Raw genomic sequence first — 53,813 nt, forward strand, 5'->3', positions numbered from 1 at the left:
CGAAGCGATATTTCACATCGCTCTTCACCATGCGCGCATAGGCCGTCTCGATCTCCTGCATGGCGATCGTTTCTATATCGGCGACAATGCCCTTCTCGGCGCAGAAATCGAGCATTTCCTGCGTCTCCTTTATGCCGCCGATCAGCGAGCCGGCGATCTGCCGCCGCTTGAAGATCAGCCCGCCCGCCGATGGCGAGGGATGCGGCGTCTCCGGCACGCCCACCAGAGTCAGCACGCCGTCGCGCTTCAGCAGATTCACATAGGCGTCGAGATCATGGCTGACGGCGACCGTATCGAGAATGAAGTCGAGGCTGCCCGCGCGGGCCGCCATGGCCTCCGCATCCTTGGAGACCACGACCTCGTCGGCCCCGAGCGCGAGAGCGGCCTCGCGTTTCGACGGCGAGGTGGTGAAGGCGACGACATGCGCGCCCAGCGCATGGGCGAGCTTCACGCCCATATGGCCGAGCCCGCCAATGCCGACGACGCCGACCTTCTTGCCCGGCCCGACGCCCCAATGTTTGAGCGGCGACCATGTGGTGATTCCGGCGCAGAGCAGCGGCGCGACGGCGGCGAGCTGCGCCTCCTCGTGATGAATGGCGAGCACGAAATGCTCGTCGACGACGATCGCCGTCGAATAGCCGCCGAAAGTGTTCTCGCCGGAGCCGTCGAGCGCGCCGTTGTAGGTGGCGACAAAGCCATGCTCGCAATATTGCTCGAGCCCATCGTCGCAGGAGACGCAGTGGCGGCAGCTGTCGACCATGCAGCCGACGGCGGCGATGTCTCCCACTTTGAACCGTGTCGCCTCCGCGCCGACGGCGGTCACGCGGCCGACGATCTCATGGCCCGGCACGCAAGGGTAACGCGTGCCCGGCCATTCGCTGCGCGCCGTGTGCAGATCGGAATGGCAGACGCCGCAAAAGAGAATGTCGATCGCGACATCCTTCGGTCCCGGCGCGCGGCGCTCGATGGAGAGGGGCGCAAAAGGCGCCGTGGCGGATTGGACCGCATAGGCCTTGGTGGGCATGGGGATGGCCTCGGGATTTTCGAAGGGGGGACTCGCCTCGGGCGGAGGCGGTTTCCAATAGCATGTTTCGAGGATCGGGTCGAAGACGGGGTCTGCTCGAGTTTGACACCTGTCGCGTTACAAGTTACAAATCGTCATGATCGCGAGCTTTCGGCACAAGGGATTGCGGCGGTTGTTCGAGAGTGACGACGGGAGCAGATTGCCACCCGATTTGATCGAGCGCATTCGTCGCATTCTGTCTTTTCTGGATGCCGCGGATCGGGCGGAGGACATGGATCAGCCGACCTTCCGTCTCCACACTCTCAAAGGAGAGCTGAAGGGTTTTTGGGCGGTGACGGTGCGGGCGAACTGGCGGATCGTCTTCCGTTTCCAGGACGGCGCAGCCGAAGATGTCGATTTTATCGACTATCACTGATGAAGGCGCGGGCGATGATGAAAAATCCTGCCCATCCCGGTGGGCTCATCCGAGACAATATCGAGGAGCTGGGCCTGAGCGTCGCCGAGGCGGCGAAGGGGCTCGGCGTGACGCGGCAGCAGCTCTATCGACTGATCAACGGTCATCACGGACTCACGCCGGAAATGGCGCTGCGGCTCGAGCAGGCTTTCGGCGGATCGGCCGACGCCTGGATGCGGATGCAGATCGCCTATGATCTCGCGCGAGCCCGGGCGCGGGCGAGCGTTTCCATTCCGCGACTCGCGCCGAAGGTGGCGTGAGTTTCGGGAATGCGATCATGGAAGCGCCGATTTTGCTCACTGAGCGGCTTCGCCTTCGCGCTTGGCGGGATTCCGATCGGGAACCCTTTGCGGCGCTCAACGCCGATCTTCGCGTTATGAAGCACTTCTCTCGGCCGCTCGACCGTGCGCAGAGCGACGCATTCGCCGATCGCGCGCAAGCGAGGCTCGTCGAAAACGGGTTCGGCTTATGGGCGGTCGAAGCGCCTGGCGTCGCGCCGTTTCTCGGATTCGTCGGATTGGCCGAGCCGGCCTTCGTCGCGCATTTCACCCCTTGCGTGGAGATCGGATGGCGGCTCGCGCGCCAGCACTGGGGACACGGCTATGCGACCGAGGCCGCGAGAGCCGTGCTCGATCACGCTTTCCGTGTTCTCGGTTTGTCGGAAGTCGTGTCATTCACGGCGCAGGGCAATCAGCGCTCGCGTCGTGTCATGGAGCGGCTCGGGATGAGTTACGAAGCGAGCGACGATTTCGACTATCCGAATTTTCCAGTAGGGCACGAGTCGAGGCGGCACGTCCTCTATCGTATCAAAAGTGCGAGGGAACCGGTTCTTCGGTCTCCGTGACAAGATTGCGGGCGACCAACATCGCCCTCTCACCCCCACAGCTCCCTCTCCGGCGGATACACCAGCGACCCCTCGTAGCGCAGCCCCGGCTCGCGGTCCTTCGCCAGCAGCAGCGGTCCGTCGAGATCGACGAACTCGGCCCCTTGCGCGACGATCAGCGCCGGGGCCATGGCCAGCGAGGTGCCGACCATGCAGCCGGCCATGATCGAGAGGCCGAGCCGCCGCGCCTCGGCGGCGAGCGCCAGCGCCTCGGTGAGGCCGCCGGTCTTGTCCAGCTTTATGTTCACGGCGTCATAGCGCCCGACCAGCGCGACGAGGCCGATGCGGTCGTGCACGCTCTCATCGGCGCAGATCGGCACGGGGCGGGGGAGGCGCGCGAGCGCTTCATCGGCGTCCGCCGGCAGCGGCTGCTCGATCAGCTTCACGCCGGCTTTCGCGCAAGCTTCGCTATTGGCGACGAAATTTTCTTCGCGCCATGCCTCGTTGGCGTCGACGATCAGCGCCGAATCGCCCGCGCCGGCGCGCACGGCCGCAATGCGTTCGGCGTCGCCATCTCCGGCGAGCTTCACCTTCAGCAGCGGGCGATGCGCGGCCTTGGCCGCGGCCTCGCGCATTTCTTCCGGCGTTCCGACCGAGATCGTATAGGCGGTGACGAGCGGCTCCATGCGCAGGAGGCCGGCGAGCCGATAGGCGGAAACGCCGGTGCGCTTCGCCTCCAAATCCCAGAGCGCGCAATCGGCGGCGTTGCGGGCCGCGCCCGGCGGCAGCAGAGCGGCCAGCGCTGCGCGATCGGCGCCGGCCTCCAGCAGATCGCGCACGCTCTCCAGCTGATCGACGACGCTCTCGACGCTCTCGCCATAGCGGGCGTAGGGCACGCATTCGCCGTGGCCAATGGCGTCGCGGTCGGCGAGCTGAGCCACCACCACGACGGCCTCGGTCTTGGCGCCGCGCGAGATGACGAATCGCCCGGCGATGGGGAAACGTTCGACGGAAATGGTCAGTTGGACGCCCATAGCGATTTTTCCAGTTGAAACAGAGAGACTGCGGGCGCCGCGGCCAGGCTCGCGCTCGACTCTGGCTGCGGCGGAAGTTAAGACGCTGCGGGGCGCGGAGAAAGGGAGCCGCCGGCCCATAGGGCCGAAAATAGGCATGGCCACGGACCTCGACCATACGGCCCGCCTCTCGTCGCGACGAGAGGGCGAGACCGCGCGCTTCGCGCTGGGCGGCGAATGGGTGCTCGCCGATTCCGCCGCGCTGGAGAAGGACGCCGCCGGCATGGCCGCCGCCGCCCGCGGCGCCGCTCGCGCTATCGTCGATCTCGCGCAAATCGTCCGGCTCGACACCGCCGGCGCCTGGATCATCGGCCGCGCCATGGACGAGCTCGCCCATGCCGGGGTCTCCGTCTCGCTGGAGGGCGCGCGGCCGGAGCATGTCATCTTGCTGCAAGAGACGAAGTTTCGTCCCTTCGAGGCGCCGTCGCGCTGCCGTCGCCTGCTCGTCGTCGATATTCTCGCCGATCTCGGCCGCTCCGTCGTCTCGGCGGCGCAGGACGCCTATAGCGGCGTGGGCTTTCTCGGCGAGTTCGTCGTCGCCTCGGGCGTCTCGCTCATGGCGGCGGGACGCTTTCGCTTCACCTCGCTCGTCTATCATATGGAGAGCTTCGGCTTTCGCAGCCTGCCGATCATCGCGCTCATCAATCTGCTCGTCGGCGCCATTGTCGCGCAGCAGGGCATATTCCAGCTGCGACGCTTCGGCGCCGGCGCCTATGCGGTCGATCTCATCGGCATTTTGGTGCTGCGCGAGCTCGGCGTGCTGCTCACCTCCATCATGATCGCCGGCCGCTCCGGCTCCGCCATCACCGCCGAGCTCGGCTCGATGAAGATGCGGGAGGAGGTCGACGCCCTGCGCGTCATGGGCCTCTCGCCGGTCGAGGTGCTGGTGACGCCGCGCGTCTTGGCGCTGGTTCTGTCGCTGCCGCTGCTCACCTTCATCGCCGATATGTCGGCGCTGTTCGGCGGCCTTCTGGTGTGCTGGGTCTATGAGGGCATCAGCCCGGCGGCCTATCTCTCGCTGCTGCAGGCGGCGATCGGCCGCAACACTTTCATCGTCGGCCTCATAAAGGCGCCATTCATGGCGCTGGTCATCGGCATGGTGGCCGCTATGGAGGGCATGGCGACCAGAGGCTCGGCCGAATCGCTCGGCCGCCATGTCACGGCTTCTGTGGTGAAGGCGATCTTCATGGTCATCGTGCTCGACGGCTTCTTCGCCATCTTCTTCGCCGCGATCAAATATTAGCCCGATGACCGACCTCGCCTCGCAGACGATCGAAAAGCCCGCCGCGACGCGCGAGACGGTCATTCGCGTGCGCGATCTCTTCGTCGCCTTCGGGCAGAGCTTGGTGATGCGCGGCCTCGATCTCGATGTCTATCGCGGCGAGGTGCTGGGCTTCGTCGGCGGCTCGGGGCAGGGCAAATCGGTGCTGATGCGCACCATTCTCGGCCTCGTCGATAAGCGCTCCGGCCTCATAGAGCTGTTCGGGCGCGATCGCGACGCGCTGACCTCGGCCGAGCGCCGGCGCGTCGAGCGGCGCTGGGGCGTGCTGTTTCAGAACGGCGCGCTGTTTTCCAGCCTCACCGTGCGGCAGAACATTCAAATGCCCATGCGCGAGACCGGGCATATTTCGGCGCGGCTGATGGACGAGCTGGCGATGCTGAAGCTCGAGCTGGTCGGCCTGCCCGCGAGCGCGGCGGACAAATTTCCGGCCGAATTATCGGGCGGCATGATCAAGCGCGCGGCGCTCGCCCGCGCGCTCGCCCTCGACCCGGAGCTGGTCTTTCTCGACGAGCCGACCTCCGGCCTCGACCCCATAGGCGCGGCGGAATTCGACGAGCTGATCGCCACTCTGCAACATACGCTCGGATTGACCGTCTTCATGGTGACGCATGATCTCGACAGCCTCTATTCCATCTGCGACCGCATCGCCGCGCTCGCCGAGGGAAAGGTTATCGCCGCCGGGCCGATGGAGGAGATGCTCGCTTGCGAGCATCCTTGGCTGAAGGCTTATTTCCACGGCGTGCGCGGATCGCGCCTCTCCGGCGCGCTCGACGCGCGCAAGACGAATATGCGAGGACGAGAGTAGGCCCCATGGAAACCCGCGCCAATTTCGCCCTCATCGGCGCTTTCGCCCTCGCCGTGGTGTTCGCGGCCTTCGGCTTCGTCTTCTGGTTCTCGGGAGCGAGCCAGACGGCGCAATACAAGACCTATGAGGTGCATTTCAACGGCTCGGTCAGCGGCCTGCTGCGCGGCGGCGACGTGCGCTTCAACGGGCTGAAGGTGGGCGAGGTGACGCAGCTCGCCATTTCCGAACAGGATCCGAGCCGCGTCGACGTGCTCGTCAGCATAGACCGCAAGACGCCGGTCAAAACCAACACGCGCGCGCGTCTCGAGCAGGCCGGCTTCACCGGCGTCTCCTATGTGTCGCTCACCGGCGGCACGCCGGGCGCGGAGGAGCTGCGCGCCCGGCAGGGCGAGACTTATCCCGTCATAGAGGGCGAGCGCTCCGAGTTTCAGAATATTCTCGAGAATGTGCAGAAGCTCTCGTCGACCGCCACTGAGGTTCTCGACAAGGTGGGCAAATTGCTCGACGCCAATTCGCAGACTATCTCGGACACGCTGCGAAACACCGAGAAATTCACCAAGGCGCTCGCCGATAATTCCGGCGGAATCGACTCCTTCATCCACGACATGTCGGAGATCAGCGCCTCGATGAAGCCGCTGCCGGCCCGCATCGACAAGCTTCTCGTCGCGATCGACCCCAAGAAGCTGAACAGCATCGCGACCGACATCGCCGGCGCTTCGGCGAATCTGAGGAGTTTCTCCGGCGGCGGCTTGAAGCAATATGAGCAGCTGGCCGTCGATGCGCGCAAGACGCTGGAGACGGTGGAGCGGGCCGTGCGCTCGCTGGAAAAGAATCCGCAGCAGGTGATCTTTGGCGCGAGCCCGGCTCTGCCTGAATATCGCGGTAAGTGATCGAGCGCTCGGGTGAGAAGGCGCAATTGGGTGAACGAGACGATGAGCCGGAAGAGGCGTTTTCCACCTCCCCCTCGAGGGGGGAGGTCGAGCGCCGCAGGCGCTCGGGAGGGGGTGACGCCCCGAGTCTTCGCAGTCGAACCCCACCCCGGACCGCTTTTGCGGTCCGACCCTCCCCCTGAAGGGGAGGGTGAGCGCGCCCCTTTCGCGGTCACGCATTGCGCGGCAAGTAGAGGCGTCGCTCTTTGATGGCCAGCGACGTTCGAGTAAGCTTGGAATCACTACAGCGTTCCAGCCGAAGTGGACGCCGGTTCGGCGTTGGAACGCGTCGAAAAAGATACCAGGGAAAGCGCCGCGGCGTCGCGCGCGATCAGCGGGAAGGATCGGTCCATGACGCCGTCGAGAGCGTCGCTCTCACTCATTCTGCTCGCCGCTCTGGCGCTCGCGGCTTGCGGCGGCGCGCCGCAGCGCGAGAGCTTCGATCTCGGCGGTCCCGGCGAGGCTGGGCGCGCGCTGGCGCGGCCCTTGCGCGGCACGCTCGCTGTCGCCGAGCCGCAGGCGGTGCAGCCCATCGACTCCGATCGCATCGTCGTGCGCACCGGGCCGAACGAGGTCGCCAATCTCGCCGAGGCGCAATGGGTGGACCGGCTGCCGCGGCTCGTGCAGGCGCGGCTCATCGCCGGCTTCGACATCGGCCGCCGCGCCGGCTCGGTCGTGCGCGCCGGAATGATCGCGGATCATGTGCTGTCGACCGAGATTCGCCGTTTCGAGATCGATGTGACGACCTCCGAGGCGGTGGTCGAGATCGCCGCTAGAATGCTCGATTCGCGCGGCGCGCCGGTGGGGCAGGGCCGCGTCTTCTCAAGCCGCGCGCCGGCGCCCCATTCCACTGGCGCGGCGGCGACGCAGGCGCTGGACGAGGCGCTGACCGCGACCGTCGGTCAGATCGTGCGTTGGACCGCGGCGCAAGTCTGAGCAGGCGCCCGCGACATGACGCCGTCGCAGGCTCGAGGAAAGACTAGCGCGTCCGCCCTACCGATGATAACTGATCGCGCAATAGGACGAGCGTCGGGCCGAAGCTTCGGGCGAGGGACTTCGGCGGCCCGCCGAATTTTGCGCCAGCGGCAGGCGCGCCGACACGTCAACGGAAGAGACAGAGCACCATGGTGAAGACCAGCCTCTACGACCAAGCGAACCGCTATGGCGCCGAGCCCGGCGGCGGCGCTCCGACCAAGGCGAAGATCACTTTCGTCGATTCGCATGGTCAGGCCCGCACGGTCGAGGGCGAGACGGGCTCCACGGTCATGGAGACGGCGCGCCGCAACGATATTCCCGAGATTCCGGCCGAATGCGGCGGGGCCTGCGCCTGCGCCACCTGCCATGTCTATGTCGATGAAGCCTGGGTCGAGAAAGCCGGCAAGCCGTCGCAGATGGAAGAGGACATGCTGGACTTCGCCTTCGACGTGAAGCCCAATTCGCGCCTCAGCTGCCAGATCACCGTGCGGCCGGAGCTCGACGGCCTCGTGGTGACGACGCCCTCGCAGCAGGGCTGAGAGTTCTGCAGGGACGAAAGCGGCCGATATTCGAAGGACCAAAACGCCGCCTCGCCGCGGCGTTTTTTTTGGTGTCCGTTTCGACCTCCCGAAGACATTTGCATGACGGCGCGGATGCTATAGACCATGGCCGTGAAGGGATCGGGTTTCGACCGGAGCTGGCCGCGCCGGGCCTGCCTGTTTCGATGGCGGCGGCCATGGTCGATCGAAGCGCGCTCGGCGCATTTTGGTCCGACGAAAGTCGCCCCGCCCTCGCGAAATTTCGTTTTTAGAACGCGGCGAAGGATGGACAATGAGTGAGACAATCGAGACCGACGCGCTGATCGTCGGGGCCGGCCCGGCCGGCCTGTTCGCGGTTTTCGAATTGGGCCTTCTCGATATTCGAGCCCATGTCATCGATATTCTGCCGCGCGCAGGCGGCCAATGCTCCGAGCTCTATCCGGAGAAGCCGATCTACGACATTCCGGGCCATCCGCTCGTCACCGGCCAGGGCCTCACCGATAATCTGCTGGAGCAGATCAAGCCCTTCAATCCGACCTTCCATTTCAACGAGATGGTCGAGACGCTGACGCCCACCGGCACGCCCGAGCAGCCCTCCTTCGAGGTGACGACCGACGCCGGAACGAAGTTCAAGGCCAAGGTGGTCTTCGTCGCTGCGGGCGGCGGCTCCTTCCAGCCGAAAAAGCCGCCGATCGCCGGGATCGACGCTTATGAGAACAAATCCGTCTTCTATGCGGTGCGCCGCATGGAGGATTTCCGCGACCGGGACGTCGTCATCGTCGGCGGCGGCGATTCGGCGCTGGATTGGACGCTCAATCTGCAGCCCATCGCCAAGAGCCTGACGCTCGTCCATCGCCGCGACCAGTTCCGCGCCGCGCCGCATTCGGTCAATGCGCTGCAGGAGCATATCGCCGCCAAGCGGGTCGACTTCCGTCTCGGCCAGGTCACGGCGATCGAGGGCGTGGACGGCGAGCTCTCCTCGGTGACGATCCGCGGCAATGACAATGTCGACACGGTGGTGTCGGCGCATCGCATGATGCCCTTCTTCGGCCTGACGATGAAGCTCGGCCCGGTGGCGGATTGGGGCCTCAACCTGCATGAGAATCTCGTTCCCGTGGACACGGAGAAGTTCGAGACCAATCACCCCGGCATTTTCGCCATCGGCGACATCAACACCTATCCGGGCAAGCTGAAGCTCATTCTGTGCGGCTTCCACGAGGCGGCGCTGGCCGCGCAGAAGGCGCATCGCTACATATTCCCGGACAAGAAGCTGCTGTTCCAATACACGACGTCCTCGACCAATCTGCAGAAGAAGCTCGGCGTCTGATCGCCGAGCCTCGTCCTTTGGTCGCGCGGAGGAGGGGCGAATGTCATCGCAAGCCTGGAGCGAGGTCGACGCCTATATCGCCGATCGGCTGATCGGCGCCGACGCCGATCTCGATTCTGCCCTCTCCGCTAACGCCGCCGCCGGCCTGCCGGCGATCGACGTCTCGCCGCCGCAGGGCAAGCTGCTGCATCTGCTGGCGCGCTCCATCGGGGCGAAGCGGATTCTCGAGGTTGGCGCGCTCGGCGGCTATAGCACCATATGGCTGGCGCGCGCTTTGCCCGAGGGCGGCCGGCTGGTGACTTTGGAGCTCGAGCAGAAGCACGCCGATGTCGCCGCCGCCAATCTCGCGAAGGCCGGTCTCGCGAGCCGTGTCGAGATTCGCGTCGGCGCGGCGCTGGACACTCTGCCCAAGCTCGCGGCGGAGGCGGCCGGTCCCTTCGACCTCGCCTTCATCGACGCCGATAAGCCCAACAACGCCAATTACTTCGCCTGGGCGCTGAGGCTCGCGCGGCCGGGGAGCCTCATCATTGTCGACAATGTGGTGCGGGAGGGCTCGGTGCTCGCGGGGACGGACGCCAACGCCGCCGGCGCGAGAGCGCTGTTCGAGGCGATCGCCGCCGAGCCCCGCGTCACCGCGACCGCCGTTCAGACGGTCGGCTCCAAGGGCTGGGACGGCTTCGCCATCGCGATCGTGAACGGCTGACGCGGCGCTCCGATACGAGGACGGATTCAGATGGCGCGCCTCTACAGCGACCAAATGGTCGGCTATTGGCGGAAGGGGATGCGCGAGCTGAATTTCGGCGATGCGCTTTCCGAGCTGCTGTATCGAGAGCTGACCAAGCGCAGCATGCGCGACCGACGCGCCGGACGCTATAAAAGCGACTTCGACGTCGTTCGCTTGATCGGCAGCGTCATTTCCGATCATCAGATCGAGATCGATCTCACCCATTCCCGCGCCTATCGCGCGCCGAAGATCGCCTTTTGGTGTTGCGGCAAGCGCGACCCGCATCCGCTGAACGAGGAGTTCCGGCGGCATTGCGTCTTTCTGGGCGCGCGAGGACCGCTCACGCGCGATGCGCTGGGCCTGCCGGCGGAGACGCCGCTCGGCGATCCCGCATTGCTGCTGCCCTTGCTCTATGCGCCGCGCATCGATCCGGGCCTCGCCGACAAGGCGATCTGCGTGCCGCATTTTCTCGAGCCGAAAACCGATCGGCAGCTGATCGAGGAAACCGGCGTCGATCTCGTCGTGCGGCCGAATATCGCCGCGAGCTGGGACGCCATTCGAGCGACGATCGACCAGATCGTGAGCGCGCGCTTCGTTCTCTGCGGCGCTCTGCACGCCGCTATCCTGCGCTGCGCCTATGACGTCCCTTTCGGCTATCTCGACAGCGGCTACGTCGATGTTCCATTCAAATGGGACGATTTCGCCGCCTCGATCGGCGTCGGCGCGCGCTTCGCGTCGAATCTGCCGCAGGGCGAGGCCTTTTATGCGGAAGATTTCGCCGGAAACATCCGCAAGCCCGATCTTCTGGCGATTCTCGATTGCGCGCCCATCATCGCGCCCCGCGCCCTGCGCGCCCGCGTCAAGGCGCTGAAAAAAGGCTAGGCCGGAGGGGTCGCGCCTTTCGGCTACGCCTCCGCCTGCGGAAGCGCCGCATCGGCGGGGGCGGGCGAGCGCCAGCGCGCAACCGGCTGGCCGCAGAGATCGACGCGGTGGTCTTGTCCGCTCGAAAAGCGCCCTGAAAATGCGAAAGCGCGGTCCGATAAGATCGGATCGCGCTTCGAGGCCGCGGGCGGCGCTTCGGCCGCCCCTGCCGATATCGATATTTCGATCTGCTCTCAGCAGGCGTCGGCGAGCGCCCGATCGCGCGCAGCCGCGCCCTTTTGGACCGGCTCGCCGGCGGCGTCGAAGAAGGAGGCGTCGATCTGGCGGCCCCTCTCGTCATAGCGCCAGGCGATTTTGGCGACGCCGAGGCCCTTGCGCAGGGTCGGCTTGCCGTCAGCGTTGAAATAGGCTTCCTCGACCTTATTACCGCGCTCGTCATAGCGGCGGGCGACACGCGCCGCGCCTATGCTCTTGCGCTTCACGGGGCGGCCGTCGGCGCCGAAGTAAGTCTCCAGCACCTCGATCCGCCGGCGCGTCGGCGTATTGGACTGGTCCTGAGCGGGCGCGGCCGCAGTTCGCGCGGCGCGCCGTCCTTCGCGGGGGGCAACTTCATAATCCATTGTCTCGACTCGGCCTCTCGAGCGATTTTCGAGTCGATCCCCGCGCATCGTGGCGCATGCGGAATCGATCACGAATTCGCTTTTGTCTTCTGATGGATGCGCCTTCACTCCGCTGGGGGCGGGAGCGGAAAGGCGCGCCAGCGGCGCAGCCTCCGGGCTGCGTTCAGACGGCGAGGACGGGCGGAGCGCGCGCTCCGACAGGAAGTTGGGCGAGACGTTTATGACCGCCGGATTCGCGCAGAGGCAGGAGAATTCCCGCCTCGGGCGAGTGCGGCGGCTCGAGCTCGGCGAAGCTGCCGATGACGCCGCCGTCGAGCCCCGTGCAATGCTGGATGCAGCAGGCGTCCATGCCATGCGCGGGAGCGCGCGGACCCTGCGAGCGCTCGTCCACCGCCTTGGCGGTGACGCAGATCGCGCTGCCGAGGGCGTTCTGTCCGGCGCGGGCGCCGACGACGAGGCCCGCGGCCAGTCCCTGCAGCACGAGCAGATAGGCGACGAGCAGCGTCGCCGCCGTCTGTCCATACTGCCGAGATTTGTCGCTCTGCTGGGTCACGATCGCTCCAAGATAGGCGGGCCTGGCGACATGGTCAATGGAGCCTTGCGGGGCTATCCTCGGAATTTGCTGAAAATGCGAGGATTTCTGGCGGAAAAAAGACCGCGCGGCGCCACGTTGGCGCTTTTGCCGGAGGGCAAATCTCGAATTGCGGAGCGGAGGCGACTGTTCTATTCCTAGCTTTAGGAATGAGGTCCGCCAATGGCTGAGATCCTGACGCATGCGCAAATCTGGGCGGCGCTGGACGCGCTCGGTGAGCGCTATGGCCTCACCGCCTCCGGCCTCGCCCGCAAGGCCGGGCTGGACCCGACCACTTTCAACCGCTCCAAGCGGCAGACCGCCGATGGGCGGCTGCGCTGGCCCTCGACCGAATCGATCGCCAAGGTTCTGCAGGCGACCGGGGCGAGCCTGGACGAGTTCATGTCTCTGGTCATGGCCAAGGGGCAGCGGCCGACGCGCAGCGCCCGCCCGCTCATCGGCCTCGCCCAGGCCGGGGTCGGCGGCTATTTCGACGACGCCGGCTTCGCCACCGGCACGGGCTGGGACGAGATCGACGTCTTCGCCGACGCCGACGAGCATTCCTACGCGCTCGAGATTTCCGGCGACTCCATGGCCCCTCTCTATCGCGACGGCGACATCGTCATCGTCTCGCCAGCGGCCCCGGTGCGCCGCGGCGACCGCGTGGTCGTGAAGACCACCTCAGGTGAGGTCCTCGCCAAGGAGCTGAAGCGTCAGACCACCCGCACGGTGGAGTTGAAATCCTTCAACCCCGCCTATCCGGACCGCGTGCTGCCCAAGGAGGAGGTGAGCTGGATCGCCCGCATCCTCTGGGCGAGCCAGTGAGCCGGCGGCGTCATGTTCCCTCGACCTCGAGACGCTAGAGCATTATCCGATCCGATCGGATAATGCTCTAGCGTCTCTCTTTTGGAGCGAATTCTGATCGATCGAACGGTACCGTTCGATCGGAACGCGCTCTAAATTGCGTCCCGACGCATAATTTCCGGCGCCATTGGTCGGCGCGTTTTCACCAAGGAGCGCGAATGTCTCTCGCCAAACGCAACGCCGTCGTCACCGGCTCCACCAGCGGCATCGGCCTCGCCGTCGTCCGCGCCCTCGCCAAGGAAGGGGCCAATGTCGTCCTCAACGGTTTCGGCGACTCCGCCGAGATCGAGAAGGAGCGCGCCGCCATAGAGAAAGAGTTCGGCGTCACCGCCATTTACGACGGCGCCGATATGACCAAGCCGGAAGAGATCGCCGCCATGATCCAAAACGCCGAGGCGAAGCTCGGCTCGGTCGACATTCTGGTCAATAACGCCGGCGTTCAATTCGTCTCGCCGATCGAGGATTTCCCGATCGAGAAGTGGAATCAGATCATCGCCATCGACCTCTCCTCGGCCTTCCACGCCATTCGCGCGGCGACGCCGGGCATGAAGAAGCGTCGCTGGGGCCGCATCATCAACACCGCCTCGGCGCATTCGCTGGTCGCCTCGCCCTTCAAGGCGGCCTATGTCGCCGCCAAGCACGGCATAGCCGGGCTCAACAAGGTGGTGGCGCTGGAGCTCGCCACTTACGGCGTCACCGCCAATTGCATCTCGCCCGGCTATGTGTGGACGCCTCTGGTCGAGAAGCAGATTCCCGACACGATGAAGGCCCGCAACCTCACCCGCGAGCAGGTCATCAATGATGTGCTGCTGCAGGCGCAGCCGACCAAGGAATTCGTGACCGTCGATCAGATCGCCGCGCTGGTCCTGTTCCTGTGCTCGGACGCCGCGGCGCAGATCACCGGCTCCAACATTTCCATCGACGGCGGCTGGACCGCGGGATGACGGACGAAAAGAAGAAGGTCACTCTGGCCTTGCAGGGCGGGGGCGCGCATGGCGCCTTCACCTGGGGCGTGCTCGACGCTTTTCTCGAGGATGGGCGGCTGGACGTCATCGGCATCAGCGGCGCCAGCGCCGGCGCGATGAACGCCGTCGTCTATGCCGACGGATTGCGCGAGGGCGGGCCGGCGCGCGCCCGCGCGCAGCTCCAGGAGTTCTGGCGGACGGTCAGCCTCGGCGGCGATCTCAGCAAGGCGCAGCGCGAGCTCTGCGACATGGTGTTCGGCTTCTGGGATCCGTTGAAGCTGCGCAAGACGATCGCCCAGAACGCCGCCAATTATTTCTCGCCCTATGAGTTCAATCCGCTCGACATAAATCCGCTGCGCGATCTCATCGACGGGCTCGTCGATTTTACGGCGCTGCGCGCCACCGACAATCTGAAGCTGTTCATCTCGGCCACCAATGTGCGCACCGGCAAGGTGCGCATCTTCCGTCGGCCGGAGCTCACCATAGACATGCTGATGGCCTCCGCCTGCCTGCCCACTCTATTCCAGGCGGTGGAGGTGGAGGGCGAGGCCTATTGGGACGGCGGCTATATGGGCAATCCGGCGCTCTTTCCGCTCTACACGGAGACCGATTGCTGCGACATTATTCTGGTGCAGATCAATCCGGTCGAGCGCGACGAGATTCCGCGCACCTCGCAGGAGATCATGGACCGGCTGAATGAGATCACCTTCAACGCCTCGCTCCTGCACGAGTTTCGCGCTATCGACTTCGTGGCCCGTCTCATCGACGCCGGACGGCTGAAGGGCACGCATTATAAGAAGGTGCTGCTGCATCTGGTGGAGGGCGGGGCGGCGATGAAGCGCTTCGGCGCGGACACCAAGCTCGACGCCGATTATGATTTCCTGCGCTCGCTGTTCGATATCGGCCACGAGGCGGGCAAGGCTTTTCTCGATGAGCATTATGACGCGATCGGCGTCACGGGAACGGCGCAATTGAAGGAGCAGCTCGTCTGAGCGGGCCGGGGCTCGCCGGGTTTTTCGCAGAAAACCGCTCCGTGCCGCCCGCGGGCGCCGCAGCAATCGGCGGGTCGTGGCAAAGATCGGCCACATTTCTCTCTATTCCTGGTGGAGCGCGGCGAAGGCCGCAATGGAAATTTCACGCCGAGAGGGGTGTTTCGCGAATATTCGTGAAGGCCGCGATCGACGAAAATCGCGAATGATGGCGTCGAGCGCCGCGGGCTTCGGACCGACGCGCCGACGCAATCGGAGGACTGAAGATGAACGCGCCCGCCGACGAGAAGCTCATCGCCGAGTTCGAGGAGTTCAAGGAGCTGTTGCGCCACACCCCGCAGCCGGCGGAGGAGGCGGCTCATCTTCGGCTCGATCATCCGGCCGAGCCGCCGCCGGCCGCCGCCGCCGCGCCCGAGGCCGTGCGGGCGCCGAACGAGGTCGATCGGCAGCTGCGCGCGCGGCGCAGGCCGAAGGCGGACAATTTCCAGAGCGAGCGCGGCGCGGCGCCCCGGCGTGGGCGCGGATGGCTGATCGCCGCCGCCATCGTCATTCTCGTGGTCGGCGCGGGCGCTATCGCGACCGTCTTCTTGCCCGGCGACTCGGAGGACGAGCCTCTCGTCTCGGCGACGCAGCGCGATTCCATCGATCCCGCCGAGCCCGCCGCCATGGACAATGCCGATGGCGGCAGCGCGGCAGAATCGGCGCCCGCCGCCGCGGAGGCCGCGCCCGAGACCGAGCCGCCCGCCTCCGCCGCCGCCGAAGAGCCGGCCGTCGCCGCGCCCGCCCCGGCCCGGGCGCCATCGGCTCTGCCGGAGGGCGCGCTGAGCCCGCCGGCCGCCAATGCCGTCCCGCTCACCACGCCGACCGCCGCGCCGATCCGCGTCATTCCGACGCCCAAGGCGCCGCCGGCCGCGCCGGTCGCCGTCGAGCCCGTGATCGCCGAGCCGCCGGCGCCGGAGCCCGTGGTCGCTGCGTCGCCGCCCGCCGCCAAGCCTCATGCCGCCAAGGCGGCGCCGCAGCCCAAGCCGCCGGCGGCGCAGCCCGCCAAATCCGCAGCTGCGCCGCCAGCCAAGCCCGCCGCTGCTCCGGCCAAGCCCACCGCCCAGGCGAAGCCCGCCAAGCTCAAGCCCGAGACCAAGCCCGGCGCGACTCCCGCCGCGGTCGCTCCCATCGCCGCGCCGGCCGCGCCCGCTCCCGTGGCGGAAGCGCCGGCCGCCGCTCCGCCGCCGCCGCCCGCCCCTCCGAGAGAGCAGCCCGGCTTCATGGAGCGCGCGGTCGATACGGTCACGGGCGCGGTCGGCGATCTCGGCCGCATGGCGACCGGCGTCATTCCCTGATTTTAGGAAGATAAATGGCCGCGTGGCTCAGGCCACGCGGCGATCGGCGCGTCGGCGGCGTAGCAGTTTCGAGGCGTCGCCGATGGTCATCGCCTTGCCGAAATAAAAGCCCTGGCCGATCTCGCAGCCATTCTCGGCGAGGCGACGCAGCACCTCCACGGTCTCGACGCCCTCGGCGACCGTCGTCACGCCGAGATGCTTCAGCAGGCTCAATATCGCATCGACGATTCTGCCGGCCTCTTCATCGTGCTGCATTGCCAGCACGAAGGAGCGATCGATCTTCACCTTGTCGAAATGAAAGGCGCGCAGATGATAGAGGCTCGAATAACCCGCGCCGAAATCGTCGAGCGAGATGCGCACGCCTTCCGCCTGCAGCGCGGCGAGCGTCGCGCGCGCAGTGTCGACATCGTCGATGAGCGCGCTCTCGGTGATCTCGACATCGAGACGCGAGGGCGGAAACCTCTCCTCCTCCAGCGTCGACAGCAGGCGTGAGGCGAGCAGCGGATCTTTCAGCTGCATCGGCGAGACATTGACGGATAGCCGCACCTGCGCCCCCCATTGCAGCGCCTCGCGGCAGGCGCGCCGCACCACCGACCAGGTGAGCTCGGCGATGACGCCGATCTGCTCGGCGAGCGGAATGAAGACGTCGGGCGGGATAGAGCCGAGCTTGTCGTGCGTCCAGCGCGACAGCACCTCGAAGCCATAGACGCGATTGTCGCGCAGATCGACGAGCGGCTGATAGTAGGGGTGGATGTCGCCGGCGGCGACGGCTTTCTTCAAGGCGGATTCGAGCTCGGCGCGCCGGCGCAGATCCTCGTCCATGCTCTGCTCGAAGAAGCGGAACCGGCCGCGCCCATCGCGCTTGGCGTGATACATGGCGATATCCGCGGCGCGTAGCAGCGTGCTGACGTCGAGACCATTCTCCGGACACAGCGAGACGCCGATGCTGGCGCTGAGCTCCACGCGCCGCTCGCCGATCTCGATCGGCTCCGCGATAGCGGAGAGCGCGCGGCCGGCGACGCGCATCGCCTGATCCATATGAGTCGCTGGAGTCATCTCCATCAAAATCGCGAATTCGTCGCCGCCCAGACGCGCGACGACATCGCTCTTGCGCGAGGCGTGGCGCAGGCGCCGCGCGATCTCGCAGAGCACGGCGTCGCCGAAGCGATGGCCCTCGAGATCATTGATCGGCTTGAAGCGATCGAGATCGACGAAGAGCAGAGCGCAGGCCGTGGCGCCATCCTCGACGCGCTCGATCGCGGCGTGCAGATCGGCGACCAGCATGCGCCGATTGGGCAGGCCGGTGAGCGAATCCTGACGCGCGAGAATTTGCGCATGCTCTTGCGCCGCGCGCGTCGCCTCATGCGCGCGCTCCAGCGCCTGCGCATTGGCGCGGAACACGTCGAGCGATTTCGCCATGACGCCGATCTCGTCGTCGCGGCCGATCTCCGGAACCTCGACATAATGTTTCCCGGACGCTAGCTCGGTGAATGCGGCTGTGATCGCCGCGAGCGGGCGCGTGATCCGCTCCTTGACGCGAAACAGCAGCCAGGCGGCCAAAGCGAGGGCGAGCGCGGAGGCGAGCAATGTGGTCTTCAGCGCGCCTTCGGTCACGCGCGCGGCCGTCTCCGCCTCGGCGCGCGCCGACCATTTCAGCTCGTCGATCGCGGCGTCGACGGCTTCATCGGCCGCCCTGTAGAGCTGGTGCAGAGCGGTGACGTCTTTGATCGCGGCGGCGTCCGGCGCGCGCGCCATCCATGCGTCATGGCCGGCGAGATAGGCGGCGAGCGCTTCGTCGAATTTCGTGAGGCTGGGACGCGGCCCCGCGCCGAAGAGAGAGAGATAGTCGCGCCGAAGCTCGTCGATGATGCGGCGATGCTCGGCGGCGCGTCGCTCCGCGGCGATGCGATCTTCTTCCGTTTCCGCCAGCCCGCGATAGGTCTCCGCGATTCTGAACTCGGACACGCGATCCGATAATTCGCCGAGAATGCGCGTTCCTTCGATCCATTTCGACGCGAGCGCGTCCGTCTTGGCGTCCACAGCGCGCAGGCTCAGCGTGGACAGAAGCGCCAATCCCAGAACGATCGCCAGAAAAGCGCCGATGAACAGCGCCAATTGGGCTTGTAGCGAGAAGCGAAAGCTCGTCATGGAGCGCGGCCGAGGCGGTGAATTTGTCTCATCGACAATGATAATTGTAATATGAGCGGCGTATGTCCAGTTGCGCCGGGCGCTATCGCGAGCGCTCGATTGTCGCGGGGGCGGCGTCGCAGCCTTGTTCCAGAAGCGGAGCCGAGGGATAGGCGCGCCGCGCTTTCGCCTGCGTCAGATAGAAGCGCTCGCCTTCGCGATAGGCCGCGTTTCCGTTCACCACCTCGAATTCGCAGAACGCGCGCGCCTCCTGCGGCGTGGCCAGCAGCCGCACGCTGCGCGGCAGCAGCGCGAAGCCCGCGCCATCGTCCTTCTCCAAAATCGTCAGCAGAGCTTCCATAATATTCGCCCCGTTCATTCGTCACGCTGACGCATATGGCGCGGAGCTGCGGGGCGGTCCAATTGTCAATTTCGATTCCATGATGCATTTCTCGCATCATGGAGCTGCAGTGGATCGACGATTTTCTGGCGCTCTGCCAGACGCGCAATTTCACGCGCGCGGCGCAAGCGCGCGGCACGACGCAATCCGCCTATAGCCGCCGCATGCAGCGGCTGGAGGAATGGCTCGGCGCACCGCTGTTCGATCGCGAGCGCCGCCCGGTGACGCTGACGCCGGCGGGAGAGGAATTCCTCGCGCGCGCGCATCGGCTGCGCGACGATATCTATGATGCGCGCCGCGCCGTGCTCTCCGTGTCCAGCCATTTGGAGAAGGCGCTGCGCATCTATGCGACCAACACTCTGGCGGCGACCTTTCTGTCGCCGTGGTTGATAAAAAATGAATTGCGCAATTACTCCGTCGTCGTCGCCTCCGTCTCCGGCTGCATAGAGGCGGTCAAGCGCGGCCATGGCGATCTCGCCATGGTTCCCGATTTCGGCGACGCCGATCATCTCGCCGGGCTCGCGCTCGAGGTTATCGGCGAGGATCGGCTGATCCTCGCGCAGCGCCGCGGCGGCGAGAAGGTCGTGGCGCTGGAGGGCGACTCTCTTATTGGACGCCTCATGGTCTATGCGCCGGGCACGCATTATGGCGCGCGCATCGCCGCCATGCTCGCCGCGCATGGAATTCGAATGCGCGATCCGCCGATCTGCGAGAGCGCATCGGCGGAAGCGCTGCTGGCGCAGGTCGAGGCCGGGCTCGGCGCCGCCTGGATTCCCGCCATTCTCTTGCGCGGCGAGAGCATCGCGCGCTGCCCGCTCCCCGGCTATTTCGATATCGCTTATAAAATTCTGCTGGCGCGCGCGACCGAGCGCGAAGATGCGTGAGCGCGGCTATTTCTGATCGAGATAATCGAACACGACCTCGCCCAGCGCGAGCGTGAGATCGGCGGTGAAATGCGTCGCCGAAATAATCTCGCGCACGGGTAGGCGGGCGACGTCGCAGGCGACATGCGGATGCAGAGCGAGCGCCGCCGGCGAGGCCCAGGCCCCTTTCACCTCGACATCCGTCATATGGTAGCGCACCAGCTCCAGCACGCGCGGTGAGCCGTCGACATGGGGAATGATCTTCAAAAGAAAATTCGGCTGCTGGATCGCCTCGGCGATCGGCGCCGTCTCCAATATGCGATGCTTATAGCCGACCGAAGCCTCGACGCAGAGCGCCGGTCCATATTTCAGCGTGCAGAGAATGACGTCGCCGTCATGCTCGATCTTGGGCGAGGCGAGCTTTTTGGGGAAGCCCCACAGCTCGCGGCCGCCGGCGATGGGCGCGTCATCGTCGAGATACATGGCGTGGACATAAGCGCCCTTCTGCCCGTTGAAGCGCACCGGGATCACTTGTCCGCTCTCGGTATAGTCGCCGAAGCCGGTCGAATCCGGCATGCGGATGAACTCATATTTGACGATGGGCTCGTCCACTTCGAGCGGCTCCGGAACCACGGCGCGGAGGGCGTCGATATCGGTGCGATAGGTGATGACGATGAATTCGCGATTGTAGAAACGATAGGGTCCGCGCGGATAGGCGGGATTGGTGAGCGGCATCGCAAATGCCGTCTTGCGCACCTCGTCGATCTTCATCTTCGCGGCTCCTATCGAACATGGTCAGACAATGAGGCGAGTAGATAGCGCGCTTTCGTGACGATCCGACGCTCGCGCGCCGGCGATCAACGCGCCGAGGCGTCCAATTGCACGAGCACCCATTGATTGCCGTAGAGGTCGTGGAAACGAAAATGGAACGATCCTTCGTCGCTCTGGACAGTTTCCGCGACCTTCACGCCCTTGTCGGTAAGGCGTGCGAAGTCGCCATGAATGTCGTCGGTGTAGACCACCCCGACGGGCTGACCGCCGGTCTGGTTTCCGACTCGCGCGCGCGCCTCGGCGCTATCGGCGAGAAGCAGCCAGACGCCGCCCTGACCGAAACCGAGATGCAGGAAGCGCCGGGCGCCTTCGCCTGCGTCGAAGAGCGTCTCCAGTCCGAGCTTGTCCCGATAGAAATTCGCGGCCTCGTCATAGTCGTTCACCAGAATGACGATGCGTCCCAGCGCCTGCATAGCGATCCTTTTCCTGCGTCGAGGCCGCAAAGAGCGGGCGCTGAAGCGGCGCGCTCGCTCCGCGAGAGTCTTTCCGGTTCAGATTGAACCGGAAAGACTCTCGCCCTTGTTCTGTCGTGTTTTCTTCACGCGAACCGGTTCCCACTTCGCTCGAAAACACTCTAGGGGCCTTTGTCCGCGAGCTGCGGAAGATTTGCGAAAAAGTCGAGCGCTTCTGGATTGGAGAGCGCGCCGATATTCTTCACCGGCCGCCCATGCACGATCTCCTTCACCGCGAGCTCGACGAGCTTGCCAGAGCGCGTATGCGGCAGATCGGGCGCCTCGACGATGACCGAAGGCACATGGCGCGGCGAGGCCTTCTCGAACAATTCGCGCTTGATGCGCGCGGCGAGCCCGTCGTCGAGGCTCGTCCCTTCGCGCGTCTTCACGAACAGCACGATGCGCGTCGTGCCTTCCCACTCTTGATCGATGGCGAGAGATTCGAGAATCTCCGGCAGGCGCTCGACGATATTGTAGATATCCGCCGTGCCGATGCGCACGCCTTGCGGATTGAGCGTCGCGTCCGAGCGGCCATGGATGAGGAATCCGTTGTGCTCGGTCTCCGTGGCGAAATCGCCATGGCGCCAAATGCCCGGATGTTCCGAGAAATAAGCCTTGCGATATTTCTCGCCGTCGGCGTCGTTCCAGAAATAGATCGGCATCGAGGGGAAGGGCTGCGTGCAGACGAGCTCGCCCTCATGTCCGGTGACGCGCTTGCCCTCGTCGTCCCACACTTGCACCGACATGCCGAGGCCGGCGCATTGAATCTCGCCGCGATAGACCGGGCTCCACGGATTGCCGAGAACGAAGCAGGAGACGATATCGGTGCCGCCGCTGATCGAGGCGAGCTGCACATCCGCTTTGACGTCGCGATAGACATAATCGAAGCTGTCCGGCAGCAGCGGCGAGCCCGTGGAGGCGATGCTGCGCACGGCGGAGAGGTCGTGGCTCTCGCGCGGCTTCAGCCCGGTCTTCTCTATCTGCTTCAGATAGCCGGCCGAGGTGCCGAAGAAGGTCGCCTTCTCTTTGGCGGCGAAGTCGAGCAGAATCGCGCCATCCTTGCCGGAGTTGAAGAATCCGTCATAGAGCAGCAGCGTCGCCTCGCTGGCGAGGCCGCTCGCCAGCCAGTTCCACATCATCCAGCCGGTGGAGGTCGCATAGAAGAAGCGGTCGCCGGGCTTGATGTCGCTCAGCAGGCGATGCTCCTTCAAATGCTGAAGCAGCGTGCCGCCGGCGCCATGCACGATGCATTTGGGCGCGCCCGTCGTGCCGGAGGAGAACATGATGTAGAGCGGATGGTCGAAGGGCAGGCGCTCATAGCGCAGCGCTGCGCCCTGATGCGCCGCGACAGCCTGCGGCCAGAGCTGCGCATCGGCGAGGCCGTCGAGCGCGGGCGACGCGCTCGTGTAGGGGACGACGAGGATTTTCTGCACGGTCGGCAGCTTGCTCGCGATCTCGCGAATATTATCGGCGCGGTCGAGCGTCTTGCCCTTGTAGAAATAGCCGTCCACCGCGATGAGAATGCGCGGCGCGATCTGGCCGAAGCGATCGAGCACGCTCTGCACGCCGAACTCCGGCGCGCAGGAGGACCACACCGCGCCGAGCGAGGCGGCCGCCAGCATGCCGATGATCGCCTCCGGCCCATTGTGGATATAGGCGGCGATGCGGTCGCCGGGCTCGACGCCCTGCGCGCGGAAGAAGGCCGCGAGCGCGCCGGCTTGGCGCTCGATCTCGCCGAAGGTGAGCCGCCGCTCGACCTTGTCCTCGCCCCAGAAAACTATGGCCTCGGTCTCCGCCGGGCGCGGGCGCAGCAGATTTTCCGCGAAATTCAGCCGGGCGTCCGGGAACCAGCGCGCGCCGGGCATTTTATCGGCGTCGATGAGGACGCGCTCGCCCTTCTCGCCGGTGACGCCGCAGAAGTCCCAGATCGCCGACCAGAACTCGGGCGAATGGGTCAGGCTCCAGCGATAGAGCCCGTCATAATCGAAGCTCTCGGCGAAGGGCTTGGTCGCCTCGATGGATTGCGCGAAGCGGGTGAGAATGGCGTTCTTCTGGCGATCGAGGTCGGGCTTCCAGATCGGCATCGATAAGTCCTTGGGGCGCGGTATGGGGCTGTGCTCGTCATAGAAGCTCCCAATTGCGCGCGATAGGGGATCGGCCTGCGTATTTTGGGACTGCGGCCGGCGCTGCGACAAGCTTTGGTTTCGGGCTCGGCGCCGCTATGTTGGGCGCCGCGGCGGTTCGTTCGGCATTTATTCATCTTGGCCGCGGCATTGTTTCGGGCCGTCCCGAGGACCCCCTCCCAGGACGCCCCCCTCATAGAGGAGATCGATTATGACGAAGAAGTTGATCGCCGCGCTGGCTCTGGGTTTCGCCGTGGCCATGGCTCCGCTCGCCGCCTCGGCCCATCCGCGCGCCCACAAGCATCACCACCACCACCACCACCACCACCACCACCATCATCATCATCGCTGACGATCACGGCGGGGAGGCGCTCGGCTTCGGGCGCCTCGGACGCGCCCGCGCCGCCGGAACGCCGAACCGGCGTCCGCTTCGGCTGGAAGCTCTAGCGCCCGAGATCGCGTATGCGCGAGGTCAGCTCGTCCTGGTCATAGGGCTTGGCGAGGAAGGGCGCGCCGCAGAGCGGCTCCGGCAATTGCCGCTGCAGATAGCCCGACAGCACGAAGAAGGGCAGATTGCGCGCCTTCAGCGCGTCGGCGATGCTGGCGCTGCTGGCGCCGCGCAGATTGGCGTCGAGGATAACGCCGTCTATGTCCGCGTCCTCGAGCAGCTTCAAGGCTTCGTCCACCGAGCTCGCCGTGCCTCCGATCTCATATCCGACCTCCTCGACGACGAAGCAGAGATCGGCGGCGATGGCCGGCTCGTCCTCGACGACGAGAATGCGGATCTGCTCGTTACCCTTCATCTAATCCTCTCCTTGCGCGGGCTCGATGACATTGTCGAGCGGAGCGCTCACCTTCCAGACGACGCCGCTCGGCGCATAGTCGAGCGTCACCTGTCCGCCGAGCGCATGTTTGGCCATTTGCAGAATCACCATATGGCCGAAGCCGTGGCGCTTGGGCGCGACGACGGTCGGGCCGCCGCTCTCGCGCCACTCCATCTCGAAATGCGGCGCATCGCCCTCGCCGACGACGCCGAAGGCGATATGCACGACGCCCGTGTCATTGGAGAGCGCGCCATATTTGCCGGCATTGGTGGCGAGCTCGTGCAGCGCCATGCCGATGGCCTGGCTCGCCGCCGGCTTCACCACCGTCGTCGGCCCCTCCATGCAGATGCGCGAGCCGAACAGATCGCGGAAATGGGCGAGCTGCGAGCGCGTCAGCGCATGCAGCTCGACGCCGCGCCATTCGTTCTGCACCAATAGATCATGGCTCGCGCCGAGCGCCGCTATGCGCTGATCGAAGCGCTGCGCGAAGGCGATGGGCGAGTCGCGCCGCGCCGTCTGCCGCGCCACGGCGCGCACGACGGTGAGGAGATTCTTGGCGCGATGCGTGACCTCGCGCAGCAGCAGCTCGACGCGCTCCTGCGCGTGCTTGCGCTCGGTGATGTCCTGAATCGTGCTGCGCAATCCGACGATGGCGTCGCGCTCGTCGCGCACCGCCTCGCCGCGAATGGTGACATGAATGGCGACGCCGTCGGCGCGATGCGCGGGCAGGTCGAGCTCGAAGCCTTCGCCGGTGCGCAAGGTCTCGCTGGTCGCGGCGTCGAGCCGCTCCCAATCGGCGGGGGCGTAGAGCAGGCCCTTCTGCTCTGCAAAGCTCGGCGGCGGCGCATCGGGGTCGAGGCCGAAGATGCGCGCGATATAAGGCGAGGCGCCGCCGCGATCGTCATGGCGTCCGCTCCAGCGCCAGCTGCCGATGCGGCCGAGCCTCTGCGCCTCGCGCAGCTCGGCCTCGGTTCGCTGCAGCGCCAGCTCGCGCACGCGGATTTCCTCGGCGCGCTCCCGCTCGGCCGCATAGGCGCGGGCGTCGGTCATCGAGGAGGCGATTTTCGCGGCGACGCGATCGAGGAAATAGGCATAGGCGGCGTCGAGCCGCTTGAACGGATTTATGGCGGCGATCAGCGCCGCGGCGGCGCGGTCCTGGCCGAGCAGCACGATGGGAAAGAGCACGGCTTCATCCGCCGCCGCCGGCCAGGGGCCGCATGGCGGCTCGCCGAAGCGCGCGTCGATCGAACGAATGGCGACGCGCCCCGGCGTCAGCCGCGCGACCTCGGCGAGGCCCCAAATGTCGCCGCGGATCGGATCGGGATCGCCGAGCGGGATGCGAAGCGGCGCGATGTGGCCGCCCGGACGCACGCCGGTCGCCGCCATCAGCTCCGCCTCGCCGCGCTCATGGTCGAAGCGATAGATGGCGGAGAAGGGCAGGTCATAGCCATTGACGGCGAGCACGCTGGCGGCGAGGCGGCAGGCCTCACCCTCGTTCTCGGCCCGGCTCAGCGCGGCGAGATCGCGCAATGTGCGCAGCCGCCGCTCGCCGATGACGTGGTCGGTCGTCTCCACCACCGGGCAGAAGACGCCGCCTATGCCGCCGTCGTCATCGGGGATAGGGCTGTAGGAGAAGGTGAAATAGCCTTCGTCGCGGCGGCCGTTGCGGATCATGTGCAGCTGCAGATCTTCCGAGCGCGTCGGCGCGCCGTCGGTGAACGCGCCCTGCAGCATGGGGCCGGTGACGTCCCAGATTTCCGGCCACACCTCGCGGGCCGGCCGGCCGAGCGCGCGCGGATGCTTGTCGGCGAGCAGGCCGTGATAGGCGTCGTTATAGAGAAGGCAGAGCTCGCCGCCCCAGAAGATGGCGATGGGAAAGGCGCTGTTGAGGCAAATCTCCAGCGCCACGCGCAGGCGCTTCGGCCAAGTCTGCGGCAGGCCGAGCGGCGACCGCGCCCAATTGGCGGCGGCGATGGCCGCCGCGGTCTCGCTGTCTCCGAAGAAAAATTGTCCGCCGGATCGCCTCTCCGAGACGTCGATCCAGGCTGCGCCGGCTGTCACTGCGACGACCCCGGGTCGTTCGAGGCCAGCCCCCCACGTCTCATATCGAGCCGCCATTCGGCCGCTTCAACCCCGGCGCGGCGAAACGCGCCGCTGGCTCTCCGGCGCGCCCTGGTGTAGCAATCGGCCGCGACCGCGAGGTACCATGAGCGAAGCCGAAGAAAAAAAGGGACTCTTCGCGCGGCTGTTCGGCCGTGGAGGAACGCCCGCCGAAGAGGCCGGCGCAGATCGTCCGAAAAAGCGTTCCTGGTGGGAGCGGCTGACCGGGGGGCTATCGCGCTCCTCGCAGGCCATCGTCCAGGGCATTTCCGATCTCTTCAGCAAGCGCAAGCTCGACGCGCTCACGCTCGAGGAGCTCGAGGATGTGCTGATCCGCGCCGATTTGGGCGTCGCCGCCGCGCAGCGCATCTCCGGCAAGGTGGGCGCCGCGCGCTATGAGAAGACCATCGGCCCGGATGAGGTGCGCGCCATTCTGGCGGAGGAGGTCGAGCGCGTGCTCGAGCCGGTCGCGCGCCCCTTCGAGCTGGATCAGACCAAGAAGCCGTTCATCGTGCTCGTCGTCGGCGTCAATGGCTCGGGCAAGACGACGACCATCGCCAAGCTCGCCGCCAAATGGACCGGCGAGGGCAAGAAGGTGATGCTCGCCGCCGGCGACACTTTCCGCGCCGCCGCCGTGGAGCAGCTCCGCATCTGGGGCGAAAGGCTCAACTCGCCCGTATGTTACGCGCCGGAGGGCGCCGACGCCGCCGGCCTCGCCTTCGACGCCATCAAATCGGCGCGCGAGCGCGATTCCGACATTCTGCTGATGGACACGGCCGGGCGGCTGCAGAACCGCGCCGAGCTGATGGCCGAACTCGCCAAGATCGTCCGCGTGATGAAAAAGGCCGAGCCGGAGGCGCCGCACGCCGTTCTGCTGGTGCTGGACGCGACCGTCGGGCAGAACGCGATCGCCCAGGTCGACGCCTTCGAGCGAACGGCCGGCGTCACCGGCCTGGTGATGACCAAGCTCGACGGCACGGCGCGCGGCGGCATTCTCGTGGCCATCGCCGAGAAATACGGCCTGCCCATTCACTTCATCGGCGTCGGCGAAGGCTCGGACGATCTCGAGCCCTTCACCGCGCGCGATTTCGCCCGCGCCATTGCCGGGCTCGACTCCGACGCCGAGGCGGACGAACAAAGCTCATGACCCAAGAGACGGCAGCGCCCGCCAAGAGGCGCCTTCACCCGGGATTGAAATTCGCGCTGGAGATGGGGCCGCTGGTCCTGTTCTTCATCGTCAATCAGAAGTTCGGCATCTTCCAGGCCACGGCGGCGCTGATGGTCGCCGTGGTGGCGACGCTCGCCGTCTCCTATTCCATCACGCGCCATTTGCCGACCATGCCGATGGTCACGGCGGTCTTTGTGCTCGTCTTCGGCTCACTCACCTTCTTCCTGCAGGACGAGAATTTCATCAAGCTGAAGGTGACGATCCTCTACGCTCTGTTCGGCTCGGCGCTGCTCGGCGCGCTGTGGTTCGACAAGCTCCTATTGCCGGCGGTGTTCGAATCCGCCTTTCGGCTGGATGACGCCGGCTGGCGCAAGCTCACCTGGCGCTGGGCGTTCTTCTTCTTCTTTCTCGCCCTGCTCAATGAATTCGTGCGGCGCAGCGTGGCGACCGACGTCTGGGTGAATTTCAAGGTCTTCGGCATATTGCCGCTGACGCTGCTGTTCGCCTTCGCGCAAATCCCGCTGATGATGCGCCACGAGCAGAAGGAGGACGCCGGCGAGGAGCCGGACAGTCACTTCTAGAGCGCTCTCGGCCTCCTGATTCTCTACTCTTTCTCGTCCGGCGCGCTTTGTGCGGTCTCGCACAGGCGCCCCCGGACGGCGGCGCTAATTGTCATGGCGTTCGCCGCCGATGCGGCCGTTCCGACGAGAAGGAAGCCCGCCATGACCGAGTTCGCCCAGCTCTTCGCCGCTCTCGTGGCCGCGATCGTCATCGGCGCCGCTTTCTCGCTGCTCGATGCGGACGCGGCCGTCGCCTCGGCGCCGGCGGGCGCGGGGGCCGTCCATTCGGTGCTCTGCGGTGGCGGCTGGTGCGGCTGAAGGCCGCCGTGCGCACACCCTAAAATCGCTTCTTTCTGTGCTAGCCGGGATGCGATCTCGATGAGGAGCGCATTCTTATGGCCGAATATAAATTGCTTTCGTCGCTCAGCCGCCGCGTGCTGCTCGGCTCGCTCGCCGCAATGGCGGGGGGCGCGGCCTTCCGCCCCGCTCGGGCGCAGGAGAACAGCCTCTTTCCGATCATGGCCGACGATGGTCAGCCGATCGCCAATTATCGTCTGCCCTCGGAAGTCTCGCCCGCCGATCTTCCGGGCCTGCTCTGGCATGGGCCGGCCACCGCCGATGTGGTCGTGTTCGAGTTCTTCGACTATAATTGCCCCTATTGCCGCAAGGCCGCGGGCGATCTCGACGCGCTCGTCGCCAAGGACAAGAATCTGCGGCTCGGGCTCGCCGACAACGCCACGCTCGGCCTCGGCTCCTTTCTGTCCGCGCGGGTGAAGCAGGCGGTGCTGCGCCTCTATGGCCCGGAGCGCGCCTATCAGTTCCATAAGCAATTATTCGCGCATCGCGGCGCCATTGACGGGATCTCCGCTCTCGCGGTCGCCAAAGCCATGGGTCTCGATACGTCCAAGATCGAGGAATCGGCGAATTCGGAGATGATCGGCGGCGTGGTGAAGCGCCATGTCCAGCTCGGCGCCGATCTCGGCTTCGCGGCCTCGCCGTCCTTCGCCATGAGCTCGGTCGGCGTGCTCGGCTATCCCGGCCCCAAATCGATGGCGCGCATGATCGCCGCCAGCCGCAAATGCGACGCGCCGGTCTGCGGCTGATTCAAGGCCGAGCGGATCGGCGTTCGAGCGAGGACGAGGATGATGAAATATGCGTTGACGATCGTGCTGACGGTCTTGGCGGCGGGCCTCGGCGGGCGCTCCATGGCGGAGCCCGCGGATTATTACAAGGATCAGAAGGTTGTCTATCACAATGACGGCGGCGGCCCGGACAATGTCGCTTATTTCAAGCGCATGCTCAATTCGATCAAGAACCACATAGAGGCGGTCGGCAAGGATCATGTCGAAATTCGCGTCGTCGATCATGCGAGCGGCGTCGAAATGTTTCAGATCGCCAGGGCCGACAAGGAGATCGCCGCGCGGCTCGACGCGTTGAAGGCGCAAGGCGTGCGCTTTCTCGTCTGCGCCAATACGCTTCGTGAGCGCAACATCGATCCATCTACGCTCTATGGCGTGACCGAGCGCGACATCGTTCCGAGCGGCGTCGCAGAACTCGCGCGACTGCAGGGCATGGGCTTCGTCTATATTCATTTGTGAGCGGCCGCGGGAGGTCGCGGGCGCTGTCGGACTCGACTTTCGCGGCGATCTCCCGCAACCTCGAAGAGTATCCGGCGTCGGGCCGGATCGATTTCGAGATGCGCCGCATGACCATTCGAACCATTTCCATTTCGCTCGCCACCGAAGATGTTTCCCGCTCCGTCAAATTCTATGTCGAGGAGCTCGGCTTCGTCTGCCTGCTCAAATTGGAGGAATTCGCGCGTGTGCGCTCGGGCGCGGCGGACATAATGCTCGTCCCGCCCAATGCGCATCGCGAGTGGCAGGGCCAGCAGTTCACCGGGGCCATCTATCTCGGCGTCGACAATGTCGATGAATTATGGGAACGGCTGAAGGATCGCGCGCGCATCGTCTATCCGATCGCGACCATGGATTATGGCGTGCGCGAGTTCGGCCTGCTGGACGACAGCGGCTATCAGCTCTCGCTGGCGCAGCCTGTCGCCGGCTGAGCGAGCGAGGCGCGGGTCAGACCGCCTCTTCCGCGTCGATCTCATAGGCTGCGAGCCGGCGGTCGTGAACGCCGAGCGCCTCCCACGAGTCGCGCCATTGGCGCAAATGGGCGGATTCGAAATGCGCGCTCAGCGCCGCGCGGCTCTCCCATATTTCCGTCACGCGGATGAGACCCGGCTCCAGCACGTCTTCCGCATAGGAATAGGCGAGGCAGTCCGCTTCCGCGCGGCTCGCGTGGATCATCGCCGTCATCGCCGGAAGCGCCCGCTCGAGCGCGTCCGGCGGGATACGAATGGTTCCGACGATCAGAATTCGGTTCTGCGGCATAGGAAGCCTCCATTCGTCCGCGCGAAGCGCTGTCGCATCATTGAAACAAACGTCGTGCAGTGCTTATACTTCACGACGCCGGCGTCGCCGGCCATTGTGTGAAACGGCTTTTTCGCCTTCGTCCGGGCGCTCACCTATGAAGCTCGCATCCTATAATCTCGAAAATCTCTTCCTTCGCGCTCACGCGCTGAATGGCGAAACCTGGTCCGACGGCAAGAAGGCGCTGGAGGCGCAGGCCGAGCTCTCCGCCATTCTCGGCAAGTCGGTCTATGCCGCCGCCGACAAGAAGAAGATCATCAAGCTGCTCGGCGAGCTGAAGCTCGAGAAATCCGACGACGGCGGCCCTTTCGCGATCCTGCGCCAAAATCGCGGCCATCTCGTCAAGCGCGCCAAGACCGGAATCGAGGTCGTCGCTGGCGGTCGCAACGACTGGATCGGCTGGGTCGAGCTGAAACGCGAGGAGGTGAACGAGGAGGCGACGCGCAATACGGCGCGCGTCATCATCGATATCGACGCCGATGTGCTCGGCGTCATCGAGGCGGAGAGCAGGCCGGCGCTGGTGCGTTTCAACGACAATATCATCAAGGGGGAGGGCGGAAAGCCCTACGCCCACGCCATGCTCATCGACGGCAATGACGATCGCGGCATCGACGTCGGCCTCTATGCGCGCGCGGGCTATGAGATCGTCGCCATTCACAGCCATGTCGACGACGCTGACAACACCGGCCGCATCTTCAGCCGCGATTGCGCGCATTATGAAATCCGCACGCCCAAGGGCAATTTGTTGCATCTCTTGATCAATCACTTCAAGAGCAAGGGCTTCGGCTCGCAGACGACCTCCAACGCCAAGCGCGAGCGGCAGGCGGCGCGGGTGAAGGAGATTTACGACGCGCTGCGCAAGAGCGACGAGCATGTCGCGGTCATCGGCGATTTCAACGACACGCCGGACAGCGCGCCGCTGGCCCCGCTGCTGCATCAGACCGATTTGAAGGATATCAGCGAGCACGCCGCTTTCGACGATGGCGGCCGGCCCGGCACTTTCGCCGCGGGCGCCGCGTCCAACAAGATCGACTATATTCTTCTGTCGCCGGCGCTTTTTGCCGCGGCGAAAAGCGGCGGCATTTTCCGCAAGGGCGTGTGGGGCGGCAAAAACGGGACGATCTTCCCGCATTATCCCGAGATCACCAAAGCCTCGGAGGCGGCCTCCGACCATGCGGCGATCTTCGCCGAGATCGATGTCTAGTGTGGTCTGCTCTCGAGAAGCGAGCCTTCAGGCTCGCTCTTTTTAAACCCTACCGTCTATCTATTCCACTCGCGCTGATGCAGCTCCAATTCGAGATGGCGCAGGAATTTCGTATCCGGCAGCGCACGCAGCGCGTCTTCGATGCGATCAATGTCGGCGCCTTCGACATCGGCCGCGAACAGCACCATCAGGCCGCCGTCGCCGCTTTCGATGATCGCATCCTCGAGCCGTGAGACATCGCCGCCGTGAGCGCGGGTGTTTTCTATTCGTCAACCATAAAAATTGCTTCAGATTTACGATTAAAATTCAGGGTTTATTCTTCGCCCGGTCCAGCTAGAGCGTTTCCAGCCGAAGTGGACGCCGGTTCGGCGTGGGAAACGCGTCGAAACAGTCTAGAGCAAGATGATCGCGTCGGCCCTCGGGCGGCGCGGCGGGCGGTGCGTTTCATGTCCAGAAGAGTTTCCTGTCTCCTCGCCATCCTTCTTTCGTCTTCGGTCGGCGCAGCCGCCGCGGCTCCGCGCGTCATCACCGGGATCGGCGAGCGCGAGGCCGGTCGGCTCTTTCCGGCCGCCCCGGCCGAGGAGCCGGCGCCCGAGCCGGCCTATGTCGCTCCGCCGCCGGTCCTCGCCTATGTCGCGCCGCGACCAGCGCCGCAGCCGCGCGTCGTCACGGCGCGCGCCGAGCCGCCCGTGGCCCCCGGGGCCTATGGCGGCGGCTTTATCGAATTGCTCGTCACCGGCCAGACGCCGGAGCCGCAGCCGCAAGCGCGGCGGCGCGTCGCCGCCCTCGGCGCGGGCGAGCCCAATGTCCAACGCCAGATCGATCCGGCCTTCTTCCGCACCGAGGTCGATTACTCCGGCGCCGAGCATCCCGGCACGATCGTGATCGATTCAGAGAATAAGTTTCTCTATCTCGTGCAGGGAAGCGGGCGCGCGCTGCGTTATGGCATAGGCGTCGGCCGACCGGGCTTCACCTGGGCCGGCGTCAAGTCCATCTCACGCAAGGCCGAATGGCCGGATTGGACGCCGCCCGGCGAGATGCTCGCCCGCCGGCCCGATCTGCCGCGCCATATGGACGGCGGCCCGGCCAATCCGCTCGGCGCGCGCGCCATGTATCTCGGCTCCTCGCTCTACCGCATCCACGGCACCAACGAGCCCTACACGATCGGCCAGAATGTCTCCTCCGGCTGCATCCGCATGATGAACGACGATGTGGCCGACCTCTATGATCGCGTCCATGTCGGAACCAAGGTTGTGGTTCGTTGACTCTGGCGAGCGATCGCCGGTGGCGAAACAGCCGCCGCGCGCCTATCTCACGAGACGCGCGGACGGTTGCAAAACAACCGGCTTCGGGCGATAGCTGCCATTCGTTTTCTTCGAAAGGGGCCGATTCTTGCCCAGCCTCATCCGCTTTTTGGTCATTGTCGGCGTGCTCGTCGCCCTCGCCTATGCGGGGATGCTGGCGATCGTGGCCTATGTCTCGCCGCAGCCGCGCGAGATGACGCAGACGATCTCGCCACAGCGCCTCAACAAGTGAGACCTTCTGAATGGGCGACGGCAAGCGCCATCCGCTGATCGCCGCCTTTCTCGACATGCTGGCCGCCGAGCGCGGCGCCGCGCGCAACACGCTCGACGCCTATCGCCGCGACCTCGAAGATTATTTCGCATTTCTCGGCAAGTCCGGCGTCGATCCGCTTCGCGCCGACACGGACGGCCTGCGCGCCTATCTCGCGGCGCTGGAGGCGCGCGGCATGACCGGCGCGACCGCCGCGCGGCGGCTCTCGGCGCTGAAGCAGTTTCACAAATTCCTCTATGTCGACCGTTATCGCGCCGATGATCCGGCGGCGCCGCTCGAGGGTCCGCGTCGCCATCGCAGCGCGCCGGATATTCTCTCTGTGGACGAGGTAACGCGCCTTCTCGACACGGCGCGGGAGGGGATAGACGATGACGCCCGCCCAATGGGCGAGCGCATGCGCGCCGCGCGTCTCTACGCCGCATTGGAGACTCTCTACGCCAGCGGCTTGCGCGTGTCGGAGCTCGTCTCTTTGCCTGCGAGCGCGGCGCGCGCGCGCGAGCCTTTTGTCACCGTGCGCGGCAAGGGCGCGAAAGAGCGTCTCGTGCCGCTCTCCGAACAGGCGCGCGCGGCGCTGAACGTCTATCGCGCGCTGCTCGGCAAACATTCGCCGGGCCTCGCGGCCTCGCCCTTTCTGTTTCCGTCCGATGCGGCGGAAGGGCATCTCACGCGCCAAGCCTTCGCGCGCGATCTCAAAAGCGCGGCCGCGGCGGCAGGACTTCCCTCGCGCGACATCAGCCCGCATGGGCTGCGCCACGCCTTCGCCAGCCACCTTCTGCAAAATGGAGCAGATTTGCGCGTCGTGCAGGAATTGCTGGGCCACGCCGATATTTCGACGACGCAAATCTACACGCATGTGCTGGACGAGCGCATCCGCGCCATGGTGCGCGACCTGCATCCGCTCGGGGATTGACGTCATGCCTCAGGCGCGAGCCGCTGCACGGCGAGGCGATCCGCGAGGAAATGAAAGAAGTGGAGACTGCGATGAGCGAGCCCTCGTCGGATGGACCGATTGTCGATGTATGGGTTTTCAACGGAAACTCGAACAGGTTTCCGTCGGCGGTTTTTTTATCGAAAGATCGAGCTCTGAAATGGGCGAGAGAAAAACGCCTGGTTGGCACGTTGACGCGATATCCGGTTGATATACCGCTATACGACTATGCGATCGAGAATGGGTGGTTCGAGCCGAAATCGGAAAAGCATTTCTCGTCCGAGTTTATCGGCAACTTCTCGAGCGCCGCTCAAGACCATGTTCATGTGGACGCGGAGCAGGAATAGACGGATTTTCGAGATTTTATCGTCCAATCCTCTCCACAAAATCCCCTATCGCCCGAATCGTCCCCTCATCCAGCAGCAGCGGCGCATGGCCTTGGCCCGGCACGGTGAGGCGCTCGAGCAGGGGATGGCCTTCGCCCATCGCCGCTAAGGTCTCCACCGAGAGAAGATCGGAATTGCCGCCGCGGATCACCAGCGTCGGAATGGCGGCCATGGCCTTCCATTCGTCGTGGAACAGGATCGGCCCGCTGTCGGGGCCGACCTCGTCGAGCGTATGCGAGAGCGCGGGATCATAGCGTAGCTGCAGACGTCCGTCGGTCTCGACGAAGGTGCTGCGCGCCCATTCCTCCCACTCAGCTTGGCTGAGGCTGGTGAATTGCGGCCCGGCGATGAGCTTCAGCGCGGCGAGAGCGACCGCCATTGTGGCGGAGCCCGGCTCACGGCCGACATAGCCCTTTATGCGTCGCAGCCCGCCGGCGTCCACCACCGGGCCGATGTCGTTGACGACCGCGGCCTTTAAAATCTCGGGTCTTCGCGCAGAAAAGCGCATCACATGAATGCCGCCGCGCGACGTGCCGACGAAAACCGCTTTTTCGACGCCGGCCGCCGCGAGCGTGGCCAGAATATCGTCCTCCTCGACATCGAGGCTGTAACGCGTCCAGTCCTGGTCCCAATCGGAGAGGCCGCGGCCGCGATAGTCGAGCGCCAGCACGCGGCGGCCGCGCTTGGCCAGCGCTCGAGCCAGAGCGTCGAAATCCAGCGCTGTGCGCGTGAGCCCGGCCAGGCAGACGACCGGAATGGCCGCGCCGTCGCCCGCCGGAGCGTAATCGACATAGTGGAGCCGCAGCCCATCCCCCGCAGTGAGAAATCGGCTTTCGCGCCGCACGCTCTGCTCCGCCATCCGCGCCCTCGGTTTTGGCCTCTCGCCTGTGCGGCGGGCCTTTCGCGGATATAGGCGCTGCGGCGCCGGAATGTCTTCCCCCGCCTGGGCGGCGCCTAGAAATTCTCCGGCCTTGGCGGCGGCTGCGCATTCTGCCGCTATTTCGCGCAGGAGCCGAGCCCGCTTCCGCGCCAGTCAGCCTTGATGCGCGCGTCGTTTCTCAATAATTTGCGAGTACCGCTCGTCGAAACGGCAAATAGCGCGTTTCGAGCGAGCAGATCGTCGCGCCGCCCGTGTTTCGAGCGGGCGCGCTTCCCGAATAAGACTGGCGGCGCTATTGCGCCCCGACGCCCCAGGGGCTCGAATGTCCGTCCTCATCGACAAGAACACCAAGGTCATCTGTCAAGGCTTTACCGGCAAGACCGGCACTTTCCACTCGGAGCAGGCGGTGCGTTACGGCACGCTCATGGTCGGCGGCGTCTCGCCCGGCAAGGGCGGCTCGACGCATCTCGACCTTCCCGTCTTCGACACTGTGGCGCAAGCGCGGGAAAAGACCGGCGCCGACGCTTCGGTCATCTATGTGCCGCCGCCGGGCGCGGCCGACGCCATTTGCGAGGCGATCGACGCCGAGATTCCGCTCATCGTCGCCATCACCGAGGGCGTTCCGGTCCATGACATGATTCGCGTCAAGCGCGCGCTATCGGGCTCCAAATCCCGCCTCATCGGCCCCAATTGCCCGGGCGTCGTCACCGCGGGCGAGAGCAAGATCGGCATCATGCCCGGCAATATTTTCAGCCGCGGCTCCGTCGGCGTCGTCTCGCGCTCCGGCACGCTGACCTATGAGGCCGTGTTCCAGACGACGCGCGAGGGATTGGGCCAGACCAGCGCCGTCGGCATCGGCGGCGATCCGGTCAAGGGAACCGACTTCATCGAGGTCTTGGAGTTGTTTCTGGCCGATGAGGCCACCAAATCCATCATCATGATCGGCGAGATCGGCGGCTCCGCGGAAGAGGACGCGGCCCAATTCTTGATCGACGAGGCCAAGCGGGGCCGCAAGAAGCCGATGGTCGGCTTCATCGCGGGCCGCACCGCCCCTCCCGGTCGGCGCATGGGCCACGCCGGCGCGATCGTCTCTGGCGGCAAAGGCGACGCTGAAAGCAAGATCGCGGCGATGGAATCTGCCGGGATCGTGGTCTCGCCGTCGCCTGCGCGACTCGGCAAGACATTGGTCGAAACGCTGAACCGCTGAGGTTCGGCGACCGTGCGCGTCGGCGAATCGCCGGCGCGTTCCCCCGAAAAAAGAGCGCGGGGCGAAATCTTTAAAGAATTGTTAAAATGATTTCGCTCAACTTCGAGAAGTTTCGGCGCTCGGGAGACTGAACAGAATGGCGCGTCTCGAGACGAATGGCGGACCGGCGGGCGGCGAACAGCAGCCCTCGCCGCGCGGGAACGCTTCTGCCCAGAACAGGCTGCTGCAGAGCGTCGACCCGAGATACCTCGAGCATCTGCTCGCGGCCTATGAGGCCGATCCGTCCTCGGTCGGCCCGGCGTGGCGCGACTATTTCGCGAGCCTCGGCGCCGACGCCGCGCTCGCGGAGGCAGGCGCGGCCGCAGGTCCGTCTTGGGCGCGGCCGGGCTGGCCGGCGACGCCCGCTGACGATCTGGTCGCGGCTCTGGGCGGCGAGGCGCCGCGTGAGACTGGCAAGTCCACGGATGGCAAGCCCGCTGCCGGCAAGGGCGCGGCGGCCGATCATGCCCCTTCGGCGGAAGAGATTCAACGCGCCGCGCGCGACAGCGTGCGCGCGCTAATGATGATCCGCGCCTATCGCATGCGCGGCCATTTGCACGCCAATCTCGATCCGCTCGGCCTCGAGCAGCGCCACGACCATGGCGAGCTGCATCCCGAGACCTATGGCTTCACCGATGAGGACTATGATCGCAAGATCTTCATCGATGGCGTGATGGGCATGAAATACGCCAGCGTCTTCGAGATGGTGGCGATTCTGCGCCGCACCTATTGCGGCCCCATCGGCTATGAATTCATGCATATCTCCAATCCGGAGGAGAAGGCCTGGATTCAAGCGCGCATCGAGGGTCCGAAGAAGGAGATCGTCTTCACCGAGGAGGGCAAGAAGGCGATTTTGCGCAAGCTGGTCGAGGCGGAAGGCTTCGAGAAGTTTCTGGACGTCAAATATACGGGTACGAAGCGTTTCGGCCTCGACGGCTCGGAAGCCATCATCCCGGCGCTGGAGCAGATCATCAAGCGCGGCGGCGCGCTCGGCGCCAAGGAGATCGTGCTCGGCATGGCGCATCGCGGCCGGCTGAACATTCTCTGCCAGGTGATGGCCAAGCCGCATCGCGCTCTGTTCCACGAGTTCAAGGGCGGCTCCTTCCTGCCGGACGAGGTCGAGGGCTCGGGCGACGTCAAATATCATCTCGGCGCATCGTCCGATCGCGAGTTCGACAATAACAAGGTGCATCTCTCGCTGACGGCCAATCCGTCGCATCTCGAGATCGTCGATCCCGTGGTGCTGGGCAAAGCGCGCGCCAAGCAGGATCAATATCGCTGCACGGAGACGGATCGGCGCGAGGTGATGCCGCTGCTCATTCACGGCGACGCGGCCTTCGCCGGCCAGGGCGTCGTCGCGGAATGCTTCGGCCTCTCCGGGCTCAAGGGCCATCGCACCGGCGGCTCGGTGCATTTCATCATCAATAATCAGATCGGATTCACCACCTATCCGCGCTACTCGCGCTCCTCGCCCTATCCGTCCGATCTCGCCAAAATGGTCGAGGCGCCGATCTTCCATGTGAATGGCGACGATCCGGAGGCGGTCGTCTATGCTGCGCGCATAGCGACGGAGTTTCGGCAGCAGTTCCACAAGCCCGTCGTCATCGACATGTGGTGCTATCGCCGCTTCGGCCACAATGAGGGCGACGAGCCGGCCTTCACCCAGCCGCTGATGTACAAGAAAATCCGCGCGCATAAGACGACGCTCGAGCTCTATAGCGAGAAGCTGATCGCCGAAGGGGTGATGACGCGCGAGGAGGTCGACGCGGTCAAGAACGAATGGCGCCAGCGCCTCGAGCAGGAGATGGAGGCGTCGCAATCCTACAAGCCCAATAAGGCCGATTGGCTCGACGGGCGTTGGGCGGGCGTGAAGCCCGGCTATCAATCTTCCGAGGACGAGCGGCGCGGCAAGACCGGCGTGCCGGTGGAGAGCCTGCGCCGCATCGGCATGGAGCTGACCAAGGTTCCAGAGAATTTCCACATTCACCGCACCATTCAGCGCTTCCTCGACGCGCGCCGCACGGCGATCTCGAGCGGCGCCGGCATAGATTGGGCGACGGCCGAGGCGCTGGCCTTCGGCTCGCTGCTGGCGGAAGGCTATAATGTCCGCCTCTCCGGCCAGGACAGCGAGCGCGGCACCTTCTCGCAGCGCCATTCCGTGCTGATCGATCAGGAGGACGAATCCCGCTATCTGCCGCTCGACCATGTCGGCGTGGGGCAGGGCCGTTACGAGGTCATCAATTCGATGCTCTCGGAAGAGGCGGTGCTCGGCTTCGAATATGGCTATTCGCTCGCCGAGCCGCGCTCGCTGGTTCTGTGGGAGGCGCAATTCGGCGATTTCGCCAATGGCGCGCAGGTGGTCTTCGATCAGTTCCTCTCCGCGGGCGAGCGCAAATGGCTGCGCATGTCCGGCCTCGTCTGCCTGCTGCCGCATGGCTATGAGGGGCAGGGGCCGGAGCATTCTTCCGCGCGGCTCGAGCGCTATCTGCAGCTCTGCGCGGAGGATAATCTGCAAGTCGCCAATTGCTCGACGCCGGCCAATTACTTCCACATTCTGCGTCGGCAGCTGCATCGCGACATTCGCAAGCCTCTCGTGCTGATGACGCCGAAATCGCTGCTGCGCCACAAGCGCTGCGTCTCGCGGCTCGACGAGATGGGCGAGGGGACGATGTTCCATCGCTTCATCTCGGACGACGCCGAGCTGCAGCCGTCGGACAAGTTCCGGCTCGCGCCCGACGACAAGATCGCGCGCGTGATCTTGTGCTCCGGCAAGGTCTATTACGATCTGTTGGAGGAGCGCGAGTCGCGCGGCGTCAACGACGTCTATCTCCTGCGCGTCGAGCAGCTCTATCCCTTTCCGCTGAAGGGGCTGGTGACGATGATGTCGCGCTTCAAGCAGGCCGATATCTTCTGGTGCCAGGAGGAGCCCAAGAATATGGGCGCCTGGTCCTTCGTCGAGCCCTATCTGGAATGGGTGCTGACGCAAGTCGGCGGCAAGTCCAAACGCGCTCGCTACATCGGCCGGCCGGCTTCGGCCTCGACGGCGGCGGGCACTATGTCCAAGCATCAGGCGCAGCTGCGGGCCTTCCTCGACGAGGCTTTTGCGACGCGCATTTCTCTCGCGGCGGAGTGATCATGACGGAAATTCGCGTTCCGACCCTGGGCGAGTCGGTGAGCGAGGCGACGATCGGCCGCTGGTTCAAAAAGCCCGGCGACGCCGTCGCGGCGGATGAGGCGCTGGTCGAGCTCGAGACCGACAAGGTGACGCTAGAGGTGAACGCCCCCGCCGCTGGCGTGCTGACCGATGTCGTCGCCAAGGATGGCGAGACGGTCACGCCCGGCGCGCTGCTGGGGCAGATCGCCGAAGGCGCCACGGCCGCCGCGCCGCGTCCGGCTCCCGCCGCGCCCATCGTCGCGCCGCCGCCGGCCGCTCCGGCGCCCGCGCCTGTCGCCGCCGCGCCGGCCCGTCCGCCGGCGCCGTCCGCCGCCAAGATCGCGAAAGAGCAGGGCGTCGATCTCTCCGGAATCGTCGGCTCCGGCAAGCAGGGTCAGCTGCTGAAGGGCGATGTTCTCGCCCTCGCGGCGCGCCCCGCGCCCGCCGCGCCAGAGCCGGTGAGCGCCCCGCCGGCGCCGCGCCCGGCCGCCCCGCCGGCCGACGCCGAGCGCGAGGAGCGGGTGCGCATGTCGCGCCTGCGCCAGACCATCGCCAAGCGCCTGAAGGAAGCGCAATCCAACGCCGCCATGCTGACCACCTTCAACGAGGTCGACATGTCCGCGGTGATGGCGCTGCGCAATCGCTACAAGGATTTGTTCGAGAAGAAGCATCAGGTGAAGCTCGGCTTCATGGGCTTCTTCGTGAAGGCCTGCTGCAAGGCGCTGGAGGAAGTGCCGGCCGTCAACGCCGAGATCGACGGCGCCGACGTCATCTACAAGCATTATTGCCACATCGGCGTCGCCGTCGGCACGGACAAAGGCCTCGTCGTGCCGGTGGTGCGCGACGCCGACCGCATGAGCGTCGCCGAGATCGAGAAGGCGATCGGAGATTTCGGCAAGAAGGCGCGCGACGGCCGGCTCGATCTCGATGATCTGACCGGCGGCACTTTCACCATCTCCAATGGCGGTGTCTATGGCTCGCTGATGTCGACGCCCATTCTCAACGCGCCGCAATCCGGCATTTTGGGCATGCATAAGATCGAGGAGCGGCCGGTCGTCATCGCCGGCAAGATCGAGATTCGCCCGATGATGTATCTCGCTCTCTCCTATGACCACCGCATCGTCGATGGCAAAGAGGCCGTCACCTTCCTGGTGAGGGTCAAGGAGCAGCTCGAGGACCCCGCGCGCCTCGTCCTTGATTTGTGACGGTTTCGCGAAAAAATCTGGGACGGCGCCCTCAAAATCCGCCGTCCTGATGCACAGATATCTCCCGTGCTACGATTGTAGGCGTCCGCCGGGCGGGTCGATACGACCGCCGAGGAGTGTGAGATGGAAGTCAAGACCGCGACCGAGAGAAGAATTCCCCTGCTGACCCCCGAGCAATTCGCGCATCTGGGCGATGGAGCGATCGCCTATGTGCGGACGATGAGCTCGGAGGATGTCAAGCGGCTCTATCCTCAGGCCCCGGCCATAGAGCCCGGCCTGACGCTTTTCGCGCTGCTCGGCGCGGACGGCACGCCGATCGTCCTCGCCGACACGGAAGAGGGCGCCCTCGCCAACGCCTGGCAGCAGCAGCTGCAGACCGTCAGCCTCCATTGAGGCTGACGGGTGGACGAAAATCCGCTAAGCTCTGCTCGTGACGCGCTGCGGCGCGGCTCCTATGGTCGAGGCCAATGGAGGTTTTCATGAGCGATTCGCTGTTGGATCGAAACAAGATCATGATCGAGCCACAGACAGACGAAAGCGCGAAAGCGGGCGCGGCCGGCGACGGGCTGGAGCGGCTTTTTCGGCCGATCGTCGATTTCATCCGCTCGATGGCCGATGGAGTCGAGTCGATAAGACCGCTCGAGGACGATATTCGGACGATGTCGGCCCAGGCGCAAAGACTGTCGAAATCGATGCAGGATTATGGCTCGGAGCTGCGCGGTTACGGAGCCTGGGCGAAAAAGTTCTAACGTTTTTTTCAGTCGGTTTATTTTACGGAGCGGGCCGCTTTGTTCGGAGGCACGAAGGATACTCTGGCGCAGCTCGCGGCGCGGCTGGCGGAACTCTATAAGGAAATCGTGACGACGACGGTGCAGTTCGACGAGTTGCGTCGATACACCAAGGAATCGCTCGACGAATTCAAGCGCCTGCTCGAGCGGCAGAGCGACAAGATCGACCGCATAGAACGTGAGCGGATCACGGCCGAGGCCGAGCTGACGGCGAGAATCAGATTTCTGGAGGGGCGGTTGGATGTGTTGAGCGAAAAAGCGCTCCATATCGCCGTGGCGGACATAGCCGCGGGCTATGTGAAGCGCGGAGGCGACGGAGAAGCCGTCAAGCGGCTCACCGACGGGAGCTGACGGCGCCGAGATTGCTTCGCTCTTCCGGACTTTGTAGCGATTCCGAGGAGGGAACGGTATGGAAGAGCCGACACGCGAAATCTTCGCCGTTTGCCATGTGAATGATGTCGCAAAACGCCGGGCCGTCGGCTATGTGCTGGCCCGTGTCAATGACGAGGGCAAGACTGTGCCTTTCCCGGTCGTCATCGTGCGGCACGTCGGCAAATATTATGGCTATGTCAACCGCTGCCCGCACCAGGGCAGCCGGCTGGATTTCGAGCCGAAATCCTTCCTGGACCCGACGCAGCGCTTCCTGCTCTGCGGCAAGCATGGCGCGCAATTCGACATTCCGACCGGCGTCTGCAACGACGGTCCCTGCGTCGGCGCGCAGCTCGAGAAGGTCGAGGTGGTCATAGACGATAGCGAGGTCTGCCTCGCCGGCGTCACCATCGCCGAGGAGGACGGGCTCGATCGCGAGGAGAACGACGTCTATCCGGAGGTCGTCATCACCGCGGACTGAGTCGTCTCGTTCTGGACCTTTCTGCCCGGTCGGCGGCGGCATAGACTGCGCCGATCCGGAATCGTCCAGCGAGGAAACGATGAAGACCGCGCTCGCCATACGCCATGTCGCATTCGAGGATCTCGGCAGCTTCGCCGAGCCGATCGCCGCGGCGGGCTATTCGATCCGCTATGTCGAGGCGGGGATGCAGCCGATCCCCGCCGAGGCGGCCGACGCCGATCTCGTCATCGTGCTCGGCGGGCCGATCGGCGTCTATCAAACCGAGGAATATCCGTTTCTGGCGGATGAGGCCGCTCTGCTACGCGCCCGGCTCGGGTGTGACGCGCCGACGCTCGGCATTTGTCTCGGCAGCCAGCTGATGGCGGCGGCGCTCGGCGCCCGCGTTTATCCGGGCGGCGCCGGCAAGGAGATCGGCTTCGCGCCGATAAGCCTGACGCAGGCTGGGCGCGACAGCGCGCTCGCCGCTCTGGTCGAGCCCGAGGCCGAAGTGCTGCATTGGCACGGCGACACTTTCGACCTGCCGGATGGCGCGGTTCTTCTGGCTTCTTCGGCGCTCTATGCGCATCAGGCCTTCGCCGTGGGGCGACGCGGCCTCGCTTTGCAGTTTCATCCAGAGGCGGAGAGGGACAGCCTCGAGCGCTGGTTCATCGGCCATACGGCCGAGCTTTCCGCCGCCGGCGTCTCCATCGCCGGCCTGCGCGCCGCCGCGGCGGCCAAAGCGCTGGGCCTTTCCGAGCGCAGCCGGCGCTTCATCGCGCATTGGCTCGCCGATATCGTCGAATAGCCGACAAAAAGGCGCGGTCCGCGGACGCCGGGAATGCGTCGGTGGACCGCGCGAGAGCGACGCCGTCGGGCCGAGACGACGTCGCTGCCTTTCAAGCAGAAATCAGCCGCGAACCGAGACCTTGCGGAACGGATTCTCGTGGTTCGTCAAGAAGGCGTGACCGAACTCGGTCTTGTTCCACTCGACGGACTCGGCCGGCAAGAATTTCAGCGCCGTGATGGTGATGGGGAAATCCTTGGTGGCGGAAACGCTCGCCAGCTTGATCTCCGTATTGCCGGGGCCGACCGAGAGATCGACGACGGCCGCGCCATCGGCCTTGGAAAGGCGCGCCCAGCCGGGCGTGCCGATGCCAGAGGCGACGACCGTGGCTTCGGCGAACAGCGGCGCGGCGGCGCCATCGGCGGCGTCCGGGCCGAAAGCGGGAGACTGGAACGTGAAGGTCGCCATCACCTCGCTGCGGGTGATCTTATGGTCCGGTCCGATCGGACGTCCCGTCGAATACAGAACCAATTTACCGCCATCGAGCGCCGCCTTGATATCGTCGAGCGTCGCCGAAGCGAAAGCCTCCGCCAGTCTCATATCGCTTTCTCCACTTTGCGAAATGCACGCCGCTTTTGCGACAAAAGCGACATGCGGGACAGGTTCTCATCCCGAGCGTCGCAATTGTCGTGCCGCGCGTCTCACAATTTCAGGAGATCATAAGTCTCAGCCGCCGAATAATTTCTCGAAAATGTTCTTCTCCTCCCGTGAAGGGCCGCGCCGGCGCGCCGGGGTCTGGTTCGGAATGTCGGCCGGCGGCAGCAGCGCCTCGACCCCATGGACCGAGCCGGTGGCGCTGTCGTCCTCCTCGTCGCGGGCCTGGCGGCGACGCGAGGGCTTTGGCGGCTCGGGATCGGAGGAGAAGAAATCGAGCAAGGGCGCGATCGGCGAGGCGCTCTCCGCCGTGGCGGGCGAGCGCCAGGAGCCGGAGGGCAGCGCCGCGACCGGCACGCCCTGGTGCGCGGCCTTCATGAAGCGGCTCCAGACCTCGACCGGCAGATTGCCGCCCGAGACCTTCTTCGTCGGCGAATTGTCGTCATTGCCGAGCCAGACGCCGGCGACCAGATGTGGCGTGTAACCGACAAACCAGGCGTCGCGGAAATCCTGGCTGGTGCCGGTCTTGCCGGCGGCGCGCCAGCCCGGCAGCTCCGCCTTGCGCGCCGTGCCGGTGGAGAGCGTCTCCTCCATCATCGTGTTCATCATCGCCACATATTGCGGCTCGATCACGCGGCCATTGCTGGAGCCCTTGCGGAAATAGAGCTGCTTGCCGCCGGCGGTGCGCACTTTGACGATGATATGCGGCTGCACGCCGACGCCGCCATTGGCGAAGGGCGCATAGGCCGTGACCAGCTCGAGCGGCGTCACCTCCGACGTGCCGAGCGATATGGAGGCGTTGGGCTGCAGCTCGGAAGCGACGCCGAGCCGATGCGCGGTCTTCACCACCGTTTTCGGCCCCACCTCGAGGCCGACGCGCACCGCCACTGTATTGAGCGACAGCGCCAGCGCCTTGGTGAGCGTGACCGGGCCGAAATATTCGTGGCTGTAATTCTCCGGCTGCCAGCCTTTCACATTGATCGGCCCGTCCTCGCGCACCGTGTCCGGCGTGAGGCCATGCTCGAGCCCGGCGAGATAGACGAAAGGCTTGAAGGCCGAACCCGGCTGCCGCTTGGCGGAAACGGCGCGGTCGAACTGGCTCTCGGCGTAATTGCGGCCGCCGACCAACGCGCGAATGGCGCCATTGGGATCGAGCGCCACCAGCGCGCCCTGGCTGACGCCGAATTTGTCGCCCTTCTTGTCCAGCTCCTCGGCGATCGATTTCTCGCCGACCTCCTGGAGCTTACGATCCAGCGTCGTCGTCACGACAATGTCCTGGTCGATGGCGCCGATCGTGTCGTCGAGCATGTCCATCACATAATCGGCCGCGTAATTTATGGAGCCCGCGCCGCGCTCCCGATGCGCGACGGCCGGGCGGCCGAGGGCGAGCTTGGCCATCGCCTCGGTGATATGGCCTTCCTGCGCCATCGCAGTCACCACCTGCGCCGCGCGCTCGGTCGCCCCTTCCGGATTGCGGTCCGGCGCCAGCTTGCTCGGCGCCTTCATCAGGCCGGCGAGAACGGCCGCCTCGGCCAGCGTCACCTGGTTCGCGCCATGGCCGAAATAGCGCTGCGCCGCCGCCTCCACGCCATAGGCGCCGGAGCCGAAATAGACGCGGTTGAGGTAGAGCTCGAGAATCTGGTCCTTGGAATATTTATGCTCGAGCCAGAGGGCGAGGATCGCCTCCTGGATCTTGCGCGTGATGGTGCGCTCCTGGGTGAGGAACAAATTCTTGGCGAGCTGCTGGGTGAGCGTCGAGCCGCCCTGCATGCCGCCGCGGCCGGTGACATTGCGCGTCAGCGCGCGGGCGATGCCGATGGGATCGACGCCCCAATGGGAATAGAAGCGCCGATCCTCTATGGCGACGAAGGCCTTGGGCAGATAGGGCGGCAGATCGCCGAGCCGCACCGCCGCCCCGCCCGTGTCGCCGCGATTGGCCAGCAATTCGCCATTCGCCGCCAGAATGGCGATATTGGGCGGGCGCTTGGGCACCGCCAGAGTGTCGATCGGCGGCAGCTGCGCCGCATGATAGACAAAGACGCCGCCGACGCCGATCACGCCCCAGATGGAGAGCACGGCGCCCCAATAGACCAGCCCGCCGAGGCCGAAGCCACCGCCCCGCTTGGACTTTTTCGGCTTGGCGGCGCGCGGCGGCGGAGCGTCGCCCGGATCGTCCTCCGGCGGCTGCGCGCTTTTGCCCGATGCGCTCGTGCCTTTGCGTTTGGGTTTCGCCATGCGATCCTCTCGCGGGTCGGCGCGAAGCTCGCCGTTCCCGTCGCCGTCGAAACGCGGTTCGCGGCGTTGTTTCTCGCGCGCCATAGGGGTCCGCCGCCTCGGGTTTCCTCTGCGCCGCGGCGCCATGCGCGCGGTCGACGCCGACACTAGCTGTAATGCTGTCGATTTAAGGGCCGGTTAAGCAAAGAAGGCGAGGGCGACACGCTTCGCCGCAATAGGAACTTATGCACAGAGCGCCGTCGATCCTCCTGCAGGTCTTGCGCTATCCGTCGCGGCTTGCGAAAATCCCGCCCTTGGTATGAAAAACGCGGCACGGATCGAGCGCAATGAAAGTCACCATCGAGAGAGCGGCGCTGCTGCGCGCCCTCGGCCATGTTCACCGTGTGGTGGAGCGGCGCACGACAATTCCGATCCTCGCCAATGTGCTCATCGACGCCACGGCGGGCACGCTGATGCTCAAGGCGACCGATCTCGATCTCGAGATCACCGAGAAGGTCCCCGCCGACGTCGGCCAGCCGAGCGCCACCACTCTGCCGGCCCATACTCTTTATGATATTGTCCGCAAGCTGCCGGAGGGCGCGCAGGTCTCGATCGAGGGAACCGGCGAGCAGGGCCAGCTCACGCTGCGCTCGGGCCGCTCGCGCTTCAATCTGCAGAGCCTGCCGGAGAGCGATTTTCCCGATGTCACCTCGGGCGAGTTCTCGCACAGCTTCTCGCTTGCGCCGGCTGACCTCAAGAAGCTGATTTTAAAGACGCAATTCGCCATCTCCAGCGAGGAGACGCGCTATTATCTGAACGGCATCTTCCTGCATTCGACCGAGGTGGAAGGCCATCAGCTGCTGCGCGCCGTGGCGACGGACGGCCATCGTCTGGCGCGGGTCGAGCTGCCGGCGCCGGCCGGCTCGGCGGGAATGCCGGGCGTGATCCTGCCGCGCAAGGCGGTCGCCGAGGTGCTGCGCCTCGTCGAGGACGCCGAGGGCGCGGTGGCGATCGAGCTCTCCGCCAATAAGATGCGCTTCTCCTTCGGCGAGACCGTGCTGACGACCAAGCTCATCGACGGCACTTTCCCGGACTATGGCCGTGTCATTCCGGCCAACAACGACAAGCGCCTCACCGTCGAGCGCGGCGTGTTCCGCGAGGCGGTGGATCGCGTCTCCACCATTTCATCGGAGCGCGGCCGCGCGGTGAAGCTGGCGCTCTCGGAAGGAAAGCTGGTGCTTTCTGTCACCAATCCCGACCAGGGCTCGGCGGTGGAGGAGATCGAGGCCGATTACGACGGCCCGCCGATCGATATCGGCTTCAACTCCCGCTATCTGCTCGATATCGCCGATCAGCTCGACAGCGACACGGCGCTGTTCCGCCTCGCCGATCCCGGCTCGCCGACGCTGATCCAGGACCGCGACGGCGCGAGCGCGCTCTATGTGCTGATGCCGATGCGGGTGTGAGGTCCGCGCGGGCGGAGGGGAAGCGGCTCTCGACGGTTGCGAGATTTCAGGCGTTGTCCAGGCCGAGCTCGACGCGCTTCTTCCGTGGGAGCCCTCGCGAGACGATCGAATACGATTCGCGGATGTAGACGCGCAGCTCGGCGTCCGAGAGGCCCGGCTCCGCGAAATGCTGTATCCATTTCAAGCCGCGGGAGGCGAGATAGGGCGCGGGACGCAGGCCGGGTTGCTCCTTGAGCATCTCATAGGCGACGTCGCCGACCTTGAAGGTGAAGCGCGGCTGGCCTTCGTCCCAGCCGCCGATCGCGAAAACCTTCCCGCCGACCTTCCAGACATGCGAGCCGCCCCATTGCACCACATGGCTGGCCGCCGGCAATGCGCCGCAGAACGCGTTGTAATCGTCATATGTCATGTGCGCCGACTTTCTGGGGGCCTCGTCACTTCACCTCGAATTCCACCATCTCTATCGTCGTCGCGCCGGCGTTGCGCAGCGCGCGGGCGGGGCCGGCGTCGCGCCATTGGAAATCGCCCGGCTGCAAGGCCATGTTCTGCCCGGCGCCGGCGGCGTCCATCTCGATCAGCTCGCCGCCTTCCACCACGATCCGCACGCCGGCCGCGCTCTGCGTGAAGGCGGGTGTGGTCTCTCCCGGCTTCAGCGAGAGGCGCCAGCCGCGTAGGCGCTCATTGTCGATGATCTGCATAAAGCCGGCGGGACGCTCCGAGGGCGCACGGCCGAGCGGCGTCTTTTGCAAAAGTTCGAAGCCGACGATGCTCAGCGGCGCATCCCCGACATTTTCCGCTCTGTGAGTGAGGCTCTGTTTGGAAAAAGCCCCGAAGCCCACCGCGCCGCGGGGCCAACGGATCGACGTGGGCGCGGGGTCGCCCCAATTCTGGACGAGGGTCGGGCTCTCGCGCACCACCACATAGGCGAAATCGCGCGAATGCTCGTGATAGGGCGCGACGCGATGCGGCGGCAGCAGCACATTCAGCATGGCGACCGTCTCATTGCGGAAGGCCGGCACATGAAAGGGCGTCCGCTCCACGGGAAGGATTTGCCCCTGCGCCGCGCCGCCCGCATCGAGCGCCGCGGCCGGCGCGGCGGCGAGCGCCGCGACGAGCAGAAGGGAAAAAGAAAATGTCCGCGTCACGCGCGTCTCCTGATGAAAGCCCGAGCCTTGCCAAAGATAGGGCCGTGACGCAATCTCGCCGCGCAGGCCGGACCATGCGAGCGCCATGACATATCTCCTCACGCATTTCTGGGCCTGGGGCGTCTCGGCCTTCGCGGTCGGCGTTGCGACGGCGCTCTCTATAGCCCGGCGCTCCGAGCGTGGACCGGTCGCCGGCTGGCTGGTGTGGTTCGCCCTCGCTTTCGCCGCGGGCGCGCCGGTGGCGATGCTCGGGCTGCTGCCGGGACGCTCCGGCTTCTGGCTGGAGACGGCGCTGCTGCTGTTTCCCGCTTTTCTCCTCGGCGCGGTGGTCGGCGCGCTGATCGGGAGGCATTCGCTTCGGGATAATGAGGGCTGGGCGCTCGGTCTCATTCCTTTGGCGCTGATCTGGATCGCCGCCGGCTTTCTGGCCGGCCGCTCGATGGAGCAGGATTTGCGGCGCAAGGCGGCGAGCGCGATCGAGAAGATCGGCGGCGATCCCGCCTATCTCGACGTCGCCGGCCGCGATGTTCTGCTGCCGCGCAATGCGCCAAATCGCGCCGTGGCGGCGGAAGAGATCGCGCATATCCCCGGCGTGCGGGGAATCGCCGATGTGGACGCGCTCACCGGCGCGGCCGCCAAGAATTACGAGAACGCCGCCATTGCGCGGCGCGCGGCCCGAGAGGGCGAGCAGTCGCCGACGGAGCCCGCACCGGCGCCCGCGCCCAATGGCGTCGCCGGACCGGCGCAGAATGGCCAGCCGCGATCGTCCAATGGCGGCTCCGCCGTGGCGCCTAAGCTAACGCTCGAGCCGAAGGAGCAGGGGCGGGGAGGGGTGAAGCCGGCGCCTTCGACGCCATCCGCCGCCGCGCCGGAGCTGGCGCGGCCCTCCATATCCGCGCAGCCCTCCGAGCCTGCCGGCGCGGTGGAAGCCGGCAAGAAATATGAAGCCGGCAGAAAGGCGGAGACGGGCAAGCCTTCGGCGCCGGTCGAGCCGTCCGAATTCGCCAAGCCATCGGAAACCGTCAAGCCATCGGAGGTCGCCAACCCTTCGGAGGCCGCCAAGCCTTCGGATGGCGCCAAGCCTTCAGACCTTGCCAAGGCGCCCAATTTGCCGAAGCCGGCGGCAGGGGAGGAGCCGAGCGCCGCGGTTCCGGCCAGCGGCGAACTGGACCTTCCCACTTGCCAGAAGGCGCTGAGCGCCGCTCTCGCCAGCGAGCCGGTGCGCTTCGCCAAGCATGGCGCTGGCGTGCGGCGCGGCGCGACCGGGGCGCTGGACAAGGCGGTCGGCCTGCTGCAGCGCTGCCCGCAGACCGAGGTCGATGTGCGCGTGCGGGCCGAGGGCGGCGATCGCGCCGCGCGGGAGAAGGCGCGCGATCGCGCCGCCCGCGTCGTCGATTATCTTAGCCGCATGGGCGTCGAGCGCGGGCGTCTCTCCGTCGCCGGCGAGAGCGGCAAGCCGGTCGCCAAGGGCGCGCCGGAGGGCGAAAGCGGGAGCGGCGTCGATTTCCTGCTGTCGCCGCGCCGATAGCGCTTTCCGATCGAACGGAATCGTTCGATCGATCAGAATTCGCTTCCAACAAAAGAATATAGAGCGCTATCCGATCCAATTGGGGATCGGATAGCGCTCTAGGCGCCGGCTTCGCCGCAATGTGGACGCTATTGAATAGCCAAACTGCAGCGAGATTCGCACGCCGGCTTCCGGCGGGCGCAAAGAGTTGCGGGCGGAGCGGACGCCGTTCATGAGGCATGAGGCGAGCGGCGGGATTATGCGACGGAGAGCGGAGCGTTGGGAGTCGGGCGCCTGCTTTCCCGCCGTCTATCTTCCCGCCCTTTGTCTCGCGCTGACGGCCGTCGCAAATCCCGCGCGGGCGGAGCATCTTCGCGGCGCCATAGCGACGACGACGTTGAAGCCGACTCCGGTCGTCGAGACGCGAGACGCCGCCGATAATCCGGACTCCCCCGATATTTCGGGAAAACGCTCGGAGCTGCGCAGCCTCGAGGAGACGATCACCGTCTCCGCCGAGAGCCGCCGCAAGATCGAGACGGAAATCGAGACGCTGCGCGCCGACCGCGCCAAATTCAACGCCGCGCTGGTCGATGCGGTTCAGCGGGTCGGCGTGCTGGAGAAGCGCGTCGAGGATGTGAGCGCCAAGCTCGAGGCCTCGGTGCGGAGCGAGCAGGCGCTGGTCAAATCGCTCGCCAGTCGCCGCGCGCTGATCGGCGAGGTGCTGCTCGTGCTGCAGCGCATGGGGCGCAAGCCGCCGCCGGCGCTGCTGGCCAAGCCCGAGGATATTCTGGAGAGCATTCGCGCCGCCATGCTGCTCGGCTCCGTGCTGCCGCAGATGCGCGCCGAGGTGGAGACGCTCAAGACCGATCTCTCCGATCTCATCGCGCTACGCGGGCGCATAGAGGCGGAGAGGACGAGCCTCATCGCCGAGCTCGAGCATTTGAAGGAGGAGCGCGTCCGTCTCTCCGCTCTGGTGGAGACGCGGCAGAAGGCGCTGATGCTGGCGCAGAGCGCGCTGGATTTCGAGGCCGAGCGGGCGCGTAATCTGGCCTCCAAGGCGACGAGTCTGAAAGAGCTGGTCGCCCGCATGGAGAGCGAGGTGGAGGCGGCCAAGCGCGCGGCGGAAGCGGCGCGGCGGGCCGACGCCGAGCGCGCCGCGGCCGACGCCGCAATGTCGCTGGACAGTCGCGCCAAGGCGCTGGCGGCGCCGTTCAAGGACCCCGCCCGTCTCGCTCCAGCCGTCGCCTTCGCCGATCTGAAAGGTCGATTGGCGCTGCCTTCGGCGGGGAGCATCGTCAAGCGCTTCGGCGCCTCGGACGGCCAGGGCGCGACCGAGAAGGGCGTGTCCATAGCGGCGCGTGAAAACGCGATCGTGGCCGCGCCCTGCGACGGCTGGGTGGTTTTCGCGGGGCGCTACCGATCCTATGGTCAACTCTTGATCATCAACGCCGGCGGCGGCTATTATGTCACCTTGGCTGGAATGGACCAGATCTCCGTCGCCGTCGGGCAATTCGTCCTCGCCGGCGAGCCGGTGGCGAACATGGGCGGCGGCGCCGTCAGGACTGCGGCGGCCATTGCTATCGGCGCGAAACAGCCCATTCTCTATGTAGAGTTTCGCAAGGACGGAACGTCCATCGATCCGGGCCCATGGTGGGCGAAGCCGGAACTTCAGAAGGTTGGCGGATGATGCGCAAGGCCTCATTGATCATAACGGGAATCGTCATCGGGGCGGGATGCGCCACGCTCGGACAGAATGCGCGCGTGTTGATCGGCTCCCCGGCCTTCGCCGCCGCCGCCGATACGTACAAAAATCTGAGCCTCTTCGGCGATGTCTTCGACAAGGTGCGCGCCGATTATGTCGAGAGGCCCGACGAGCAGAAGCTCGTCGAATCGGCGATCAACGGCATGCTCACCTCGCTCGATCCGCATTCGAGCTACCTCGACGCCAAGGGCTTCAAGGACATGCGGACGCAGACCGAGGGCAAGTTCGGCGGCCTCGGCATAGAGGTGACGCAGGAGGACGGCCTGGTGAAGGTCGTGACGCCGATCGACGACACGCCCGCGTCCAAGGCGGGCGTCATGTCCGGCGATCTCATCTTCGCCATCGACGACGACAATGTGCAGGGCCTCTCCCTCAATCAGGCCGTCGACAAGATGCGCGGCCAGATCAACACGCCGGTGAAGCTAACCATCCTGCGCGGCAAGGACAAGGAGAAGATCGAGGTCAAGCTCACGCGGGCCGAGATCCATATCAAATCCGTGCGCTCGCATAAGGAGGACGAGGATATCGGCTATATCCGCATCTCCCAGTTCAACGAGGAGACCTCGGACGGGCTGCGCACCGCGATCCACAAGTTCCAGCAGGACATGCCGGGCGACAAGCTCAAGGGCTATATCGTCGATCTGCGCAATAATCCGGGCGGATTGCTCGACCAGTCGATCCAGGTGGTCAACAGCTTCATCGACCATGGCGAGATTGTCTCGACGCGCGGCCGCACGGCCGATGAGACGCAGCGCTACAATGCGCGGGCGGCCGGCGACATCTCGCGTGGCAAGCCGGTGGTGGTGCTCATCAATGGCGGCTCGGCCTCTGCGTCGGAGATCGTCGCCGGCGCGCTGCAGGACCATAAGCGCGCGACCATTCTCGGCACGCGCTCCTTCGGCAAGGGCTCGGTGCAGACCATCATCCCGCTCGGCGGCAATAATGGCGCGCTGCGCCTGACCACGGCGCGTTACTACACGCCGTCCGGCCGCTCGATCCAGGCCAAGGGCATCGATCCGGACATCACGCTGCTGCAGGACGTGCCGGACGAGCTGAAGGGCAAGGACGACACCAAGGGCGAGGCCTCGCTCAAGGGCCATCTGAAGAATGGCGAGGACGAGAAGAGCGGCTCGCAGGCCTATGTGCCGCCGGACGCGAAGAAGGACAAGCAGCTGATCGCGGCGGTCGAGATTCTGCACGGCAAGTTCAAGCCGCAGAGCGCCGCCGAGCAGTCGAAGCCGTCCGATTCGTCGAAGCCCAAGGCTTCTAACTGATCGACTTCCAACTGATCGACTGGGCGGAGAGGGCGTTTCCCTCTCCGCCCGTCGCGTTTCGTTCGGCAGGCCGTCATGATCGCGTTCTCGTCCTTAGCCAATCCCGCCGTGTTCCTGCGGCTGACGCAGCGCGTCCTGCCCTGGCTGGGCGCCGCGAGCGCGCTGCTCCTGGGGCTGGGCCTCTATCTCGTCTTCTTCGTCTCGCCGGCCGATTATCAGCAGGGCGAGACGGTCAAGATCATGTATATTCATGTGCCGGCCGCCTGGCTCGCCATGTTCGCCTACATGGTCATGACCTCCGCCTCGCTCGGCGTGCTGGTCTGGCGCCATCCGCTGGCCGACGCCGCGCAGAAGACCGCCGCGACGCTGGGCGCCGCCTTCACCTTCATCTGCCTCGTGACCGGCTCGCTGTGGGGCAAGCCCATGTGGGGGACCTATTGGGTGTGGGACGCGCGTCTCACCTCCATGCTGATCCTCTTCCTGCTCTATCTCGGCCTCATCGCGCTGCGCCAGACGATGGAAGACTCCCCGCGCGGGGCGCGCATAGCGGCGATCATGACTCTGGTCGGCTTCGTCGATATTCCGATCATCAAATTCTCGGTCGATTGGTGGAACACGCTGCATCAGCCGGCCTCTGTGCTGCGCGCCGGCGGGCCGACCATCGCCGGCTCCATGCTGTGGCCGCTGCTGATCATGGCGCTCGGCGCGACGGCGCTGTTCCTCGCGCTGCATCTGATGGCGATCCGCAA

At 65.6% G+C, this 53,813-nt stretch carries 59 protein-coding genes (2 of these 59 running past the window's edge); 42 read left to right on the forward strand and 17 right to left on the reverse strand.

Going from position 1 to position 53,813, the window contains the following annotated elements; all coding sequences use genetic code 11:
- Positions 1-1,024: the 5' portion of an NAD(P)-dependent alcohol dehydrogenase gene (locus EDE12_RS07505; protein WP_026597965.1), read on the reverse strand. The gene continues 32 nt to the left of window position 1, outside the view; 1,024 of the gene's 1,056 nt are visible here — the first part of the coding sequence; its start codon is at positions 1,022-1,024; its stop codon lies off the left edge, out of view.
- A 136-nt stretch (positions 1,025-1,160) separates the two neighbouring features.
- Here EDE12_RS07505 and EDE12_RS07510 point away from each other — a divergent pair, with 136 nt between their 5' ends.
- The 3 genes from EDE12_RS07510 to EDE12_RS07520 are packed head-to-tail and all read left to right on the forward strand — an operon-like array spanning position 1,161 to position 2,322.
- The gene (locus tag EDE12_RS07510; RefSeq protein WP_026597966.1) at positions 1,161-1,439 is read left to right on the forward strand and encodes a type II toxin-antitoxin system RelE/ParE family toxin; all 279 of its coding nucleotides are present in this window, start codon (positions 1,161-1,163) and stop codon (positions 1,437-1,439) included.
- A 14-nt stretch (positions 1,440-1,453) separates the two neighbouring features.
- Positions 1,454-1,738 (forward strand): HigA family addiction module antitoxin, encoded by a 285-nt coding sequence (locus tag EDE12_RS07515; RefSeq protein ID WP_026597967.1) that lies wholly within the window; start codon positions 1,454-1,456, stop codon positions 1,736-1,738.
- 17 nt (positions 1,739-1,755) lie between these two features.
- Positions 1,756-2,322, forward strand: coding sequence for a GNAT family N-acetyltransferase (locus EDE12_RS07520; RefSeq protein ID WP_026597968.1), 567 nt, complete (start codon positions 1,756-1,758; stop codon positions 2,320-2,322).
- 29 nt (positions 2,323-2,351) lie between these two features.
- Here EDE12_RS07520 and dgcA read toward each other — a convergent pair whose 3' ends face one another.
- On the reverse strand, positions 2,352-3,335 hold the full coding sequence (gene dgcA, locus EDE12_RS07525) for an N-acetyl-D-Glu racemase DgcA (protein WP_026597969.1): 984 nt from the start codon (positions 3,333-3,335) through the stop codon (positions 2,352-2,354).
- Positions 3,336-3,471: 136 nt separating this feature from the next.
- Between dgcA and EDE12_RS07530 the strand changes: the two genes are divergently transcribed.
- From EDE12_RS07530 to EDE12_RS07565, 8 genes are all read left to right on the forward strand, one after another.
- The gene (locus EDE12_RS07530) at positions 3,472-4,617 is read left to right on the forward strand and encodes an ABC transporter permease (RefSeq protein WP_024879014.1); all 1,146 of its coding nucleotides are present in this window, start codon (positions 3,472-3,474) and stop codon (positions 4,615-4,617) included.
- 4 nt (positions 4,618-4,621) lie between these two features.
- Entirely contained in the window at positions 4,622-5,461 is an 840-nt protein-coding gene (locus EDE12_RS07535) for an ABC transporter ATP-binding protein (protein ID WP_024879015.1), read from the forward strand.
- A gap of 5 nt (positions 5,462-5,466) precedes the next feature.
- Positions 5,467-6,351, forward strand: a complete 885-nt coding sequence (locus tag EDE12_RS07540; RefSeq protein WP_026597971.1) for an MlaD family protein — start codon at positions 5,467-5,469, stop codon at positions 6,349-6,351.
- A 390-nt stretch (positions 6,352-6,741) separates the two neighbouring features.
- The gene (locus EDE12_RS07545) at positions 6,742-7,326 is read left to right on the forward strand and encodes an ABC-type transport auxiliary lipoprotein family protein (protein ID WP_024879017.1); all 585 of its coding nucleotides are present in this window, start codon (positions 6,742-6,744) and stop codon (positions 7,324-7,326) included.
- Positions 7,327-7,514: 188 nt separating this feature from the next.
- Positions 7,515-7,904 (forward strand): 2Fe-2S iron-sulfur cluster-binding protein, encoded by a 390-nt coding sequence (locus EDE12_RS07550; protein WP_024879018.1) that lies wholly within the window; start codon positions 7,515-7,517, stop codon positions 7,902-7,904.
- 292 nt (positions 7,905-8,196) lie between these two features.
- A complete protein-coding gene (locus tag EDE12_RS07555; RefSeq protein WP_026597972.1) occupies positions 8,197-9,231 on the forward strand; it encodes an NAD(P)/FAD-dependent oxidoreductase in 1,035 nt (344 codons plus the stop codon).
- Positions 9,232-9,271: 40 nt separating this feature from the next.
- Complete coding sequence (locus EDE12_RS07560; RefSeq protein WP_026597973.1) at positions 9,272-9,934, forward strand: O-methyltransferase; 663 nt, start codon at positions 9,272-9,274, stop codon at positions 9,932-9,934.
- A gap of 30 nt (positions 9,935-9,964) precedes the next feature.
- The gene (locus EDE12_RS07565) at positions 9,965-10,837 is read left to right on the forward strand and encodes a hypothetical protein (RefSeq protein ID WP_026597974.1); all 873 of its coding nucleotides are present in this window, start codon (positions 9,965-9,967) and stop codon (positions 10,835-10,837) included.
- Between the two features lie 233 nt (positions 10,838-11,070).
- Here EDE12_RS07565 and EDE12_RS07570 read toward each other — a convergent pair whose 3' ends face one another.
- A complete protein-coding gene (locus EDE12_RS07570) occupies positions 11,071-11,457 on the reverse strand; it encodes a hypothetical protein (protein ID WP_024879022.1) in 387 nt (128 codons plus the stop codon).
- A gap of 163 nt (positions 11,458-11,620) precedes the next feature.
- Positions 11,621-12,010 carry a DUF2946 family protein gene (locus EDE12_RS07575; RefSeq protein ID WP_024879023.1) on the reverse strand — a complete coding sequence of 130 codons (390 nt, stop codon included), beginning with the start codon at positions 12,008-12,010 and terminating at the stop codon, positions 11,621-11,623.
- Between the two features lie 201 nt (positions 12,011-12,211).
- Here EDE12_RS07575 and EDE12_RS07580 point away from each other — a divergent pair, with 201 nt between their 5' ends.
- The 4 genes from EDE12_RS07580 (at position 12,212) to EDE12_RS07595 (ending at position 16,183) form a co-directional block, all read left to right on the forward strand.
- Positions 12,212-12,853 carry a helix-turn-helix transcriptional regulator gene (locus tag EDE12_RS07580; protein WP_026597975.1) on the forward strand — a complete coding sequence of 214 codons (642 nt, stop codon included), beginning with the start codon at positions 12,212-12,214 and terminating at the stop codon, positions 12,851-12,853.
- A 197-nt stretch (positions 12,854-13,050) separates the two neighbouring features.
- Positions 13,051-13,836, forward strand: a complete 786-nt coding sequence (locus EDE12_RS07585) for a 3-hydroxybutyrate dehydrogenase (RefSeq protein WP_026597976.1) — start codon at positions 13,051-13,053, stop codon at positions 13,834-13,836.
- Complete coding sequence (locus tag EDE12_RS07590) at positions 13,833-14,849, forward strand: patatin-like phospholipase family protein (protein ID WP_024879026.1); 1,017 nt, start codon at positions 13,833-13,835, stop codon at positions 14,847-14,849. The genes EDE12_RS07585 and EDE12_RS07590 overlap by 4 nt, the downstream gene beginning before the upstream one ends.
- A 263-nt stretch (positions 14,850-15,112) precedes the next feature.
- Entirely contained in the window at positions 15,113-16,183 is a 1,071-nt protein-coding gene (locus tag EDE12_RS07595) for a hypothetical protein (protein WP_051592354.1), read from the forward strand.
- A 27-nt stretch (positions 16,184-16,210) separates the two neighbouring features.
- Here EDE12_RS07595 and EDE12_RS07600 read toward each other — a convergent pair whose 3' ends face one another.
- Positions 16,211-18,331, reverse strand: coding sequence for an EAL domain-containing protein (locus EDE12_RS07600; protein ID WP_084768367.1), 2,121 nt, complete (start codon positions 18,329-18,331; stop codon positions 16,211-16,213).
- Positions 18,332-18,413: 82 nt separating this feature from the next.
- Positions 18,414-18,671: a hypothetical protein gene (locus EDE12_RS07605; protein ID WP_026597978.1), complete on the reverse strand. Its 258-nt coding sequence runs from the start codon at positions 18,669-18,671 to the stop codon at positions 18,414-18,416.
- 98 nt (positions 18,672-18,769) lie between these two features.
- Between EDE12_RS07605 and EDE12_RS07610 the strand changes: the two genes are divergently transcribed.
- Positions 18,770-19,594, forward strand: a complete 825-nt coding sequence (locus EDE12_RS07610) for a LysR family transcriptional regulator (protein ID WP_026597979.1) — start codon at positions 18,770-18,772, stop codon at positions 19,592-19,594.
- 6 nt (positions 19,595-19,600) lie between these two features.
- Here the strand turns inward: EDE12_RS07610 and EDE12_RS07615 are convergent, their stop codons facing one another.
- The 3 genes from EDE12_RS07615 to EDE12_RS07625 form a co-directional block, all read right to left on the reverse strand.
- Positions 19,601-20,344 carry an acetoacetate decarboxylase gene (locus EDE12_RS07615; protein ID WP_026597980.1) on the reverse strand — a complete coding sequence of 248 codons (744 nt, stop codon included), beginning with the start codon at positions 20,342-20,344 and terminating at the stop codon, positions 19,601-19,603.
- An 86-nt stretch (positions 20,345-20,430) separates the two neighbouring features.
- The gene (locus EDE12_RS07620) at positions 20,431-20,817 is read right to left on the reverse strand and encodes a VOC family protein (RefSeq protein WP_024879032.1); all 387 of its coding nucleotides are present in this window, start codon (positions 20,815-20,817) and stop codon (positions 20,431-20,433) included.
- A 161-nt stretch (positions 20,818-20,978) separates the two neighbouring features.
- Entirely contained in the window at positions 20,979-22,940 is a 1,962-nt protein-coding gene (locus EDE12_RS07625) for an acetoacetate--CoA ligase (RefSeq protein WP_036290244.1), read from the reverse strand.
- A 250-nt stretch (positions 22,941-23,190) separates the two neighbouring features.
- On the opposite strand from EDE12_RS07625, the gene EDE12_RS21790 reads away from it, so the two are divergent.
- The gene (locus EDE12_RS21790; protein WP_156967759.1) at positions 23,191-23,331 is read left to right on the forward strand and encodes a hypothetical protein; all 141 of its coding nucleotides are present in this window, start codon (positions 23,191-23,193) and stop codon (positions 23,329-23,331) included.
- Positions 23,332-23,422: 91 nt separating this feature from the next.
- On the opposite strand, the gene EDE12_RS07630 is transcribed toward EDE12_RS21790, so the two are convergent.
- Together EDE12_RS07630 and EDE12_RS07635 are read right to left on the reverse strand one after the other, a co-directional pair.
- Entirely contained in the window at positions 23,423-23,782 is a 360-nt protein-coding gene (locus EDE12_RS07630) for a response regulator (RefSeq protein WP_026597981.1), read from the reverse strand.
- Complete coding sequence (locus EDE12_RS07635) at positions 23,783-25,864, reverse strand: HWE histidine kinase domain-containing protein (protein WP_026597982.1); 2,082 nt, start codon at positions 25,862-25,864, stop codon at positions 23,783-23,785. It lies immediately after the preceding gene.
- Between EDE12_RS07635 and ftsY the strand changes: the two genes are divergently transcribed.
- From ftsY to EDE12_RS07660, 6 genes are all read left to right on the forward strand, one after another.
- Entirely contained in the window at positions 25,776-27,050 is a 1,275-nt protein-coding gene (gene ftsY / locus EDE12_RS07640) for a signal recognition particle-docking protein FtsY (protein WP_245275708.1), read from the forward strand. The two genes, EDE12_RS07635 and ftsY, sit on opposite strands and share 89 nt — an antisense overlap.
- Complete coding sequence (locus EDE12_RS07645) at positions 27,047-27,652, forward strand: septation protein A (RefSeq protein WP_026597984.1); 606 nt, start codon at positions 27,047-27,049, stop codon at positions 27,650-27,652. Before ftsY ends, EDE12_RS07645 begins: the two co-directional genes overlap by 4 nt.
- A gap of 141 nt (positions 27,653-27,793) precedes the next feature.
- The gene (locus EDE12_RS21795; RefSeq protein WP_157096327.1) at positions 27,794-27,949 is read left to right on the forward strand and encodes a hypothetical protein; all 156 of its coding nucleotides are present in this window, start codon (positions 27,794-27,796) and stop codon (positions 27,947-27,949) included.
- 77 nt (positions 27,950-28,026) lie between these two features.
- Entirely contained in the window at positions 28,027-28,734 is a 708-nt protein-coding gene (locus EDE12_RS07650) for a thioredoxin domain-containing protein (RefSeq protein ID WP_134188026.1), read from the forward strand.
- Between the two features lie 102 nt (positions 28,735-28,836).
- On the forward strand, positions 28,837-29,229 hold the full coding sequence (locus EDE12_RS07655) for a DsrE family protein (RefSeq protein WP_245267438.1): 393 nt from the start codon (positions 28,837-28,839) through the stop codon (positions 29,227-29,229).
- Positions 29,230-29,336: 107 nt separating this feature from the next.
- A complete protein-coding gene (locus EDE12_RS07660; RefSeq protein ID WP_026597986.1) occupies positions 29,337-29,696 on the forward strand; it encodes a VOC family protein in 360 nt (119 codons plus the stop codon).
- A gap of 16 nt (positions 29,697-29,712) precedes the next feature.
- On the opposite strand, the gene EDE12_RS07665 is transcribed toward EDE12_RS07660, so the two are convergent.
- Complete coding sequence (locus EDE12_RS07665; protein ID WP_026597987.1) at positions 29,713-30,024, reverse strand: putative quinol monooxygenase; 312 nt, start codon at positions 30,022-30,024, stop codon at positions 29,713-29,715.
- A gap of 136 nt (positions 30,025-30,160) precedes the next feature.
- Here EDE12_RS07665 and EDE12_RS07670 point away from each other — a divergent pair, with 136 nt between their 5' ends.
- The 6 genes from EDE12_RS07670 (at position 30,161) to EDE12_RS07690 (ending at position 34,117) form a co-directional block, all read left to right on the forward strand.
- Positions 30,161-31,267, forward strand: a complete 1,107-nt coding sequence (locus tag EDE12_RS07670) for an endonuclease/exonuclease/phosphatase family protein (RefSeq protein ID WP_026597988.1) — start codon at positions 30,161-30,163, stop codon at positions 31,265-31,267.
- A 77-nt stretch (positions 31,268-31,344) separates the two neighbouring features.
- On the forward strand, positions 31,345-31,500 hold the full coding sequence (locus tag EDE12_RS21800) for a hypothetical protein (protein WP_157198926.1): 156 nt from the start codon (positions 31,345-31,347) through the stop codon (positions 31,498-31,500).
- Between the two features lie 213 nt (positions 31,501-31,713).
- The gene (locus EDE12_RS07675; RefSeq protein ID WP_026597989.1) at positions 31,714-32,532 is read left to right on the forward strand and encodes a L,D-transpeptidase; all 819 of its coding nucleotides are present in this window, start codon (positions 31,714-31,716) and stop codon (positions 32,530-32,532) included.
- A 127-nt stretch (positions 32,533-32,659) separates the two neighbouring features.
- Complete coding sequence (locus EDE12_RS07680; RefSeq protein ID WP_024879047.1) at positions 32,660-32,803, forward strand: hypothetical protein; 144 nt, start codon at positions 32,660-32,662, stop codon at positions 32,801-32,803.
- A gap of 10 nt (positions 32,804-32,813) precedes the next feature.
- Positions 32,814-33,752 (forward strand): site-specific tyrosine recombinase XerD, encoded by a 939-nt coding sequence (locus EDE12_RS07685; RefSeq protein WP_026597990.1) that lies wholly within the window; start codon positions 32,814-32,816, stop codon positions 33,750-33,752.
- The gene (locus EDE12_RS07690) at positions 33,749-34,117 is read left to right on the forward strand and encodes a hypothetical protein (RefSeq protein ID WP_134188028.1); all 369 of its coding nucleotides are present in this window, start codon (positions 33,749-33,751) and stop codon (positions 34,115-34,117) included. Before EDE12_RS07685 ends, EDE12_RS07690 begins: the two co-directional genes overlap by 4 nt.
- 16 nt (positions 34,118-34,133) lie before the next feature.
- Here EDE12_RS07690 and EDE12_RS07695 read toward each other — a convergent pair whose 3' ends face one another.
- Positions 34,134-35,015 (reverse strand): alpha/beta hydrolase, encoded by an 882-nt coding sequence (locus EDE12_RS07695; protein ID WP_026597992.1) that lies wholly within the window; start codon positions 35,013-35,015, stop codon positions 34,134-34,136.
- Between the two features lie 343 nt (positions 35,016-35,358).
- On the opposite strand from EDE12_RS07695, the gene sucD reads away from it, so the two are divergent.
- The 8 genes from sucD (at position 35,359) to EDE12_RS07735 (ending at position 43,063) form a co-directional block, all read left to right on the forward strand.
- Entirely contained in the window at positions 35,359-36,243 is an 885-nt protein-coding gene (gene sucD, locus EDE12_RS07700) for a succinate--CoA ligase subunit alpha (protein WP_024879050.1), read from the forward strand.
- A 136-nt stretch (positions 36,244-36,379) separates the two neighbouring features.
- Positions 36,380-39,415, forward strand: a complete 3,036-nt coding sequence (locus EDE12_RS07705; RefSeq protein WP_026597993.1) for a 2-oxoglutarate dehydrogenase E1 component — start codon at positions 36,380-36,382, stop codon at positions 39,413-39,415.
- A gap of 2 nt (positions 39,416-39,417) precedes the next feature.
- Positions 39,418-40,641: a 2-oxoglutarate dehydrogenase complex dihydrolipoyllysine-residue succinyltransferase gene (odhB, locus tag EDE12_RS07710; RefSeq protein WP_024879052.1), complete on the forward strand. Its 1,224-nt coding sequence runs from the start codon at positions 39,418-39,420 to the stop codon at positions 40,639-40,641.
- A gap of 123 nt (positions 40,642-40,764) precedes the next feature.
- A complete protein-coding gene (locus EDE12_RS07715) occupies positions 40,765-41,034 on the forward strand; it encodes a DUF1150 domain-containing protein (protein ID WP_018264521.1) in 270 nt (89 codons plus the stop codon).
- Between the two features lie 86 nt (positions 41,035-41,120).
- Entirely contained in the window at positions 41,121-41,390 is a 270-nt protein-coding gene (locus EDE12_RS07720) for a hypothetical protein (protein ID WP_134188029.1), read from the forward strand.
- Positions 41,391-41,429: 39 nt separating this feature from the next.
- Positions 41,430-41,780 (forward strand): hypothetical protein, encoded by a 351-nt coding sequence (locus EDE12_RS07725; RefSeq protein ID WP_024879054.1) that lies wholly within the window; start codon positions 41,430-41,432, stop codon positions 41,778-41,780.
- 58 nt (positions 41,781-41,838) lie between these two features.
- On the forward strand, positions 41,839-42,279 hold the full coding sequence (locus tag EDE12_RS07730; RefSeq protein WP_024879055.1) for a Rieske (2Fe-2S) protein: 441 nt from the start codon (positions 41,839-41,841) through the stop codon (positions 42,277-42,279).
- Positions 42,280-42,358: 79 nt separating this feature from the next.
- Entirely contained in the window at positions 42,359-43,063 is a 705-nt protein-coding gene (locus EDE12_RS07735; RefSeq protein WP_026597994.1) for a glutamine amidotransferase, read from the forward strand.
- 102 nt (positions 43,064-43,165) lie between these two features.
- Here the strand turns inward: EDE12_RS07735 and EDE12_RS07740 are convergent, their stop codons facing one another.
- Together EDE12_RS07740 and EDE12_RS07745 are read right to left on the reverse strand one after the other, a co-directional pair.
- Positions 43,166-43,642 carry a hypothetical protein gene (locus EDE12_RS07740; RefSeq protein WP_024879057.1) on the reverse strand — a complete coding sequence of 159 codons (477 nt, stop codon included), beginning with the start codon at positions 43,640-43,642 and terminating at the stop codon, positions 43,166-43,168.
- Positions 43,643-43,768: 126 nt separating this feature from the next.
- Positions 43,769-46,015 (reverse strand): penicillin-binding protein 1A, encoded by a 2,247-nt coding sequence (locus EDE12_RS07745; protein ID WP_026597995.1) that lies wholly within the window; start codon positions 46,013-46,015, stop codon positions 43,769-43,771.
- 242 nt (positions 46,016-46,257) lie between these two features.
- Here EDE12_RS07745 and dnaN point away from each other — a divergent pair, with 242 nt between their 5' ends.
- The gene (gene dnaN, locus EDE12_RS07750) at positions 46,258-47,376 is read left to right on the forward strand and encodes a DNA polymerase III subunit beta (protein ID WP_024879059.1); all 1,119 of its coding nucleotides are present in this window, start codon (positions 46,258-46,260) and stop codon (positions 47,374-47,376) included.
- Between the two features lie 46 nt (positions 47,377-47,422).
- Here dnaN and EDE12_RS07755 read toward each other — a convergent pair whose 3' ends face one another.
- A complete protein-coding gene (locus EDE12_RS07755; protein ID WP_024879060.1) occupies positions 47,423-47,785 on the reverse strand; it encodes an MmcQ/YjbR family DNA-binding protein in 363 nt (120 codons plus the stop codon).
- Between the two features lie 25 nt (positions 47,786-47,810).
- On the reverse strand, positions 47,811-48,608 hold the full coding sequence (locus EDE12_RS07760) for a hypothetical protein (RefSeq protein ID WP_024879061.1): 798 nt from the start codon (positions 48,606-48,608) through the stop codon (positions 47,811-47,813).
- On the opposite strand from EDE12_RS07760, the gene EDE12_RS07765 reads away from it, so the two are divergent.
- From EDE12_RS07765 to EDE12_RS07780, 4 genes are all read left to right on the forward strand, one after another.
- On the forward strand, positions 48,607-50,049 hold the full coding sequence (locus EDE12_RS07765) for a hypothetical protein (protein WP_026597996.1): 1,443 nt from the start codon (positions 48,607-48,609) through the stop codon (positions 50,047-50,049). The two genes, EDE12_RS07760 and EDE12_RS07765, sit on opposite strands and share 2 nt — an antisense overlap.
- Positions 50,050-50,287: 238 nt before the next feature.
- Positions 50,288-51,715, forward strand: a complete 1,428-nt coding sequence (locus EDE12_RS07770; protein ID WP_245267233.1) for a peptidoglycan DD-metalloendopeptidase family protein — start codon at positions 50,288-50,290, stop codon at positions 51,713-51,715.
- On the forward strand, positions 51,712-53,064 hold the full coding sequence (locus EDE12_RS07775; RefSeq protein ID WP_024879064.1) for a S41 family peptidase: 1,353 nt from the start codon (positions 51,712-51,714) through the stop codon (positions 53,062-53,064). The genes EDE12_RS07770 and EDE12_RS07775 overlap by 4 nt, the downstream gene beginning before the upstream one ends.
- Before the next feature lie 75 nt (positions 53,065-53,139).
- On the forward strand, positions 53,140-53,813 hold the 5' portion of the coding sequence (locus EDE12_RS07780; protein ID WP_026597998.1) for a heme ABC transporter permease. It continues 100 nt past the right edge of the window; the window shows 674 of its 774 coding nt (coding positions 1-674); the start codon lies at positions 53,140-53,142; its stop codon lies off the right edge, out of view.

It is taken from the genome of Methylosinus sp. sav-2 (assembly GCF_004366495.1).
Taxonomy (GTDB): domain Bacteria; phylum Pseudomonadota; class Alphaproteobacteria; order Rhizobiales; family Beijerinckiaceae; genus Methylosinus.

Bases quoted from the DNA above. Each gene is read 5' to 3' on its own strand.
- EDE12_RS07745 (WP_026597995.1), bottom strand. From the start codon at position 46,015: ATGGCGCGCGAGAAACAACGCCGCGAACCGCGTTTCGACGGCGACGGG.
- EDE12_RS07585 (WP_026597976.1), top strand. From the start codon at position 13,051: ATGTCTCTCGCCAAACGCAACGCCGTCGTCACCGGCTCCACCAGCGGC.
- EDE12_RS07555 (WP_026597972.1), top strand. From the start codon at position 8,197: ATGAGTGAGACAATCGAGACCGACGCGCTGATCGTCGGGGCCGGCCCG.
- EDE12_RS07655 (WP_245267438.1), top strand. From the start codon at position 28,837: ATGGCGGAGCCCGCGGATTATTACAAGGATCAGAAGGTTGTCTATCAC.
- EDE12_RS07520 (WP_026597968.1), top strand. From the start codon at position 1,756: ATGGAAGCGCCGATTTTGCTCACTGAGCGGCTTCGCCTTCGCGCTTGG.
- EDE12_RS07545 (WP_024879017.1), top strand. From the start codon at position 6,742: ATGACGCCGTCGAGAGCGTCGCTCTCACTCATTCTGCTCGCCGCTCTG.
- EDE12_RS07705 (WP_026597993.1), top strand. From the start codon at position 36,380: ATGGCGCGTCTCGAGACGAATGGCGGACCGGCGGGCGGCGAACAGCAG.
- EDE12_RS07660 (WP_026597986.1), top strand. From the start codon at position 29,337: ATGACCATTCGAACCATTTCCATTTCGCTCGCCACCGAAGATGTTTCC.
- EDE12_RS07775 (WP_024879064.1), top strand. From the start codon at position 51,712: ATGATGCGCAAGGCCTCATTGATCATAACGGGAATCGTCATCGGGGCG.
- EDE12_RS07715 (WP_018264521.1), top strand. From the start codon at position 40,765: ATGGAAGTCAAGACCGCGACCGAGAGAAGAATTCCCCTGCTGACCCCC.
- EDE12_RS07580 (WP_026597975.1), top strand. From the start codon at position 12,212: ATGGCTGAGATCCTGACGCATGCGCAAATCTGGGCGGCGCTGGACGCG.
- odhB (WP_024879052.1), top strand. From the start codon at position 39,418: ATGACGGAAATTCGCGTTCCGACCCTGGGCGAGTCGGTGAGCGAGGCG.
- ftsY (WP_245275708.1), top strand. From the start codon at position 25,776: ATGGCCGCCGCGGTCTCGCTGTCTCCGAAGAAAAATTGTCCGCCGGAT.
- EDE12_RS07755 (WP_024879060.1), bottom strand. From the start codon at position 47,785: ATGACATATGACGATTACAACGCGTTCTGCGGCGCATTGCCGGCGGCC.
- EDE12_RS07530 (WP_024879014.1), top strand. From the start codon at position 3,472: ATGGCCACGGACCTCGACCATACGGCCCGCCTCTCGTCGCGACGAGAG.
- dnaN (WP_024879059.1), top strand. From the start codon at position 46,258: ATGAAAGTCACCATCGAGAGAGCGGCGCTGCTGCGCGCCCTCGGCCAT.
- EDE12_RS07625 (WP_036290244.1), bottom strand. From the start codon at position 22,940: ATGCCGATCTGGAAGCCCGACCTCGATCGCCAGAAGAACGCCATTCTC.
- EDE12_RS07620 (WP_024879032.1), bottom strand. From the start codon at position 20,817: ATGCAGGCGCTGGGACGCATCGTCATTCTGGTGAACGACTATGACGAG.
- EDE12_RS07540 (WP_026597971.1), top strand. From the start codon at position 5,467: ATGGAAACCCGCGCCAATTTCGCCCTCATCGGCGCTTTCGCCCTCGCC.
- EDE12_RS07770 (WP_245267233.1), top strand. From the start codon at position 50,288: ATGCGACGGAGAGCGGAGCGTTGGGAGTCGGGCGCCTGCTTTCCCGCC.
- EDE12_RS07735 (WP_026597994.1), top strand. From the start codon at position 42,359: ATGAAGACCGCGCTCGCCATACGCCATGTCGCATTCGAGGATCTCGGC.
- EDE12_RS21790 (WP_156967759.1), top strand. From the start codon at position 23,191: ATGACGAAGAAGTTGATCGCCGCGCTGGCTCTGGGTTTCGCCGTGGCC.
- dgcA (WP_026597969.1), bottom strand. From the start codon at position 3,335: ATGGGCGTCCAACTGACCATTTCCGTCGAACGTTTCCCCATCGCCGGG.
- EDE12_RS07515 (WP_026597967.1), top strand. From the start codon at position 1,454: ATGATGAAAAATCCTGCCCATCCCGGTGGGCTCATCCGAGACAATATC.
- EDE12_RS07595 (WP_051592354.1), top strand. From the start codon at position 15,113: ATGAACGCGCCCGCCGACGAGAAGCTCATCGCCGAGTTCGAGGAGTTC.
- EDE12_RS07615 (WP_026597980.1), bottom strand. From the start codon at position 20,344: ATGAAGATCGACGAGGTGCGCAAGACGGCATTTGCGATGCCGCTCACC.
- EDE12_RS21795 (WP_157096327.1), top strand. From the start codon at position 27,794: ATGACCGAGTTCGCCCAGCTCTTCGCCGCTCTCGTGGCCGCGATCGTC.
- EDE12_RS07550 (WP_024879018.1), top strand. From the start codon at position 7,515: ATGGTGAAGACCAGCCTCTACGACCAAGCGAACCGCTATGGCGCCGAG.
- EDE12_RS07740 (WP_024879057.1), bottom strand. From the start codon at position 43,642: ATGAGACTGGCGGAGGCTTTCGCTTCGGCGACGCTCGACGATATCAAG.
- EDE12_RS07645 (WP_026597984.1), top strand. From the start codon at position 27,047: ATGACCCAAGAGACGGCAGCGCCCGCCAAGAGGCGCCTTCACCCGGGA.
- EDE12_RS07675 (WP_026597989.1), top strand. From the start codon at position 31,714: ATGTCCAGAAGAGTTTCCTGTCTCCTCGCCATCCTTCTTTCGTCTTCG.
- EDE12_RS07720 (WP_134188029.1), top strand. From the start codon at position 41,121: ATGAGCGATTCGCTGTTGGATCGAAACAAGATCATGATCGAGCCACAG.
- EDE12_RS21800 (WP_157198926.1), top strand. From the start codon at position 31,345: ATGCAGCTCCAATTCGAGATGGCGCAGGAATTTCGTATCCGGCAGCGC.
- EDE12_RS07685 (WP_026597990.1), top strand. From the start codon at position 32,814: ATGGGCGACGGCAAGCGCCATCCGCTGATCGCCGCCTTTCTCGACATG.
- EDE12_RS07665 (WP_026597987.1), bottom strand. From the start codon at position 30,024: ATGCCGCAGAACCGAATTCTGATCGTCGGAACCATTCGTATCCCGCCG.
- EDE12_RS07510 (WP_026597966.1), top strand. From the start codon at position 1,161: ATGATCGCGAGCTTTCGGCACAAGGGATTGCGGCGGTTGTTCGAGAGT.
- EDE12_RS07590 (WP_024879026.1), top strand. From the start codon at position 13,833: ATGACGGACGAAAAGAAGAAGGTCACTCTGGCCTTGCAGGGCGGGGGC.
- EDE12_RS07560 (WP_026597973.1), top strand. From the start codon at position 9,272: ATGTCATCGCAAGCCTGGAGCGAGGTCGACGCCTATATCGCCGATCGG.
- EDE12_RS07535 (WP_024879015.1), top strand. From the start codon at position 4,622: ATGACCGACCTCGCCTCGCAGACGATCGAAAAGCCCGCCGCGACGCGC.
- EDE12_RS07670 (WP_026597988.1), top strand. From the start codon at position 30,161: ATGAAGCTCGCATCCTATAATCTCGAAAATCTCTTCCTTCGCGCTCAC.
- EDE12_RS07605 (WP_026597978.1), bottom strand. From the start codon at position 18,671: ATGGAAGCTCTGCTGACGATTTTGGAGAAGGACGATGGCGCGGGCTTC.
- sucD (WP_024879050.1), top strand. From the start codon at position 35,359: ATGTCCGTCCTCATCGACAAGAACACCAAGGTCATCTGTCAAGGCTTT.
- EDE12_RS07630 (WP_026597981.1), bottom strand. From the start codon at position 23,782: ATGAAGGGTAACGAGCAGATCCGCATTCTCGTCGTCGAGGACGAGCCG.
- EDE12_RS07650 (WP_134188026.1), top strand. From the start codon at position 28,027: ATGGCCGAATATAAATTGCTTTCGTCGCTCAGCCGCCGCGTGCTGCTC.
- EDE12_RS07730 (WP_024879055.1), top strand. From the start codon at position 41,839: ATGGAAGAGCCGACACGCGAAATCTTCGCCGTTTGCCATGTGAATGAT.
- EDE12_RS07760 (WP_024879061.1), bottom strand. From the start codon at position 48,608: ATGGCGCTCGCATGGTCCGGCCTGCGCGGCGAGATTGCGTCACGGCCC.
- EDE12_RS07610 (WP_026597979.1), top strand. From the start codon at position 18,770: ATGGAGCTGCAGTGGATCGACGATTTTCTGGCGCTCTGCCAGACGCGC.
- EDE12_RS07695 (WP_026597992.1), bottom strand. From the start codon at position 35,015: ATGGCGGAGCAGAGCGTGCGGCGCGAAAGCCGATTTCTCACTGCGGGG.
- EDE12_RS07765 (WP_026597996.1), top strand. From the start codon at position 48,607: ATGACATATCTCCTCACGCATTTCTGGGCCTGGGGCGTCTCGGCCTTC.
- EDE12_RS07570 (WP_024879022.1), bottom strand. From the start codon at position 11,457: ATGGATTATGAAGTTGCCCCCCGCGAAGGACGGCGCGCCGCGCGAACT.
- EDE12_RS07565 (WP_026597974.1), top strand. From the start codon at position 9,965: ATGGCGCGCCTCTACAGCGACCAAATGGTCGGCTATTGGCGGAAGGGG.
- EDE12_RS07600 (WP_084768367.1), bottom strand. From the start codon at position 18,331: ATGACGAGCTTTCGCTTCTCGCTACAAGCCCAATTGGCGCTGTTCATC.